Source organism: Nonomuraea sp. NPDC059007, assembly GCF_042740555.1.
GTDB lineage: Bacteria > Actinomycetota > Actinomycetes > Streptosporangiales > Streptosporangiaceae > Nonomuraea.
The window spans coordinates 1-50,998 of sequence record NZ_JBHYJD010000068.1 but is presented as its reverse complement, the minus strand read 5'-3'; the positions used below and the strand labels follow the sequence as shown (position 1 = coordinate 50,998).

Annotated in this window: 50 protein-coding genes and 1 pseudogene; 18 read left to right on the top strand and 33 right to left on the bottom strand. The window is 69.7% G+C overall.

Annotated elements, in window-relative coordinates:
* Positions 1 to 142 precede the first annotated feature (142 nt).
* From ACFWY5_RS52750 to ACFWY5_RS52740, 3 genes are all read left to right on the top strand, one after another.
* A complete protein-coding gene (locus ACFWY5_RS52750; RefSeq protein ID WP_379639582.1) occupies positions 143 to 580 on the top strand; it encodes a pyridoxamine 5'-phosphate oxidase family protein in 438 nt (145 codons plus the stop codon).
* 26 nt (positions 581 to 606) lie between these two features.
* A complete protein-coding gene (locus ACFWY5_RS52745) occupies positions 607 to 1,848 on the top strand; it encodes an SGNH/GDSL hydrolase family protein (protein WP_379639581.1) in 1,242 nt (413 codons plus the stop codon).
* 186 nt (positions 1,849 to 2,034) lie between these two features.
* Positions 2,035 to 3,069 carry a TerC family protein gene (locus tag ACFWY5_RS52740; protein ID WP_379610179.1) on the top strand — a complete coding sequence of 345 codons (1,035 nt, stop codon included), beginning with the start codon at positions 2,035 to 2,037 and terminating at the stop codon, positions 3,067 to 3,069.
* Between the two features lie 72 nt (positions 3,070 to 3,141).
* Here the strand turns inward: ACFWY5_RS52740 and ACFWY5_RS52735 are convergent, their stop codons facing one another.
* Positions 3,142 to 5,013, bottom strand: a complete 1,872-nt coding sequence (locus ACFWY5_RS52735; RefSeq protein WP_379639580.1) for an alpha/beta fold hydrolase — start codon at positions 5,011 to 5,013, stop codon at positions 3,142 to 3,144.
* A gap of 423 nt (positions 5,014 to 5,436) precedes the next feature.
* Here ACFWY5_RS52735 and ACFWY5_RS52730 point away from each other — a divergent pair, with 423 nt between their 5' ends.
* Together ACFWY5_RS52730 and ACFWY5_RS52725 are read left to right on the top strand one after the other, a co-directional pair.
* Positions 5,437 to 5,562: a zinc-binding dehydrogenase gene (locus tag ACFWY5_RS52730; protein ID WP_379610458.1), complete on the top strand. Its 126-nt coding sequence runs from the start codon at positions 5,437 to 5,439 to the stop codon at positions 5,560 to 5,562.
* A 126-nt stretch (positions 5,563 to 5,688) separates the two neighbouring features.
* Entirely contained in the window at positions 5,689 to 6,411 is a 723-nt protein-coding gene (locus ACFWY5_RS52725; protein ID WP_379639579.1) for a hypothetical protein, read from the top strand.
* A gap of 28 nt (positions 6,412 to 6,439) precedes the next feature.
* On the opposite strand, the gene ACFWY5_RS52720 is transcribed toward ACFWY5_RS52725, so the two are convergent.
* Positions 6,440 to 7,363: a hypothetical protein gene (locus ACFWY5_RS52720; RefSeq protein WP_379639578.1), complete on the bottom strand. Its 924-nt coding sequence runs from the start codon at positions 7,361 to 7,363 to the stop codon at positions 6,440 to 6,442.
* Positions 7,360 to 7,755 carry a hypothetical protein gene (locus ACFWY5_RS52715; RefSeq protein WP_379639577.1) on the bottom strand — a complete coding sequence of 132 codons (396 nt, stop codon included), beginning with the start codon at positions 7,753 to 7,755 and terminating at the stop codon, positions 7,360 to 7,362. Before ACFWY5_RS52715 ends, ACFWY5_RS52720 begins: the two co-directional genes overlap by 4 nt.
* Before the next feature lie 116 nt (positions 7,756 to 7,871).
* Between ACFWY5_RS52715 and ACFWY5_RS52710 the strand changes: the two genes are divergently transcribed.
* Entirely contained in the window at positions 7,872 to 11,540 is a 3,669-nt protein-coding gene (locus ACFWY5_RS52710; protein WP_379639576.1) for a CHAT domain-containing protein, read from the top strand.
* Positions 11,541 to 11,557: 17 nt separating this feature from the next.
* Here the strand turns inward: ACFWY5_RS52710 and ACFWY5_RS52705 are convergent, their stop codons facing one another.
* Together ACFWY5_RS52705 and ACFWY5_RS52700 are read right to left on the bottom strand one after the other, a co-directional pair.
* A complete protein-coding gene (locus ACFWY5_RS52705; RefSeq protein ID WP_379639575.1) occupies positions 11,558 to 12,133 on the bottom strand; it encodes a hypothetical protein in 576 nt (191 codons plus the stop codon).
* Positions 12,134 to 12,203: 70 nt separating this feature from the next.
* A complete protein-coding gene (locus tag ACFWY5_RS52700) occupies positions 12,204 to 12,887 on the bottom strand; it encodes a trypsin-like peptidase domain-containing protein (protein WP_379639574.1) in 684 nt (227 codons plus the stop codon).
* A gap of 132 nt (positions 12,888 to 13,019) precedes the next feature.
* Between ACFWY5_RS52700 and ACFWY5_RS52695 the strand changes: the two genes are divergently transcribed.
* The gene (locus ACFWY5_RS52695) at positions 13,020 to 14,540 is read left to right on the top strand and encodes a serine hydrolase domain-containing protein (RefSeq protein WP_379639573.1); all 1,521 of its coding nucleotides are present in this window, start codon (positions 13,020 to 13,022) and stop codon (positions 14,538 to 14,540) included.
* Here ACFWY5_RS52695 and ACFWY5_RS52690 read toward each other — a convergent pair.
* Complete coding sequence (locus tag ACFWY5_RS52690) at positions 14,515 to 14,967, bottom strand: MarR family winged helix-turn-helix transcriptional regulator (RefSeq protein WP_379639572.1); 453 nt, start codon at positions 14,965 to 14,967, stop codon at positions 14,515 to 14,517. The genes ACFWY5_RS52695 and ACFWY5_RS52690 overlap by 26 nt on opposite strands.
* A gap of 79 nt (positions 14,968 to 15,046) precedes the next feature.
* On the opposite strand from ACFWY5_RS52690, the gene ACFWY5_RS52685 reads away from it, so the two are divergent.
* Both ACFWY5_RS52685 and ACFWY5_RS52680 read left to right on the top strand, forming a co-directional pair.
* Complete coding sequence (locus ACFWY5_RS52685; protein WP_379639571.1) at positions 15,047 to 15,670, top strand: TMEM175 family protein; 624 nt, start codon at positions 15,047 to 15,049, stop codon at positions 15,668 to 15,670.
* Entirely contained in the window at positions 15,651 to 16,547 is an 897-nt protein-coding gene (locus ACFWY5_RS52680) for an aminoglycoside phosphotransferase family protein (protein WP_379639570.1), read from the top strand. Before ACFWY5_RS52685 ends, ACFWY5_RS52680 begins: the two co-directional genes overlap by 20 nt.
* A gap of 5 nt (positions 16,548 to 16,552) precedes the next feature.
* Here the strand turns inward: ACFWY5_RS52680 and ACFWY5_RS52675 are convergent, their stop codons facing one another.
* The 8 genes from ACFWY5_RS52675 to ACFWY5_RS52640 are packed head-to-tail and all read right to left on the bottom strand — an operon-like array spanning position 16,553 to position 25,155.
* Positions 16,553 to 19,159 (bottom strand): AAA family ATPase, encoded by a 2,607-nt coding sequence (locus tag ACFWY5_RS52675; RefSeq protein ID WP_379639569.1) that lies wholly within the window; start codon positions 19,157 to 19,159, stop codon positions 16,553 to 16,555.
* Between the two features lie 51 nt (positions 19,160 to 19,210).
* A complete protein-coding gene (locus tag ACFWY5_RS52670) occupies positions 19,211 to 20,362 on the bottom strand; it encodes an MFS transporter (RefSeq protein ID WP_379639568.1) in 1,152 nt (383 codons plus the stop codon).
* Positions 20,359 to 21,546 carry a glycosyltransferase gene (locus ACFWY5_RS52665; protein ID WP_379639567.1) on the bottom strand — a complete coding sequence of 396 codons (1,188 nt, stop codon included), beginning with the start codon at positions 21,544 to 21,546 and terminating at the stop codon, positions 20,359 to 20,361. Before ACFWY5_RS52665 ends, ACFWY5_RS52670 begins: the two co-directional genes overlap by 4 nt.
* Before the next feature lie 13 nt (positions 21,547 to 21,559).
* Positions 21,560 to 21,844, bottom strand: a complete 285-nt coding sequence (locus ACFWY5_RS52660) for an antibiotic biosynthesis monooxygenase family protein (protein ID WP_379639566.1) — start codon at positions 21,842 to 21,844, stop codon at positions 21,560 to 21,562.
* Positions 21,845 to 22,945 (bottom strand): transaldolase, encoded by a 1,101-nt coding sequence (tal, locus tag ACFWY5_RS52655; protein ID WP_379639565.1) that lies wholly within the window; start codon positions 22,943 to 22,945, stop codon positions 21,845 to 21,847.
* Between the two features lie 3 nt (positions 22,946 to 22,948).
* On the bottom strand, positions 22,949 to 23,782 hold the full coding sequence (locus ACFWY5_RS52650; protein ID WP_379610154.1) for a mycofactocin-coupled SDR family oxidoreductase: 834 nt from the start codon (positions 23,780 to 23,782) through the stop codon (positions 22,949 to 22,951).
* Positions 23,769 to 24,494, bottom strand: a complete 726-nt coding sequence (gene rpe, locus ACFWY5_RS52645) for a ribulose-phosphate 3-epimerase (RefSeq protein ID WP_379610153.1) — start codon at positions 24,492 to 24,494, stop codon at positions 23,769 to 23,771. Before rpe ends, ACFWY5_RS52650 begins: the two co-directional genes overlap by 14 nt.
* Complete coding sequence (locus ACFWY5_RS52640; protein WP_379610152.1) at positions 24,457 to 25,155, bottom strand: HAD-IA family hydrolase; 699 nt, start codon at positions 25,153 to 25,155, stop codon at positions 24,457 to 24,459. The genes rpe and ACFWY5_RS52640 overlap by 38 nt, the downstream gene beginning before the upstream one ends.
* Before the next feature lie 266 nt (positions 25,156 to 25,421).
* Here ACFWY5_RS52640 and ACFWY5_RS52635 point away from each other — a divergent pair, with 266 nt between their 5' ends.
* Positions 25,422 to 25,802, top strand: coding sequence for a hypothetical protein (locus ACFWY5_RS52635; protein ID WP_379639564.1), 381 nt, complete (start codon positions 25,422 to 25,424; stop codon positions 25,800 to 25,802).
* Between the two features lie 84 nt (positions 25,803 to 25,886).
* Here ACFWY5_RS52635 and ACFWY5_RS52630 read toward each other — a convergent pair whose 3' ends face one another.
* Entirely contained in the window at positions 25,887 to 26,531 is a 645-nt protein-coding gene (locus tag ACFWY5_RS52630) for a TetR/AcrR family transcriptional regulator C-terminal domain-containing protein (protein WP_379610150.1), read from the bottom strand.
* A gap of 69 nt (positions 26,532 to 26,600) precedes the next feature.
* Between ACFWY5_RS52630 and ACFWY5_RS52625 the strand changes: the two genes are divergently transcribed.
* A complete protein-coding gene (locus ACFWY5_RS52625) occupies positions 26,601 to 26,957 on the top strand; it encodes a hypothetical protein (protein ID WP_379639563.1) in 357 nt (118 codons plus the stop codon).
* Complete coding sequence (locus ACFWY5_RS52620; protein ID WP_379639562.1) at positions 26,957 to 28,162, top strand: MFS transporter; 1,206 nt, start codon at positions 26,957 to 26,959, stop codon at positions 28,160 to 28,162. Before ACFWY5_RS52625 ends, ACFWY5_RS52620 begins: the two co-directional genes overlap by 1 nt.
* On the opposite strand, the gene ACFWY5_RS52615 is transcribed toward ACFWY5_RS52620, so the two are convergent.
* On the bottom strand, positions 28,159 to 28,782 hold the full coding sequence (locus ACFWY5_RS52615) for a TetR/AcrR family transcriptional regulator (protein WP_379639561.1): 624 nt from the start codon (positions 28,780 to 28,782) through the stop codon (positions 28,159 to 28,161). The two genes, ACFWY5_RS52620 and ACFWY5_RS52615, sit on opposite strands and share 4 nt — an antisense overlap.
* A 50-nt stretch (positions 28,783 to 28,832) precedes the next feature.
* Between ACFWY5_RS52615 and ACFWY5_RS52610 the strand changes: the two genes are divergently transcribed.
* Positions 28,833 to 31,028: a DPP IV N-terminal domain-containing protein gene (locus ACFWY5_RS52610; RefSeq protein ID WP_379639560.1), complete on the top strand. Its 2,196-nt coding sequence runs from the start codon at positions 28,833 to 28,835 to the stop codon at positions 31,026 to 31,028.
* 8 nt (positions 31,029 to 31,036) lie between these two features.
* Entirely contained in the window at positions 31,037 to 32,317 is a 1,281-nt protein-coding gene (locus ACFWY5_RS52605) for a serine hydrolase (protein ID WP_379639559.1), read from the top strand.
* 12 nt (positions 32,318 to 32,329) lie between these two features.
* Here the strand turns inward: ACFWY5_RS52605 and ACFWY5_RS52600 are convergent, their stop codons facing one another.
* The 10 genes from ACFWY5_RS52600 to ACFWY5_RS52555 form a co-directional block, all read right to left on the bottom strand.
* Complete coding sequence (locus ACFWY5_RS52600) at positions 32,330 to 33,370, bottom strand: CU044_5270 family protein (protein ID WP_379639558.1); 1,041 nt, start codon at positions 33,368 to 33,370, stop codon at positions 32,330 to 32,332.
* Positions 33,367 to 33,960 carry an RNA polymerase sigma factor gene (locus tag ACFWY5_RS52595; protein WP_379639557.1) on the bottom strand — a complete coding sequence of 198 codons (594 nt, stop codon included), beginning with the start codon at positions 33,958 to 33,960 and terminating at the stop codon, positions 33,367 to 33,369. The genes ACFWY5_RS52600 and ACFWY5_RS52595 overlap by 4 nt, the downstream gene beginning before the upstream one ends.
* A 126-nt stretch (positions 33,961 to 34,086) precedes the next feature.
* On the bottom strand, positions 34,087 to 35,085 hold the full coding sequence (locus ACFWY5_RS52590) for a helix-turn-helix domain-containing protein (RefSeq protein WP_379610142.1): 999 nt from the start codon (positions 35,083 to 35,085) through the stop codon (positions 34,087 to 34,089).
* The gene (locus ACFWY5_RS52585) at positions 35,082 to 35,819 is read right to left on the bottom strand and encodes a hypothetical protein (protein WP_379610141.1); all 738 of its coding nucleotides are present in this window, start codon (positions 35,817 to 35,819) and stop codon (positions 35,082 to 35,084) included. The genes ACFWY5_RS52590 and ACFWY5_RS52585 overlap by 4 nt, the downstream gene beginning before the upstream one ends.
* Positions 35,816 to 36,523 carry a fluoroquinolone transporter permease gene (locus ACFWY5_RS52580; protein WP_379610140.1) on the bottom strand — a complete coding sequence of 236 codons (708 nt, stop codon included), beginning with the start codon at positions 36,521 to 36,523 and terminating at the stop codon, positions 35,816 to 35,818. Before ACFWY5_RS52580 ends, ACFWY5_RS52585 begins: the two co-directional genes overlap by 4 nt.
* Positions 36,520 to 37,380: an ATP-binding cassette domain-containing protein gene (locus ACFWY5_RS52575; RefSeq protein ID WP_379610139.1), complete on the bottom strand. Its 861-nt coding sequence runs from the start codon at positions 37,378 to 37,380 to the stop codon at positions 36,520 to 36,522. Before ACFWY5_RS52575 ends, ACFWY5_RS52580 begins: the two co-directional genes overlap by 4 nt.
* Positions 37,377 to 37,847 carry a GbsR/MarR family transcriptional regulator gene (locus ACFWY5_RS52570; RefSeq protein WP_379639556.1) on the bottom strand — a complete coding sequence of 157 codons (471 nt, stop codon included), beginning with the start codon at positions 37,845 to 37,847 and terminating at the stop codon, positions 37,377 to 37,379. The genes ACFWY5_RS52575 and ACFWY5_RS52570 overlap by 4 nt, the downstream gene beginning before the upstream one ends.
* A 61-nt stretch (positions 37,848 to 37,908) precedes the next feature.
* Positions 37,909 to 38,037, bottom strand: coding sequence for a hypothetical protein (locus ACFWY5_RS52565; RefSeq protein ID WP_379639555.1), 129 nt, complete (start codon positions 38,035 to 38,037; stop codon positions 37,909 to 37,911).
* A gap of 586 nt (positions 38,038 to 38,623) precedes the next feature.
* A complete protein-coding gene (locus ACFWY5_RS52560) occupies positions 38,624 to 39,103 on the bottom strand; it encodes a hypothetical protein (protein ID WP_379610136.1) in 480 nt (159 codons plus the stop codon).
* Between the two features lie 428 nt (positions 39,104 to 39,531).
* Positions 39,532 to 39,882 carry an Lsr2 family protein gene (locus tag ACFWY5_RS52555; RefSeq protein WP_379610135.1) on the bottom strand — a complete coding sequence of 117 codons (351 nt, stop codon included), beginning with the start codon at positions 39,880 to 39,882 and terminating at the stop codon, positions 39,532 to 39,534.
* Between the two features lie 1,369 nt (positions 39,883 to 41,251).
* On the opposite strand from ACFWY5_RS52555, the gene ACFWY5_RS52550 reads away from it, so the two are divergent.
* The gene (locus tag ACFWY5_RS52550; RefSeq protein ID WP_379639554.1) at positions 41,252 to 41,857 is read left to right on the top strand and encodes a DUF305 domain-containing protein; all 606 of its coding nucleotides are present in this window, start codon (positions 41,252 to 41,254) and stop codon (positions 41,855 to 41,857) included.
* Positions 41,858 to 42,499: 642 nt separating this feature from the next.
* On the opposite strand, the gene ACFWY5_RS52545 is transcribed toward ACFWY5_RS52550, so the two are convergent.
* From ACFWY5_RS52545 to ACFWY5_RS52515, 7 genes are all read right to left on the bottom strand, one after another.
* Entirely contained in the window at positions 42,500 to 42,889 is a 390-nt protein-coding gene (locus ACFWY5_RS52545; RefSeq protein WP_379639553.1) for a hypothetical protein, read from the bottom strand.
* 180 nt (positions 42,890 to 43,069) lie between these two features.
* Entirely contained in the window at positions 43,070 to 44,572 is a 1,503-nt protein-coding gene (locus ACFWY5_RS52540) for a multicopper oxidase family protein (protein ID WP_379639552.1), read from the bottom strand.
* 57 nt (positions 44,573 to 44,629) lie between these two features.
* Positions 44,630 to 44,971 carry a hypothetical protein gene (locus tag ACFWY5_RS52535; protein WP_379639551.1) on the bottom strand — a complete coding sequence of 114 codons (342 nt, stop codon included), beginning with the start codon at positions 44,969 to 44,971 and terminating at the stop codon, positions 44,630 to 44,632.
* Between the two features lie 133 nt (positions 44,972 to 45,104).
* The gene (locus tag ACFWY5_RS52530) at positions 45,105 to 46,061 is read right to left on the bottom strand and encodes a M56 family metallopeptidase (protein ID WP_379610128.1); all 957 of its coding nucleotides are present in this window, start codon (positions 46,059 to 46,061) and stop codon (positions 45,105 to 45,107) included.
* Positions 46,058 to 46,432 carry a BlaI/MecI/CopY family transcriptional regulator gene (locus ACFWY5_RS52525; RefSeq protein WP_379639550.1) on the bottom strand — a complete coding sequence of 125 codons (375 nt, stop codon included), beginning with the start codon at positions 46,430 to 46,432 and terminating at the stop codon, positions 46,058 to 46,060. Before ACFWY5_RS52525 ends, ACFWY5_RS52530 begins: the two co-directional genes overlap by 4 nt.
* A gap of 190 nt (positions 46,433 to 46,622) precedes the next feature.
* Positions 46,623 to 47,525, bottom strand: coding sequence for a hypothetical protein (locus tag ACFWY5_RS52520; RefSeq protein ID WP_379639549.1), 903 nt, complete (start codon positions 47,523 to 47,525; stop codon positions 46,623 to 46,625).
* An 11-nt stretch (positions 47,526 to 47,536) separates the two neighbouring features.
* Positions 47,537 to 48,139 carry a GNAT family N-acetyltransferase gene (locus ACFWY5_RS52515; RefSeq protein ID WP_379639548.1) on the bottom strand — a complete coding sequence of 201 codons (603 nt, stop codon included), beginning with the start codon at positions 48,137 to 48,139 and terminating at the stop codon, positions 47,537 to 47,539.
* A 320-nt stretch (positions 48,140 to 48,459) separates the two neighbouring features.
* Here ACFWY5_RS52515 and rsgA point away from each other — a divergent pair, with 320 nt between their 5' ends.
* The 3 genes and pseudogenes from rsgA (at position 48,460) to ACFWY5_RS52500 (ending at position 50,861) form a co-directional block, all read left to right on the top strand.
* Positions 48,460 to 49,542, top strand: coding sequence for a ribosome small subunit-dependent GTPase A (rsgA, locus tag ACFWY5_RS52510; protein ID WP_379639547.1), 1,083 nt, complete (start codon positions 48,460 to 48,462; stop codon positions 49,540 to 49,542).
* A pseudogene (locus ACFWY5_RS52505) lies at positions 49,539 to 50,120 on the top strand (class I SAM-dependent methyltransferase); the annotation flags it as partial. The gene rsgA and the pseudogene ACFWY5_RS52505, both read left to right, overlap by 4 nt.
* A 231-nt stretch (positions 50,121 to 50,351) precedes the next feature.
* Positions 50,352 to 50,861: a GNAT family N-acetyltransferase gene (locus tag ACFWY5_RS52500; protein ID WP_379639583.1), complete on the top strand. Its 510-nt coding sequence runs from the start codon at positions 50,352 to 50,354 to the stop codon at positions 50,859 to 50,861.
* Positions 50,862 to 50,998 lie beyond the last annotated feature (137 nt).

Below are 50,998 nucleotides of genomic sequence, written 5' to 3'. Positions count from 1 at the left end.
CTGGCGGCGTCCAGGATCCGCTGAGATGTCATGAAGCTCACCTACCCTCGGTCAGTTTGTTCGCTATATTGCTAACCAGTAGTCAGTCTAGTGCCCTGGAGATGATCCGCATGCGGGCCACAGTTGGATCGAAAAGGAACATATGAGTGAGCAATCGGGTCCGGCCCCGCGCATCCTGACCACGCGGGAACTGGAACAACTCCTGGGGGAGCAGCAGTTCGGCGTGCTCGCCACCGTCAAGCGCGACGGCCACCCGGCCATGTCGACGGTGTTGTACCGATGGAGTGCCGCCGAACGGGTCATCCGGATCTCCACCACCGCCGGCCGCCTCAAGGCCCGCCAGGTCCGCAACGACCCGCGCGTCGCCCTGCACGTACGCGGAGACGACGTGTGGTCGTTCGCCGTCGCGGAGGGCGAGGCTCAGCTGACCGAGCGGCCGGAGGAGTTGCTGGCGTTCGCCGGCCAGGTGGATGACGCACCGGCCTTCCTGGAACAACAGGCACGCGAGCAGCGTGTGATCATCAAAATCTCCGTGTCCCGCCTGTACGGCACCGCCCTGGACGTCAACCCGGCACCGTGACACCTCACCACGAAAGGACGCCGCACGTGTTTCGCAGGCCGTTGATCGCCCTGCTGGGGGCATGGTCTCTCGTCGCCCTGCCCGCCCCGGCGACCGCCACCACGCAAACCTGGACAAGGGGGTGGGCGGCCGCCGTACAACATCCCAGCCAGAGCGAGTGGATCTCCAACTGGGCCTACGCGGGGTTCGGGAACCACTCCGTGCGCCAGGTCGTCCGCGTCGGTGCGGGTGGTTCGAGCCTGCGGCTGCGGCTGTCCAACGTGTACGGCACCGCCCCCCTCCGCCTGGCCGGCGCGAGCATCGGCAGGTCGGCGGGCGGCGCGACGGTGCGACCGGCGACCATGCGGACGGTCAGGTTCGGCGGATCCGCGTCCGTGACCATCCCCGCGGGCGGGCACATGGCGGCCGACCCGGTAGACCTACGGGTGAGAGCCGGCGAGCACGTGACCGTGACCCTGTATCTCAAGGACCGCACCGGCCCGGCGACCAACCACAACCTCGCGGTCGCCACCTCCTACCGGGCCACCGGCGACCACACGCGCAACGCCGGTGCGGCGCCGTTCGCCGAGCGGAGCACCTCCTGGTACTACCTCGCCGGCCTGGACGTCTCCGGCCGCCGCCCGGCCAAGAGGGAGACCATCGTGGCCTTCGGTGACTCGATCACCGACGGCCAGGCCGCGACGACGGACGCCGACCGCCGCTACCCCGACGTCCTCGCCCAGCGGCTGAAGCGCGCGGGCCGCTCGGAGGTGGTGCTGAACAGCGGCATCGGCGGCAACCGGGTACTCAACGACTCGGCGTGCCTCGGCGAGAGCTTCCTCAACCGGTTCCGGCGCGACGCCCTCGACCACCCCCGAGTACGGACGGTGATCACGATGGGCGGCATCAACGACATCATGCACGGCGACACCGCGCCATCGACCTGCACGACGCCGAACCCGAAGGCGACCAGCGAAGCCCTGATCAACGGCTACCGGCAGCTGATCCGCACCGCCCACGCCGAGGGCGTGAAAATCATCGGCGGCACCATCCCGCCCTTCAAGGACTCCCCGCTCTTCACCGACCACGGCGAGTCGGTACGCGACGCCGTCAACGAGTGGATACGCGGCGGCGGCGAGTTCGACGGTATCGTCGACTTCGACCGCGCACTGGCCGACCCGGCCGACACCGACCGCCTCCGCCCCGCCTACGACAGCGGAGACCGCCTCCACCCGAGCGACGCCGGCTACCGGGCCATGGCCGAGGCCGTCGACCTCGCCGCCCTCTAATCCCGGGGGGTATATCGGACTACTGCATTCAGTATGTAAGATCACACCCGAAGTGGAGGGGAGTACTCCTTCGCGGCCGCGTCGTCATCACGGACCCGCCCCCGGGGCCCGGCGCGGTCGGTCCGCGACATCGCGGGCGGAGAAGACCTCCGACGGACGTGCCAACGCCAAGTCGGAGGAGCTTTCATGCCCCCACCCCTGCCCGTGCCCGCCTGGCTGTGGGCGGCCACCATCGCCACCCTGCTCGGACTGATCCTGCTTGATCTGATCATCGTCAACCGCAGACCCCACAAGGTCACGATCGCCGAGTCGGCGCGATGGATCGCCTTCTACATCGGCTGTGCCGCCGCCTTCGGCGCAGCCGTGTGGATCTTCGGCGGCGATGACCACGCGGCTGCCTACATCACCGGCTACATCACCGAGTACACGCTGAGCGTGGACAACCTGTTCATCTTCATGCTCATCATGGCGAACTTCGCCGTGCCCGCCATCCACCAGCACCGCGTCCTGCTCATCGGGATCATGATGGCGCTGGTCATGCGGGGCGTCTTCATCGCTGTGGGCGCGCAGGCCGTACAACGTTTCAGCTGGGTGTTCTGGCTCTTCGGCGGCATTCTCATCTACACCGCGTGGAAGTTCGCCTTCGACAGCAAGGACGACGACGAGTACGACCCCAACGGCGGCGTCGTCCGCCTGGTGCGCAGGCTGTTCCCGGTCACCGACGTCTACCACGGCTCACGGATGACCATCAAGCAGGACGGCCGCCGCATGCTGACCCCGATGTTCATCGTCATCATCGCCATCGGCGGTGCGGACCTGGTCTTCGCGGTCGACTCCATCCCCGCGATCTTCGGCATCACCCAGGACGCCTACCTGGTCTTCGCCGCCAACGCGTTCGCGCTGATGGGGCTCAGGCAGTTGTACTTCCTGCTCGGCGGCCTCGTGGAGAAACTCGTCTATCTCACGTACGGCCTGGCCGTCATCCTCGCCTTCATCGGCGCGAAACTCGTGCTGCACGCGCTGCACGAGAACGAGCTGCCGTTCATCAACGGCGGCGAACACGTCACCTGGGTTCCTGAGATCAACAACTGGATATCGCTGGCCGTCATCGTCACCGTTCTCGCCGTTACGACGGTGGCGAGCCTGGTCAAGTCCAGGCGCGACGGCCGCCGGACCACCGAGCCGGCCGTACCCGAGCACGCCGACCAGCAGCGGGACTGACGATCGGGCAGGCCCGCCGACCGGCGGGCCTGCCTCGAACCTGTCACCGTCGGATGAGAAGTCCGATGGTGTTCATTGTCCCGGTCTGGGCAGCAGGCAGCCGGGGCGGTTCAGGTCGATAGCGTTCCCCGGCGCGACGCACGTGGTGAGCCAGTACGTCTGGGTGCCGTAGGCGGTGGCCTTCTTCGCGGTGATGACGCCGTCGCGGTCCATCTCGCACGGGTTGTTCAGCGTGCACCTGCCGCCGTCGCGGTTGCTGGTGTTGTTGATCCCGACGATCTCGCCGCTCGCCGCGTCGAGGACCGGGGAGCCCGAGGTGCCGGGGCCGGTCTTGCAGGCCGGCGTGTAGCGCAGGACGTCCTTGGTCATGTAGCCCGACTCCAGCACACGGTACGAGAGCCGGTCGAGGGCGCATGAGTAGACCTTCTTCAGGCTGCCGGAGACCACCCGGATCTTGCTGCCCGGCTCGGGGCGCCGCGCCGAGATCGTGAGCGGGCGGACGCGGTGGTCCCGCTCCAGTTGCCGGTAGGTCGTGCCGAGCTGGTACAGCGCGAGGTACGCGGTCGCGTGCCTGATCGGGCATTTCTTGCCCATCAGGTACAGAGCGTGGCCGTGTCCCTCGTAGATGACGCTCACCGAACCCGGGACCATCCGGGTGAAGCTCTCGGTCACCACCAGGTCGCCGTGGACGCTTCCCGCGCCCAGGAGCGGCGGCAGGCCGTCCGGCAGGAGCGGGCGTGACGGGTTGGCGACCTTTAACGGCCAGCCCGTGCACCCCAGGCCGTCGAGCCGGACGGAGCCGAGATTCGGCAGGGCCTTCTCCGCCGCGCGACGGTAGGTCCGCAGCTCGGCATGGCCGGCGTACCCGCGACCGTCGCCACAGGTCATCGCCAGGACGCCGGGCATGGCCCAGACGCGGGTGTTGCCGAGGACCCAGGCGCCGAACCCGGACCCGTCCCCCCGCCGCGCCTTGTCGACCGACTCGGCGAAGGTCAGCCAGTTCGCGTGGTCCGGGCCCGGGTCGGTCGGGAAGGCGAGCTGCCGCAGTTGCCATCCGGTCATCTCGCCCTCGCCGAACTCGGGGGAGGTGGCCGAGATCGGCTCGCGGTCGGCCGCGCGGACGAGTGCGCGCCATACCGCTCCGGGGTCCTCGCCGTGCAGCGCGCAGGCGGGAGTGGCCGCGCACCAGCCGGTGAACGCCCGGAAATTCCGCTCGAACGCGACCGAGACACGGAGTACCTGGTCGTTCCAGCCTGCGGAATGGTTGACCACCCCGTCGACGTACAGCGCCCGGATCCGCTGCGGGAACAGGCGCGCGTAGGCGATGGAGGTCACCCCGCCGTAGGAGTTGGCCATGAAGCTCAGCCGCTCCTCGCCCAGCGCCGCCCGGATCGCCTCCATGTCCCTGGCCACCGACACGGCATCCAGGTGGGCGAAAAGCCCGGTCGGATCCGCTCGCTGACAGTCGCGGAACGCCTTGGCCATCACGGCGGCCTGGGCGGCGAACCGCTCGCGACTGCGGGGATCCTCAAGAGCGGTGCCGGGCTTCAGGCAGATCGCGGGCATGGTCTTGGACCAGACGTGGTTGCGCGGCCGGTAGCCGACGAGGTCGAAACGGCGGCCAAGTTCCCGCAGGTCGGGCGCGGCCCGTTTCAGATCGTCGATGCCGCTGCTCCCTGGGCCGCCCGGGACGCCCAGAATGCTGCCGATCCGCCGCGCGGGCTCGGTGGCGGGCAGCCGGACCAGATCCAGCCGGACCGTCCGCCCGCCGGGCGCGGCCCAGTTCACCGGCACGTCGAGCGAGGCGCACTCCATGGGCGCGGGAAGCTCCGCGTCCGAGCACGCCCCCCAGATCAGCCGCCCGTCCCTGTGGGCCGCCTTCGCCGCCGGCGACCCCGCCGCCAGGACCACCGCGCCGGCGAGAATCGCAAAAGCCCTCTTCATGACCGCCACCTCCGCATCACCGGTCGAGCACGGTCTGCCCGACGATGCTGTACGGCCCCGCCGAGTTCGGCCATCACGGTGCCGCGCTCGCGCGAGCCGGCCGGCGTCAACCTCGGAGCGGGTGTAATCACGACTTCCAGTCTCAGCCGCCCCGAGCCGGAAATCCTCGTCCACATGGCGGATCACCGGCTGGGAGCAGACTCCCAGCCCCACCCCCGACCATGGGAGGACGCGCGGAAAGTTCGGCGGTAGGCCAGGGGGATATGCCGAGGGCGGTGTGCATGTGCTGGCGTAGCGAGGCCGTCGTGCCGGATCCGGCGCGGCGGGCGATCCGGTCGATGGAAAGGTCGCTGGCCTCCAGCAGGTGGCGGGCGAGTTCCACCCGCTGCCGGGTGAGCCGGTCGCCCGGCCGCCGAGGGCCTCCTGCGCGCCGAGATCGACGGCGTACTGCCGCTGGAGCAGGCCGCGGAGGCACATCGGCGCGGCGAGACCGGCCGGACCACCGGCGAACTCGTCCTCGCCGTGGCCAACGAGACGGGGACCGGTTGAAGGGCGACCCGATCTCGGAGTGGGTGGACAATCAACGCCATGCCACGAACGCTTGTGATCGGGTTGGTCTTGGCGTTGACCGCCTGCTCCTCCAGCACTGCCCTGGCCCCGCGTCCTGATCGGGGGGTGAGCGTGGAAATGCGCAAGCAGATGCTCATCGCGGAGTGCATGCGGCAGGAGGGCTTCACCTACGTTCCCTTCGAGGCCCGACTCGCCGACACCTCCGCCGTCAGCCGCAGGGAACTGGCCGCCCGACGCGGCTTCGGAGCCTTCGCCCATCTGGCCGTTCCCGATGACCCGGTGGCCAACCACTGGCTCGCCTACGACAAGGACCCCAACATTAAGCTCCGCCAGGCCTTGTCGCTCACCCAGCGAAGGGCATGGGCGCAGGCTTTCGGACGCTGTTTCGTCGTCGCGGTCAAGAGGCTCACTGGCAAGACCGTGAAGGATTTCGTGGACTACCAAACGAGCTACGGCAAGGAGGTCCAGGCGGCGGTGTCCCGCGAGCTGGATACCGACCCCTACCTGCTGCGGCTGGCCAAGGCCTACAGCACCTGCCTGAGCGCCCGTGGAGTGAGGCACGCGTCGAGCAAGCCGACCGAGATCACCGCCGCCGTGAGCCGCCCCTTCCACGACGAGCTCCATGCGATCAGCGGTAAGACGAAGAACGGCCTGCCCGTCGTGCCGAACATGTCGCCCGAGGCCGCCAAGCCCTACTTCGAACGGGAGGTCAGGGCCGCCCTGATCGACGCCGACTGCGGTCAGACGTTCAGGAACGCCTACTTCCCCCGGCGCGCCCAGCTCAGCGCACCCTACGCGAAGGCGTGGGCCATGCCTGTCCGGGGCTGACCGAAGCGACCTCGCGGGAGGCCGTGAACTATCCGGAATGCTGGTCAAGTCGCGTTTCAGGGCTCTTCTCGATCAGTTCGGCGATCGACCGGCCGAGGCCGCGCGTGACGGGTCCTCCGTCGCTCAGTCCGAGCTGGGCAGCCAGGTCACAGGCGTGCAGGTCGACCGCGGCCTCGATGAGTGCGGCGAGGACTTCCGCCGTGCTCCGTGCCCGGTACCAGCTCGTCAAACCCAGGACCACGGCGGCGAGGAGCGCCGGCCACCAGATCGCGCCGAGGATGAGATAGAGGAGCGCCCAGCCGCCGAGCCGGGCGGCGGCGGCATGGCTGTCCTGCACGGCGGTGATCTCCGCCCGGGGCGGGTCCGGGAGGAGCAGCCACAGCCTCGGCCACACGGCAAGCAGATCGAGGGCGTACGCCCGGCGCACGCGCACGGTAAGCGCGCGGAAGCGGTCGCCGATCCAGGTCGGCCCGGCGGGGGGTTCGAGCGAGACGGCGTCCCGGCGGCCCAGCGCGGCGACGGCCGCAGGAGGCAGGCGGACCGTTGACCGGCCGCTGGGTACGGACGCCGCCAGCTCCCGGGTGATCCGGGCATCCTCGCGGTCCCAGCGCGCCCTGCGCCGCCCGGTCAGGAAACGGGACAGCCGGCGGCCCTCGGGCCGGTGCCAGGCCCACTCCAGTGCCCGGCCAAGGACCGAGGCGAGGAGCCCGGCCACGGCTGACGCGGACAGAACGCCGGCGGAAACCAGCAGAATCGCACCCATGCTGGCAGAGACGGGCTCGGCCGCCATGCGATCGATCCACGAAGCCAGCCAGGAAACGTTCAGGGCGTGACGGTGGCCCAGAACTCCGGCGACCGTACCGGCGAAGAGGTAGATCAACCCGGGCAGGACCAGCAGCGTGGCCCAGCGCTCGGCGAGCTTCGCTCCGATGCCGGCGAGAAAGCTGTTCATGACCTGAACTGGAGCTTTTTCAGTCTCTGTCCGGTGATCGCGCAGACCGCCCCTTCTACCTCACGAACCCTCAGAAGGCGGGCACAAGCCTTGAAGGCCGGGCAGACCCATGCGTCGATCGCGGAGGTTTGTTGCTTGCCGGGGAGCTTGCGGTAGATCCGTACGGGGTGGGTTAGATAGCCGTGCCCGCTACGGGCCATCGCGTCGTCCAGCGCATCGAGGTCGCGCTCAAGCTGCTCGTCGTCGGCCCGCTGATCGTCGCGACATACCGCGGCTTCGATACGCGCCAGCGTCCTGCCCACACCCGCGCTCTCCGCGATGTCACGCAGGTACGCCCCATTCTCGCCCAGGACCACGCACAGGCGATCGACGCGGGCAGGAATCTCGGTCATGCCGCCCCATACGGATCTTGAAGATGTCCCTCGGGCAAAGGCGTATTCACGGGAAAGTGTAGGGGGCGCCGATGCGTCCGGCAGGAAAACCGATCGTACGGCGTGCGGGAGGACACGTGCCGGAGGACGTCGAAAGTCTCGTGAGGCGGATACGCGAGCGTGTCATTCACTGCCGGGATACGGGGCGTCCCGATCGCGTGGTGGGTTCTGACGCGCTGGCCGAGGCCGCCGCCCTGATCCGGCTCACCGACGGTAAAGGCCTGTTCGGTCGAGGGGCCGCCGGTGGCCGCCACAAAGCCGCGTGGAGCGCACTGGCGGAACTGTTCTGGCTGCGGTTCGCGGCGCGCCCGGAGGCCGACGAAAGCCTGACGGATCTGGCGAGCGCGTTCGCGTTCATGCGCCGAGCTCCGGCGGCGACGCCTTACTTCATTCGGGTGGGAATGGAACGTCATCGTGCCCACATCGACCGGTACGCGGCCGGAAACGCCGGCGATCACTCCGAGCGGCTGGCCCGCGCGGACGATGTGGTCAAAGGCCGACGGGCCGAACCTACTCGCGCGGAGTTTCAGCAGGCGGCCGAGGATTATCGCTACGTCCTGCGCTACACGCCGATCCTTTCCCCTGGCCATGTCGAGTGCCTTGGCAACAAAGTCCTCGCGGTGATGTTGGGCAACGAGTGGGACGACCCCATGATCTCCGAAGTGGAACGGGATCTTCGTCAGATCCTTGCGATCGAGGCAGCGGGAATGCCCTGGCGGGTGGCCGCTCTGTCGAACCTCGTCACCTGTCTGCAGTTTCGCTGGCACTGGCGGGTCGAAGACCCCGCCATCCTGCGCGAATGCGCGAGTCTGGGATGGGAGCTGGCGAATTCGCTGCCTGACGACTCGCGCATACGGCTGGAGAACTCGTTCATGACGGGACGAGTGATCCACGGGCTGTGCGAAAAGAGCGGTGACACCGAGCTGTCCGTGGTGGCGGTCACGCTCCTGCGCGAGGCCGCCCGTGCCGCGGACGAGCGGAACGACACGGCCATGCGCAGGGTGATCGCGGACGTGCTCTCCACGGCACTTCTCCAGCAGTACCGCGTCGGCGACAACCTGGCGGCCCTGCGCGATGCGCGAGAGGAGTCCATCCTCGCGATCCCGCCGTTCGGCCACACCGGTCGGGCCGAGGCACTCGTCCGCCGGATGATCGTCTGTTGCGAGCTGGTCGCCAGGACCAAGGACGTGGAGCTGATGCGGGAGGCCGAAACGATGGGCCGCAGCGCGCTTCAGACCCTCGGCGAAGACGACCCCGTCCGCGTCAGGGTCCACGACAACCTGGCGGAAGCGCTGCGCGGACTCTTTACGGCGACCGGCGACCGGCAATGGTTGCAGCAGGCGGTGATCGAGGCACGGGACGCCGAGGCCGCATCCGCTTCGGCTGAACCCTCTGAACAGGCCATACTCCTGGCTCGCCTGTGTGACGTCCTCCTGGTGCTGTACGAAGAGCAAGGCAACAGCCGCGATCTCGGCGAGGCGATCGAGGCGGGCAGAAGGGCGCTTCAGGTGTGTCCGCCGGATGTTCCGGCCCGCACCTCGTGCCTGACCATTCTTGCCAAAGCGATGTACCTCACCGGTGACCGGACATCCAGCCGGGAGGCGAGCGAAGAAGCGGTGGCCTTGGCCGAGCAGGCACTGGCCACGTGTGAGGTGGCCACGGAGCGACGAACCATCGCCCTTCGGCTCACGGCGTATCTCTGCAGGCTGGGCCGTTCTCCCGGGTACGCCCGGCGCGCCGTCGACCTCGCTCACCAGGAGCTGGCGGCACTGCCACCGGAGTCGGCGGAACGTGCTCCGTTCCTGGCCAACCTGGCGGCCATCCTCGGCCTCGTCGCGCAGAGTCAGGACGACCCGGCGTCCACACACGAGGCGCTGAGCGTCGCGCGAGAAGCGGTGGCGGCCGCTCCTGGCAACGGGAGCGCGCATGCCAACCTCGGACTCATCCTGCGGCGGCTGTACGAACGCACACCCACGAAATCCCTTCTGGACGAGGCATCCGCCGCATTCACCAGGGCGGCGAAGGAAACGGGTCTCCCCGCGATGACCCGCATCCAGCTGTACCGGAATCTGGGCTGGGCGCACATGACGGCGGGTGAAACGGAGAATGCCCAGCGGGCTTTCGAGCAGGCCATCACCCTGCTCCCGCATGTCTCGTCGGTGCTGATCTGGCGCCACGATCGGCAAAAGGCCCTGGCCGAGACCGCTGGTCTCGCGGCGGAGGCAGCCTCGGCCGCGGCGGCGGCCGGCCATCCTGAACGGGCGGTGGAACTCCTGGAAAAGGCGCGAGGGACGCTCCTGACCGAGACCATCGACCGGCGGGGCCTGCTGGCCGGCCTGGCCGTTCAGAACCCGGGGTTGGCCGATCTGTTCGGGCGCTTGCTGCACAAGGCAGAGCTGTTCGAGCGCAACCCCGACGAACTCGCCCTCTTGCGCTTCGAATCGGAAAAGGATCATCCAGAAACGCAGGGACCCCGTACCGGAGGCCGTAAGCCCAACCCCGGCGGCGACCCCGGCGAACTCTGGCGGAGCGCATTCCTGGGGCTGGACGTTCTGCGGCAGGAGTATGAACGCGCCTGGGGACCCATCGTCGGAGCGGTCCGCGGTGTCAGCGGCTTCGAAGACTTCATGCTTCCGCTCTCCGCCGAAGCCCTGCGAAGGCAGGCTACGGATGGGCCGATCGTGTTCATCAACGTGAGCCGCTATCGCGGTGACGCGCTGATCATCACTCCGAAGAGGATATTCAGCCTTCATCTGCCGGATGTGGATGAGCCGGCGATCATCGCGCAGGTGAACCGGCTGCACGACACGCGGGCCCGCCTGTCGTCGCATTCTCTTCCGGAACGGCGGCGCGCCCAACAGGACATGTCCGCGGTGCTGGGCTGGCTCTGGGACCACATCGCCGGTCCTGTACTGGACGCCCTCGGCTTCACCGGCCACGATTCATCCGCACCGCCGCGAATCTGGTGGTGCCCGATCGGCGTGGCCGCCCCTTTGCCCCTGCACGCCGCGGGGCATCACCATGACGGCCGAATCCCACGTCGTACGGTGCTGGACCGCGCGGTCTCGTCCTACACTCCCACGGTCCGGGCCCTGCGCTACGCGCGAGCCACCCGGACACAGAAATTCTGGACCGGCAGACCGGGAGCTCTCATCGTCGCGGTCCCCGAACTCCCCGGCGCGGAGAAAGACCTGCCCGCCGCCCTCGCCGAGGCATATCGCGTGCGCGACCACATCCCGGACTCTCTCCTCCTCAGTAACTCCGCCGCCAACCACGACGCCGTCTCAACGGCGTTGGAGTCCCATGGCATCGTCCATTTCGCCTGCCACGGCGTCAGCGACTGGAGCCGCCCCGACTGCAGCACGCTCCTGCTTTATGACCACGCCGACTGCCCGTTCAGACTGACCACTGTCGCGAACAAACATTTGCCGGGGGCGGCTCTCGCCTACCTTTCGGCATGCGACACGACACACGCGCTCCCACAGTTGCACGACGAGGCCATTCACATCACCTCGGCATTCCAGCTCGCCGGCTATCGCCACGTCATCGGCACACTGTGGCCCATCGACGACCAGGCCGCGCTGGAAATCGCCGACGCCTTCTACACCGCCCTCACCAACGGCGGCACAGCCCCGCCCGACGTCGAACACGCGCCCGCCGCACTGCACCGCGCGGTGCGCGAACTACGCGACAAGTACCCCGGCAGCCCCGCTCTGTGGGCCGCACATATCCATGCCGGTTCGTGAAGAGTCCGAGCTGGGTACTACCGTCGATCCGGTACGGCCGAAGCCAGCCTGACCGCGAGAATCAGCACCGCCACCAGGGCCACCGCGACCAGGGGAAGGCCCAGCAGGAAACTCGCGCGCCACGACATGAGCTGGGCGACGATCATCCCGAAGAGCACTCCCGCACCGAGGCCCACCAGGACGGCGGCGGCGGGAACCGGGATCGCCTTCCACAGTTCGGGCCCGGGGAACGCGGCCCTGAGAAGGCCGGTCCCGGCCCACAGCACGACCGCTCCGGCCAGTGCCTGCAGGACATGGCCGCCGATCAGCAAGCTGGGCATGGGGGTGAACGCGCACAGCACGGTTGCCAGGCCGAAGACGACCAGCCCCAGGGCGATCGACACGGTCAGCAGCACCGCCTGGCGACGGGGCGCCGGAACCAGCACGCCCAGGAACGCGACCAGATAGCCGTAGGTCCCCACCTGCATGATCGCGGGAGGCGCCGCAAGATCGGTGATGACGATCGGCATGATCGCGATCGCCATCGTCGCGTAGACGGACACGAGTAAGGCGCAGAAACTGAGGGCGACGAGCAATGGCCAGCGTCCGGACATGCCGGAAACCCTATCCGCGAGTGATCCGGCCCGAAACCCAGGGCTGGAACGACGCATCGACATCCCGTCGTCAGAGGCATTTCTGCGTGGACGCGGCGGCGGTCGCGGTCTTGCCGTCCATCGCCGGGCGGGTGATTTCCTTGGCTGTCAGCACATACCCGCGGGGCTCGCGAAGGTCACTGGCGAAGACCATGCCGGAAAGTGTTCCGTCGGATCTGAGCAGGGGGCTGCCCGTGCCCCCTGGCTTGACGGGTGCCTGAACGATGAGGACTTCGCGGCGGATCTGGCGTTCGTGGTAGATGTCCGGGCCATGCGCGGTGAAGCCGCGCCCGACGCTGCCCGATGTCTTGGCGAGGTCCCCTCCGCGTGGATAGCCGGCGAACGTGGCGCTCTCGCCGGGTTCGATGGGGCCGAAGACCAGCTCTCGCGCGCGCAGGCCCGGCACCCGCAGCACGGCGACGTCACGGCCTGGGTCGAAGAGGACGACCCTGCCCTCGTAGGGCTTCCTGCCCGGTGCGCTCACCGCGATCGAGCCGGTGGTGCCCGCCACGAAGTGCGCGGTGGTCATCACTCGTTCAGGCCCGTAGGCGAAACCCGTCGCTTCCGGCCGGGTGTTGTCGCAGGCGGGGGCGATACCTTTCAGCTTGACCACGTACGAGAGTGGATCCGGCCTGGGGAAGGCGCTCTGATCCCCCGGCGCGGCAGTGAGGACGATCAAGGTCGCTCCGAGCGCGGACAGCCTCTTCCCGATCATCTGCGGGATCTTAGTGAAGCGGGCCGTAGTGAGGTGTGAGCTAGGTCACAGTTGAGGTTGACCTTGGGTCAGGGTGAAGGCTCGGCAGCACGACGCCGACCAGGACCCAACAACCTCGAAGGGCAGACCACCATGACGATCATCCTTACCGACCAGGACAAGAGCACCCTGAGGATCGCCGCGTACGGCGCCGTGACGCTGATGGCCGCCGCCGGAGCCGCCGGCGAACCGCACAAGATCGCCACTGCCGGCAGCATCGCGCTGGGCTCGGCCACCGGCCTGATCGGGCATGTGCTCGCCGACCACCCGGAGGCCAAGGACCTGACCGGCAGGTCCGTGGCCGCGATCGCCGACCGCGTGCTGCCGGCCCTGACCGCGGCCATGAACCTCCTGAAGCGGCAGGATCCGGCCGAGGCCGCCAACTTCCGCAGCACCGTCCTCGTCGCCGTCGAGACCGCCCAGATCCGCCAGGACCGGCCGAACCCCGCCACCGCCGAGATGGTCCGCAAGGTCACCGGAGCCCTCGACGCCGCCGGTGCGGACCGCGAGGCCGTACAGGACGGGCAGGATCGCCCGGAGCTGCAGAAGACGATCGAGGAGATCGTCGAATCCGGATTCGTCGGGGTGTCGCTGCGCGTGCACGACGAGCGCGGCGACTGGGCCGGCAGCGCCGGGGTGGCCGAGCTGGGCGGGACCGCGAAACCGCCGGTCAACGGGCACGCCCGGATCGGCAGCAACACCAAGACCTTCACCGCCACCCTGGTGCTGCAACTGGTGGCCGAGGGCAAGGTCGAGCTGGACGCCCCGGCGGCCGGCTACCTGCCCGAGTTCGGGCTGGACCGGCGGATCACGGTGCGGATGCTGCTCCAGCACACCAGCGGGCTGTTCAACTTCACCGGCGAGGTCTACGACGACGGGTCGATCGTGCACGGGATCCCCGTGCCTTACAACACCACGGGCAAGGAGTGGGTGGACATCCGGTTCCACACCTACCGGCCCGAGGAGTTGGTACGGCTGGCGCTGTCCAGGCCGGCCCGGTTCGAGCCGGGGACGGGCTGGAGCTATTCCAACACCAACTACGTGCTGGCCCGGCTGCTGATCGAGAAGGTCACCGGCCGCTCGCTGGCCGAGGAGATGCAGCGGCGGATCGTGGGGCCGCTCGGGCTGTCGGGCACGGTGGTGCCGGGCGCCTCGCCGGAGATCCCGGAGCCGCACAGCCGCATCTACTACCGCTATGAGGAGGACGGCGGGCAGCAGACGATCGACATCACCCGCTACAACCCCTCCTGGATCTGCACCGGCGGTGACATGATCTCCACCGGCCAGGACCTGGCCACGTTCATCTCCGCGCTGATGGGCGGCAAGCTTCTGCCGGCCTCGCTGCTGGCCGAGATGTGCGCCCCGCACCCCACGGGCCTGCCGAACATGGACTACGGGCTGGGCGTGTTCGTCACGAAAACCGACTGCGGCGCCACCCTCATCACCCACAACGGCGGCAACGTCGCCTCCATGACGCTGATGTACAGCACGCCCGACGGCGGCAAGACCCTGACCGCCGTACTGAACTGGGTGGACGACGCCGGCATGTCCATCGCCGCAGTGGTCCGGAAGGCCCAGCACAGGCTCGTCAACCAGGTGTTCTGCGGCGAGTAGGCCGATCCGGGTCGGATGCGAGGATCTCGGCCAGCCGGAGAGTGTCCTCGAGATAGCGCTCGTAGGGGAAGCCGGCTGCGACGAGCCCGGCGCGTAGCTCGTCGTAGAGCGGCTTCCCTGCCGTGTGGAAGGCTTCCCGGCCGGCATCGGTGAGGCGGACCAGCCGCCGCCGCGCGTGTTCGGGGTCGATGGTGATCCGCACCAGGCCATCCGTTTCGAGCGGTCGCAGCGCCCGGCTGATGGCCGGGTCGGACACCGACAGCGCCTGCGCGAGCCGATGCTGCGTCACCGGCTCGATGTCCTCCAACGTGCCCAGAAGCCGTATCTGGCTGTACGTCATCCCGTCCCGGCCATCGGTGCGCCGCCGGGCCGCCTCGCCCAGCAGCATGACCACGCGGTGCAGCAGATCTGCGAGTCCGTCATCCACCCCATCACCCTAGCCGAATGTTACCTTGTTAATATTAACCAGGTAAGGCTTATGTCGAGCCCCGGGAGCTGTCCTCACCATGGCGAACAACGAGATCGGCGCCGAGCGGCTCACCATGTTCGTCGACGCGGTGATCGCGATCGCGCTCACCCTGCTGGCGCTGGATCTCCCCGTCCCCACCGGGGACACCACCGAGGCGATGCTGAGTTCGGTTTCGGCCCACGGCCACGAGTACCTGGCCTTCGCGCTCAGCTTCGTGGTGATATCCGCCCACTGGCGCGCCCATCACGAGATATTCGGATATGTCCGCTCGCTGGGCGGCCGCCTGACCAGCCTCACCCTGGCGTGGCTGTTCATGCAGGTCCTGATGCCGTTCGCGACCCGGGTGCTCACCGCCGACGGCGCCTTCGCGCCCCGGTTCAGCCTGTACGCGATGGTCCAGGTCATGGCGTCCGCGTCGTTCGCACTGATCATCCGGGAGATCCGGCGCGCACACCTCTACCGGACGGACGTCCCGCCCCGGGCGTTCGCCGAGAGCATGGTGCGCAGTGTCTGCCTGGCCGCGGTGTTCGCGGTGTCCGTTCCCGTCTCGTTCCTGACCAATAGCACCGGCGCGTACCTGGTCTGGCTGACGGCGCCGATCGTGCTCACCGTCGCCCGCCGTCTCGGTACTGTGACGTCGCATGACCGACACCGAGCTTGAAATCACCGCAGACCTGGTCCGCGACCTGCTGCAGGAGCAACATCCGGACCTCGCGGGGCTGGCCGTCCGCGAGGTGGCGGGCGGCTGGGGCAACCAGATGTGGCGCCTCGGGGACGAGCTGGCCGTGCGCATGCAGCGCATGGACCCCACCCCGGAGCTCCAGCTCAAGGAGCGGCGGTGGCTGCCCGTGCTGGCCCCGCGCCTGCCGCTCCCGGTGCCGACCCCGGTGCGGTTCGGCGAACCGTCCGAGCGCTTCCCCAAGCACTGGACCGTGATGACGTGGGTTCCCGGCGAGCCGCTGGACCACGGCTCGATCAGCCGCGGCGACCACGCGGCCGACACGCTGGCGACCTTTCTCCGGGCGCTCCACGTGGAGGCGCCCGCCGAGGTGTCGATCGTTACGGACCGCGGTGCCCATCCCCGGGACTGCACGGGCGGTTTCGAGCACTTCCTCCAGGCCGTCGACCCCGGCGACATCCCCGCCGGCGTCCGGGAGGTCTGGGACGACGCCGTCGCGGCCGGCGCGTGGGAGGGCCCGCCGGTGTGGGTGCACGGCGACCTCCATCCCGCGAACGTCGTCGTCTCGGACGGAACGCTCTCGGGCATCGTCGACTTCGGTGACCTGTTCGTCGGCGACCCGGCGTGGGACCTCGCCGCCGCATGGGTGCTGCTACCCCCGGGCGCGGCCGCACGGTTCTTCGACGCGTACGCGCGGGCGGACGAGGCGGCCATCCGGCGCGCCCGCGGGCTGGCCGCCATGAAGAGCCTCTTCCTGATGCTCATGGGGCAGAACGGAGATCGGGGCCTTCCCGGCGGCAAGCCGCACTGGGGGCCCAAAGGCCGGGCGGCACTCGATCGGGTTCTGAAGGGCGTCTGACGCGGTCATCCCGGCTCCTCGGCCAGCAGGGTGGCGAGCTGGGCCCGGCCGGAGATGCCGAGCTTGGTGTAGGCGCGGGCCAAGGTGTTGTTGACGGTCGCCACCGACAGGCCGAGCTGCGCCGCGATGGCCCGGCTGCTGAGGCGCACGGCCAGCAGGGCCACCTCGCGTTCGCGGCGGCTGAGCACCCGCAGGATCTGCTCGTGGTTGAGCAACGGCGTGATGGCGCCCTCGCAGCGCGCGCGCAGGCCCGCGGCCCGCTCGCGCGCCAGCGCCGCCTTGCTGGCCAGGCCGGACTCCCGGTGAATCCTGGCCGTGCACGTCGCGACCTCGGCGGCGAGCAGGTGCTGGCCCAGCCGGTCGAAGGCGTCGACCGCCGCCGAGAGCGCTTCGCCGTCCTCCTTCCGCAGCCCGCGGGCCGCGGTCGCCAGGGCGTGGCTCATCGGGGTGCGCAGCGCCGCGTCCAGCTCTTCCAGCCGGCGGCACTGGCCGTCGCCGCCGAGCCGTACCACGTCGTAGCGCGCGAGCGCCTCGACGGTGGGAAGTCCCAGGCCGAGGGCCTGGTCGGCGGCGTAGCGCGCGACGATCGCGGCGTCGGTCAGGCGGTCCTCGGCGGCCAGGGTCCAGGCATTGCCCAGCGTCATCCAGGGGGCGTACACCCGGTTGGCGGCGTTGGCGGCCAGGTCGGCGCGTTCCATCCAGGTACGCGCGTCGGCCGCCTCACCGCCCACGGCGCACGCGGTGGCCAGCCCCGCCATGAACGTGCGGGTGAGCCGCAGCGTGTCCTTGCCCTCCAGACAGGTGATCGCCTCGCGCAGCGACCGGCCGGCGCTGACCGGCCTGCCCTGGCCGCATTCCACCAGCCCGCGGAAGCCGATGTAGCCGACCGACATCAGCGGGCTGCCGCCGGACAACACCTGGCGGTACCCCTCGTCGGCGACCTTCCACGCCTGGTGCGCCTCGCCCATCGCCAGGGACGCCAGGCAGCGGGCTATCTCAAGTTCGACCACGCCCCACGGCAGCTCGGCTCGGCGGGCCGTACCCACGGCCAGGCCACGCTCGTGGTAACCGGCGACCACGGGGGCGCGCCCGAGAAAGCCCGCGGCCGCCGTGGCGGCCGCGGTCGCCCAGATGACCGCCTGCGCGCTCGCCGTCTCCGTGGCGAGAAGCCGCTCCGCGATCTCCAGTACGGCCCCGCAGCGCCCGTCATGCAGCAGGATCCACGAGCGGATCCCCAGCGCCAGATCCTCGCCCGGCCGGTCGGTGAGATGGTCGAGCACCCGCTCGGCGGCCACGGCGTCGCCGTCACCCCAGTACGTGGTCTCGGCCCGGACCAATGCCCACCGGAGCAGCTCGTCGTCGCCGGACGGCGGCTCCTCCGGCAGGACCGCCGCCGCCTCGGCGCTGCGGCCCCGGTACTCCAGTACCTCGGCGAGCAGGGCGTCGGCCTCAACGGAGGGCTCGGCGTCCCGGGCCGCCCGCGCGAGCCGTTCGGCCAGGGCGAGGTCGGCGCGGTCGATGGCCTGGCGGGCCCCGCGCCGCACGACGTCGGCGCGCACCACCGCTCCGCCCTCGACCTGCCAGAGCGCGGCCCGCAGCAGGTCGTCGCCGCGGCGCAGCGGGGACTCCAGCAGGGCGTGCGCCAGGCGCCACCACAGCTGGCGGGCCCGGCCGGCGGGCAGGCCGGCGCGCACCACCTCGCCGTAGATCGGGTGCGTGAGCCGTACCTGCGTGCGATTGCCCTCGCGCTCGAAGACGGTCAGCCCGTGCGTCTGCGCCTCGTCGATGGCGGCGGGCTCCGCGAGCTGGGCCAGCAGGGGCAGGGGGAGCGGCTCACCGCACGCCAGCAGTTCCAGCACCAGGCGGATCCGGGGCGGCATGGGACGCAGCCGGTCGGCGAGCAGGCGGCGCATGGCTCCCGTGGGGTGGTAGTCGCCGGTGAAGTGCCACACCCCGTGCCGCGGGCGCAGCGCCCGGTCGGCGATGGCGGTCGACAGCAGCTCGCGCAGTGCCAGGGGATTGCCCGCGGCCATGGTGTGCAGCCTGACCCGGGTCACGCCGTCCACGTCGGCGGAGAGGGTGTGGTCGACCAGGTGGTCCACGGCGGACGGCGGCATGGCGGGCAGTTCGAGCCAGGGCGCCATGCCGTCCTTCCACAAGGTGGTGATCGTCTCGTTGCCCTCACCGGAACGGCACGTCGTCAGCACGAACGCCAGCCGGTGCGCGGCGAGATAGCCGATCAGCGCAGCCGATCCGGCGTCGAGCAGGTGGGCGTCGTCCACGCCGATGATCACCCGCCGGGTCTCGCCGCACCGGCGCAGGCGCGTGGCCGTCGCCGCCAGGACCGACACCCCCTGCTCACCGGGCAGCCAGCCGTTCGGCAGCAGATTGGCCACCGCGCCGAACGGGATCGACGCCAGCGCTCCGGTCGCCGCCACCCATTCGGTGTGACAGCCCCGCGACTCCAGGCTGCCGAGGACCTCCCGGGCCAGCCGGGTCTTGCCGATGCCGGCCTCGCCCGAGATGACGACGCCGATCGCCTCCTCCCGGTCGAAGCACGACCGGATCGTTTCAAGTTCCTCGTCCCGCCCGACGAACGGCCATCCCCGCATGAGCGCCTCCCGGGACTATTCGCCGTCCCGGGCATCGCGGATGACCGGCAGTCAACCGCCCTGTGGGCCGTCCAGCGCCTCGACCGCGCCGAGGCGCAGCGCGTACGCGAAACAACCGATGACCACGACCGCGAACGCGACCACGAGACCCAGCGCGACACCGACGCCGGACACCGCGGCCAGCCCGCCCACCAGCGGCGGCCCGCACATCATGGCGCCCCACGTGAGGCCGGAGACCGTGGCCAGGGCGGGTCCGGGCGCGATTCCCGGGATCTTGGAGCTCGCCCGGAGCGCCGCCGGGATGACGGGCGAGAACCCGAGCCCCACGGCCATCAGGCCGGCGATCGCGGTCACGGGATGGGGGACCAGGAGCGCGGGGAGGAAGCCGAGCCCGGCGAGGACCATGAGCACGCGCACGGTACGCACGGTCCCGAACCTGCCGAGCACCCGGTCGATGAACAACCTGCTGGCGAACATGCTGACCGCGTACACCGACAGGCCCAGCCCGGCCAGCTCCCGCGGCGCCCCGGCCGCGTCGGTGAAGAAGACCGAACTCCAGGTCTGGGCGCTCCCCTCGGCCAGGTTGGAGGAGAAGGCGACCACGCCGAGCAGGACGAGAACCATCCCTGCCGGCCTCCCGCCGGTTCCCACGGGCCTGGCCTTCGTGAGGACCGGACGGGGTGCGAGCACGACGAAAGCGGCGAAGGCCACCAGGCCGAGCTCCGCGCCCTGCAAGGCGACGGGCTGCCCGGCGTAGCCCGCGACGGTGCCGGCCGCGCCGCCGGCGAGCGCGCCGAGACTCCAGAAGCCGTGGAGCCTCGACATGATCGGTCTCGCCGTGGCGGATTCGACGTCGACGGCGTGCGCGTTCATCGCCACGCCGACGATCCCCTCGACGCCTCCCCAGATCCCCAGGAACAGCGCCAGGCTCCAGGGGGAGTCGGCCAGGCCCGGCAGCGGCGCGGCCGCGCACATGAGCGGGACCGTCCGGCGCAGCGCCCGCCCGCCGCCGATCCGCTTGACCAGCTGCCCCGCGGCGAACATGGCCGCGACCGAACAGAGCGGCCCCGCGAGCAGGGCGAGGCCGAGCTGCGCGTCGGACAGCCCGAGACCGTGCTTCAGCGACGAGATGCGTGATACGCAGGCCGCGACGAGGAGCGCGTGCGTGAAGAAGACGGCCGAGACGGCGGCCGCCGGGCTCACGCGGCGAACTTGCCGAGGTCGCCGAAGGGCGAGTCGAGCGGCCATGTGCACCATTCCACCGAGGCGTAGAACGAGGTTCCGTCGTCGTTTCTGGCTGTGGCGCGCGGGTGGTCGAGATGGAAGGTCGGATCGGCGAACCGGTCGAGCGGGCCGTGGTGCTCCACCCGGCGCACGAAGTCCAGGTCCTCGCCGCCCCAGCCGGAAAATCGTTCGTCGAAGCCGCTGACGCGGGAGAACAGCGAATCGCGCACCCAGACGCAGCAGCCGGGCGGACGCCGGAGATAGACGCCCCGCGCGGCGCGCTCGTCGACGTGGGCGTCCCCGTGAAAGCAGCGCCGCTCGATCGCTCGCGCGCTGGACTCACGATCGAGGAAGAGAATGTCCCTGAACGGCAGGTGCGCCTGGGTACCCGGCTCCGAAAAACGTTTCAACGCCCGGCTGACGAAATCGCGGTCGACGAGCATGTCGGCGTCGAGCACGCAGATGGTCTCGGCGGGCCGCGCGCCGTGGGCGACGCCCACGTTGACCGCCCACGCCTTGTTGAACCGGCCGGAATGCCGCGCGAAGACGTAGCCGTCGACCACGGGCTCCAGCAGGTGCCGCTGTTTCGGGGCATCGTCGGCTTCGACCACGACGATGCGGTAGTCGTGCCGTGCGGCGCTCTGGTCCAGGAGCGCCGCGATGGCGGCCGCCAGGTTCCGCGAACGTGCGCCGCCCGGTGTGGCGTCGCGGAACGGGATCACGATGGCGGCCCTGACGCGGTGCCCGCCGGCGTTCCCCGGGCGCCGGGGGAGGCCCGACAGGATCTCCGTGGCGGTGGGGGAGCCGTGCGCGGGCGCCGGGGTGTCGTCGCCGACGTGCAGACGGAGCCGGGACCTGCACTCGGTCGCCCAGGCGAGTTCGGCGAGCCGCGCGCACCGCTCGCTCTCGGTTCTGGCGATCGCGTCGTCCAGCCGGGCGCGCAGGTCGCGGTAGAGGACGGGACTGGCGGGTTCGGCGAGGAGAAGCCGGCTCAGCCGCGCGACCTCGCGGATGTCGAAGTCCAGCAGCGTGGCGGCCATGCGCTGGTGGACCTCGCGCGACCAGTCCCAATAGTCGGGCGCCTGGCTCTGGCAGAACTCGTCCGCCGAGATGACCAGGCTGCCCACCGCGCTGCCGGCCACGGCCGAGGCTGACATGGACATGGCGCTTCCCTTCTCACGCTTCGAAGTGACGTAGCTCCGGCGGCTTCGCGAAGTAGGGCTCGATGGCCTTCGCCAGCTCCGCCGCGTTCTCGCTGTCCGGGAAGAGGTCGAGGTGGTGGAAGAGGCTCTCCCAGCCGACGCGGACCAGGTAGCGGCCGCTCGCCTCGGCGTCGCGATGCAGGTCGGCGGAGGTGCAGCCCTCGGCGGCCAGGAGAAGCGGGCTCGCCTGCCGGAAGGCCCTCTCGAACTCCTCCTCCCGGCCGGGCGTGATGTACAGGTAGGCGTACTCGAAGATCATCTACTTCTCCTCGCTCAGGTACCGCTCGACGGCGCCGAGCAGGTCTCGCCATGAGGTCAGGAACTGCGCGATGCCGTCGGCTTCGAGCCGGCGCACCATCTCGTCGTAGCCGATGCCGAGGGCGGCCAGCGCGCCGAACACCTCGGCTCCATCCGGTACGGCGCCGCCCACCGTCCCGTGGTCGGCGAAGGCGTCGATGGCCGGTTCGGGCAGGGTGTTGACGGTTCCGGGGATCGCCAGCCCCGCGGTGTAGTAGGTGTCCGGGTAGGCCGGGTCCTTGACGCTGGTCGAGGTCCACAGCAGGCGTTGCCGGTGCGCGCCCGCCGCGGCGAGCGCCCGCCAGCGGCCGGACTCGAGGTCCCGCAGGTGCCGCCGGTGGGCGAGGCGGGCGTTGGCCAGGCCCGCCAGCCCGCGCAGGCGCCGCGCCTCACCGGTGCCGATGGCGTCCAGCCGCCGGTCGGCGTAGGTGTCGAGGCGGGAGACGAAGAACGAGGCCACCGACCGCACCCGCGCGGGGTCGGCGCCCAGCTCGATCGCCTGCTCGACGCCCTCCATGTACGCCGCGTGCACGGCGGCGTACCGGGACAGCGCGAAGATCAGTGTCACGTTGACGCTGATCCCGTGCGCCACCAGGTCGGTGATCGCCGGCAGCCCGGCCGGGGTCGCCGGGACCTTGATGAGGACGTTGGGGCGATCGATCGCCTCCCACAGCCGCCGCGCCTGCTTGACCGTGCCCGCCGTGTCGTGCGCCAGGCCCGGGTCGACCTCGATGGAGACGCGGCCGTCGCGGCCGTCCGTGCGCTCGTACACCGGGCGCAGCACGTCCGCCGCGTCCCGGACGTCGGTCGTGGTCAGCCGCTCCACGGCCACCGCCGCGCCGGCGCCCTGCCGGGCCAGCTCGCGGAGCTGGGCGGCGTAGGCGGAGGTCCCCCGGACGACGGCGTCGCGGAAGATCGTCGGATTCGTGGTGACGCCTACCACGTGCCTGTCGCGCACCGCCGCGGCGAGAGTGCCGGTCACGATGCGCTCGCGGCTGAGGTCGTCGAGCCAGATCGAGACGCCGTGCTCGCTCAACGCCCGCAGCCGATCGTTGCCCGCCATCGCCTACGCCTTGATGAAGGCGCCGGCGTCGACCGGGACGGTCGCCCCGGTCACATAACGCGTCTCGTCGGAGGCCAGCCACAGCACGGCGTTGCTCACGTCGATCGACTCGACCCAGGGCACCGGGATCGCGTTGAGCCTGGCGGCCGACTCGGCGATCTGCTCCGCCGTGGGCCGGTCCACGCCGGGCACCAGCAGCCGCAGCCCCACGGGATTGCGCACCATGTCGGTGTCGACGTTGCCGGGATGCACGCTGTTGACCCTGATGCGGTACGGGGCCAGCTCGTTGGCCAGGGAGCGCATCAGCCCGACCAGCCCGTGCTTCGAGGCGGCGTAGTGCGCCATGTTCGGGCGCCCGAGCAGCCCGGCCACCGAGTTCGTCAGGATGAGCGACCCGCCTCGCCCGGCCTCGATCATGTGGGGGATCACGCTGCGCAGGGTGTTCCAGACCCCGGTGAGGTTGACGTCGATCATGTCCTGCCACTGCTTGGCGGACAGCTCCCAGCCGCGGCCCAGCGAGCCGATGCCGGCGTTCGCGCACACGACGTCGATGTCGCCGAACGCCTCGCGCCCGGCCCGCACCGCCGCGTCCAGCTGATCGACGTTCCGCACGTCGGCGACCGCGGTGATGATCTTCGCGCCGCGGGCCTCGACGAGGCTCCTGGTCTCGTCGAGATCGTCCGCGCGGGCCAGCGCGTAGTGCGTACTCCCGACCTCGTGACAGATGTCGGTGGCGATGATGGCCGCGCCCTCCTCGGCCAGCCGTAGCGCGTGCGACCTGCCCTGCCCGCGCGCGGCGCCCGTGATGAGGACGACCTTGCCGTCAACCCGTCCCATTGTGGTCCCCTTTGCGGCTCGTGGGTTGTGCGAAGTTCGCGGCGGCCAGGCCTCGGGCCTCTTCGGCGGTACGGCGCAGCGCCGCGACGGCCGCGCCGGGATCCTCGGCTCCGTAGACGGCCGACCCGGCCACGAAGGCGTCCGCGCCGGCCGCCGCGCACGACTCGATCGTGCGCAGGTTGACGCCGCCGTCGACCTGGAGCCACAGCGGCAGCCCCTGCTCGTCGATGACCCGCCGGGCGCGGCTGACCTTGGCGAGCAGGTAGCCGAGGAACTCCTGGTTGCCGAAACCGGGTTCCACCGTCATCACCAGGAGCATGTCCACCTCCCGGAGCAGGGCCTCGTACGGCTCCAGCGGCGTGGCCGGATTCAGCGCGAGCCCGGCCTGCGCGCCCGCGCCGCGAATCGCCCGCAGCGTGCGTACCGGCGCTTTGACGGCTTCGGCGTGAATGGTGACGCTCGCGGCCCCAGCCTCGGCGTACCGGATGGCCCAGTGGTCCGGGTCGGCGACGCCGAGATGGATGTCGAGGGGGAGTTCGGCGCTGCGGACCAGCGATTCCACCACCGGCAGCCCCACGGTCAGATTCGGGACGAAGTGGCTGTCCATCACATCGACGTGGATCATGTCCGCCGCACCGGCCACCCGGTTGGCCGCCTCGGCCAGGCGGGACATGTCAGCCGCGAGAATGCTGGGCGCCATACGGAGTGCCACGGTCTGCTCCCGGGGTACGAAGAACGAGCGAATGGTCGTTGATCTCGAGTTCGATCCGGCCGAGGTGTTCGGCGATCCGGTCCGCCTCGGCGAGGGCGGCGCCGTCGTGCCGGAACATGACGGCGATCGTGGTCATCCCGGCCGCCCGTGCCGCCCGTATCCCGCTGGGCGAGTCGTCCACGGCCAGCGCGTCGGCCGGATCGACGCCGAGCAGGCCGGCGGCCAGGAGGAAGCCCTCCGGATGCGGTTTGGCGTGCCGTACGTCATCGGCGCTGACCAGCACCCGAGGAACGGGAAGCCCCGCGCCGCGCAGCCGCGCCATGGCCACCTCGGTGTCGTTGGAGGTGACGATGGCCCACCTGTCGTCCGGCAGGGCTTCGAGCAACGCCGCCACGCCGGGCAGCGCGACGGTGCTGCCCGTACGGTCACGCTCGGCCAGCCGCACGGCCTCGGCCTCCGCCGCGATCTCCGGCTCGCCGAGATGCGGAAGAAGGGAACGCACGATGTCAGTTCTGCGCCGCCCGTAATGCTGGGCCAGGTCGAACGCGGCGGCTATTCCCTTGGATGCGGCCCACGTTCCCCAGCAGGCCTCGGCATCCGCATAGGAGTCGACCAGGGTGCCGTCGAGATCCAGCGCGATGGCGCTGAAAGAAGTACGCATGAAATCCCGCCTTTTCCCGTCCCGGAGTGGTTCTGGGCGAACGTATGCCGGGCGCCCGCCGGGGCAATAGATCAGGCGGATTAATCAGGTGGCCGCGCACAGCCCGGCCAACTAACCAGCCAGGGCGATCACCTCACCGAGGCCCGTGGCCGACCCAGGCCGCCCGGAACCTCCTCTTGGGCACTGACGATCACCCAACCTGGCCGGGCGGGAGCTGCTCGCGGCTCGAACAGAGTAGGTGTGACTACTCCTGACAAAGCTCGTCGATGGCCGTCCGTCGGGCGCGAGCCGGAACTGAAGGCGAGGCACTGCACCGATCGGGCGGGCGCGGCGAGTGGGTCGCGGCGAGTTCCGCGGCCGCGCAGATCCCGTTCGGGGCGCTGGCGCACCTCGTACCTGACCACGTTCCGGTCGCCGCCGGGTCGGTGCAGCTGATGCGAGCGATCGGCCGGCGGGTCCGCCAGGCGACGGTGCTCGGCGTCGACGACACGCACCTGCTCGACGAGGCATCCAGCACGGTGATCGCGGGTCTGGCCGGTGTTCGTGGTGGCGACCGTACGCGGCATGGGCGCTTCGCGCAACACCTCGCACACCGTGACGACGGGCGAGGGATGGAGGACCGACACGTTCCCCCTCTGATCGATTGATCGAGCGATTCTGCCCCCAGGCGAGGTATCCCCGGGGGCAGAAGTCCGCCACGCCTCCCGTGAGGCAAGGACCCGCCTGCGGTGTCACCGCGGTTGGGCGGTCTCCCGGATCGCCCCGATCACCATGTCCAGCTCCGCGCCGAAGATCTGATCAGGCGTCACGGCCCGCAGGCTCGGCAGCAGGGCCTTCAGCTGCTTCATCCCCTCGCCCGCTTCCGCGGCCACGAACAACTCGGCGTTGCGCTCCGGGGCGGTCGGATCGCCGTGCACCTCGCGCTGCACCCTCCCGAGCACGAGGTCCACGAAGATGAGGTAGTAGCGGGCGGCGGCCTGGTCGTCGAGGCCGGCCGTCGCGAGGATGTCCGCGATCGTATCGGCGATCCGCAACCCGCCCGGTCCGGCGTTCACGCGGCTCATCGCGCGCTCGGCGATGCCGGGATGCTCACGCAGCACGGCGCGCATGCTGTGCGCGAGGTGGCGCAGCCGCTCCTCCCACGGGCCCCGCGACGCCTCGTCCGGGATCACCTGGCGGGCGACCTCGTCGGCGACCAGGTCCAGAATCGCGTCCTTGTCCGCCACGTGCCGATAGAGCGCCATCCGGGCCGCACCCACCTCGGCGGCGAGACGGCGGATGGTGAGCGCATCCACACCTTCCCTGCGCACGAGCGCGAGCGCGGCATCGACGATCTGCGCCCTCTCCAGGCTGCCCCACGGCCGACGGTCCGTCACGTCGCCCAGCATACTTGCGGACGCTGTCCGCAAGTGTTTAAGTAAGGCTAACCTAAATGGAGGTGTCGCATGGAGAACTGGGACCAATGGCCGCTACTTGAGGTGCGTGCGGAGGATCCGGCCTCGGTCACCGCGGCGCTGTGGTCGGCCACGCGACGAGAGACTCCCTTTACGGCCGTCGTGGTTCTGGCCGCCTCCGAGCCCGCCCCGCGCGGCAAGGAGGCGCCGGCGCGAGTGCGCATGCTCATGCGGGTACGGCCAGGCCTGCGCCAATGGTGCCGCGGCCTGGCCTTCGTCCTTGCCGGCGACCCTCCGGAGAAGGCGTCGCGGTCGGCCGACAAGTTGTGGGGCTGTCCAACGCTCGCGACCCGTGATCTGGCCGAGGCGAGGGACTGGGCCCGCCGCATGCTGGCCGAGGAGGCGTGATGTGGCTGCTGGCCGGGCTCTTCACGCTGGTCCTTCTCCTTCGCGGCAAGGTCGTGAAGGGCGATGGCAGGATCACCGTCCTCGCGGTGCTGGTGGCCGCGTTCGCGGCGAGCGTCGCGCAGACGATCGTCGTCGCGGCGTTGCCCGCGTTCGCACGCGAGTTCGGAGTGTCCGCCACAGCGGCGCCATGGGCGCTGACCGTTTTCATGCTCGCCGGCGCGGTCGCCATTCCGGTCGCCGGGCGGCTCGGCGACCGGTACGGCTATCGCCGGATCGCGCTGGTCTGCCTGGGCTTCTTCGTCGCGGGCCAGCTCCTGTGCGCGCTGTCCGGCTCCTTCCCGCTGCTGCTCGCCGGGCGGGCGCTCGCCGGGGTCTCCGGCGGTCTGTTCCCGCTCGCGTTCGGGCTCGTGCGCCACGCGGTCTCCGCCGACCGGCTGCCGCACGCCGTCGCGCTGCTGTCGGCGATGTTCGGCATCGGCGGAGCGGCCGGCATGCTCGCCGCCGCCCCCCTGCTGACCGCGTTCGGCGCGGAATGGCTGTTCTGGCCGCTGTTCGCCCTGGGGATCGTGGCGCTCCTGCTGGTACTGCTCCTGCCGGCCGACGAGCCCGCCGCCGGCGCCCGCGTGCGGCAACCGATGGTCGATCTCCGCCTGCTCCGCAGCCGCGCGATGGTGGTGACCAACCTGGCCACCGTCGCGATCGGCACGGCCATGTTCGGCGTCGTCACGTTGATCCCGCATCTCGTTCCCGAAGACCGGATCGTGGTCGCGTTGTTGCCCATGGTCGCGGCGATGCTGGTGACCACCCCGCTCTCGCCGCGGCTCGGCGGGCGGCTCTCCGTCCGGGCGGGCGCCGCGCTGGGCATCGCCTCAGGTGTGGCGCTGGCGTTCGCGCACGATGAGCTGTGGCAGATCTGTGTTGCCGGCCTCTTGCTCGGCGCCGGGTACGGACTGGCGTTCTCGGCGTTCGGCATGCTCGTGGTGGACGCCGTCGAAGCACGTCAAACGGGGATGGCGACGGGGGTCAACACGATCGCCAGAACCGCGAGTGGAGCAGCCGGAGCCCAGCTGGCCCCGCTACTCGTTGCCGTTGGCGGCAACGGTCCCGCGTTCGCCACGTTCGCCCTGATCGCGGCGCTGGCTCTGGCGATCACCGGCGCCCTGCCCCAGCGCACCCCGAACCAGGCTGCTGCGGCACCGTTCTAAGGCTTGTTCAGGTCTGTCCGAAGGATGCGGTCCATGCCGAACTCGAAGACTTCCTCCTGCGTGAACTCCGGCAGGTCATCACCGAACGAGCGCATCACCGGATACCGCTCCGCGGGCAGTTCCCGTAGCGAGTTGCGTACCTTCGACCAGTGGTCGGCGTTCCATCCGGCCCGTTCCTGGTAGATCGAGGCACTGCCGATGGTGAACCGGACCAGGCTGGAGGCGATCCCCACGGCGGTTCGCCGCTCGATCCCGCTGTTCAACAGCAGGGCGTAGAGCACCTCGGCGAGACGCATGTCGCCCTGGCCGCCGGAACCGGCCTTCATGATCGCCGGATGTTCGGTCAGCAGCCGGAAGAAATGCCGCATGACCTGCCGTACCCCGTCGAGCCCGGCGTCAGGCGACTCGGGCACCTCGATGGTCGCCAGCAGGCTGTCGTAGAGCGCGGCGAGGATCTCCTCCTTGCTCTTGAAGTAGGTGTACAGCGCCATGGGTTGCACGCCCAGGTCCTTGGCGAGCCGGCGGACGGTGACCGCGCTGAGCCCTTCGGCGTCCATGAGCTGTGTCGCGTGCTCCAGGATCACCTGATGGCTGAGCGTCCCTCGCGGGGCACGGGGCATGCTCGATCTCCCATCTGTCGTATCGCGTACTGTACATGTACTGTTCGCGTATGGAACAACGTTACCGTGCCGCCGAGCAGTTGCTCGGACACAACAGGCCCATTTTGGTACGCGGCGGCAAGATCCGGCCCGTCTGGCAGGACGGGACCTTCTGGTACCGCGCCGACGGCCGGTTCCTGCGCGTGGACCCCGCGACGGGAACGAAGGAGCCGGCCTTCGACCACGAACGGCTGGCCAAGGCCCTGGGCGCCGACCCGGACGCGCTGCCCTTCGGCACCATCACGCTGGAGGACGGCGCCGTCGTCTTCGACACCGACGGGGCACGCCGGCGCTGCTCGCTCGACACCTACACCATGACCAGGAGCGCGGCGCCCGGCCCCACGGACGTCGTCTCGCCCGACGGCCGCCACGCCGTCTTCCGCAAGGGCCACGACCTGTGGCTGCGCGAGCTCGCGACCGGCGCCGAGTCCCCGCTGACCACCGACGGCACCGCCGAGCGGCCCTACGGCGCCGGCACGGACTCCAGCTCTCACCGGACGCTCCTGCGCCGCCTCGGCCTGCCGTACTATCCGCCGCTCGTCGTGTGGTCGCCGGACGGCAAACGACTGCTGACCCACCGCCTCGACGAGCGCGGCGTCGGGCTCATGCACCTGGTGGAGAGCGCGCCCGCCGACGGCGGGCGGCCCGTCCCGCACACCTACCGCTACGCGCTGCCCGGCGACGAGGTGCTGCCGCGCGCCGAGCTGATCGTCTTCGACGTCGCATCCGGTACGGCGGTGGCCGCCAAGGCCGAACCGCTCCTCGTGGCCCACCTGTCGCCCATCGCGCTCAGGCGGATCTGGTGGGCCGACGACGGCTCGGCCGCCTACTACCTGCAGCAGACGCGCGACTACCGCACCCTGCGGCTGAACAGCCTGGATCCGGCGACCGGCGACGTGCGCACCCTGGTCGAGGAGAGCGGTCCCACCCGGGTCGAGCCGTCGCAGTGGATCGGCCACAAGCCGATCGTGAAAGTGCTCCCCGAAGGCGTGGTCTGGTACTCCCAGCGCGACGGCTTCGGCCACCTCTACCTGTACGGTGACCGGACCGTCCGCCTCACCCGCGGCGAATGGAACGTCCAGGAGATCCTCCACGCCGACTCCACCGGCGTGTACTTCACCGCCGCCGGCCTGGTGCCCGAGGATCCCTACCGTCGCCAGGTCTGCCGGGTCGCGCTCGACGGCACGGGCTTCGCCAGGATCACCGGCGACGACCTCGACCACGAGGTGAGCGCCGCCGACGACGGCTCCTGCTTCGTCGACTCCGCCTCCGCCGTGGACGTGCCGCCGGTGATCACGGTACGCGGATGGGACGGCCGTGTCCTGGTGGACCTGGGGCACGCCGACATCTCCGGCCTGCTCGCCACCGGCTGGCAGCCGCCGGAGCGCGTGCGCGTCAAGGCCGCCGACGGCGTGACCGACCTCTACGGGGTGCTCCACAAGCCGCACGGCTTCGATCCGGCCCGGCGCTACCCGGTCGTCGATCATCCCTATCCCGGGCCGCAGACCAGCCGGGTGCCGCCCTCCTTCGATCCGGGCTTCTACGGTTATGACGCCGAGGCGGTGGCCGCGCTCGGCTTCGCCGTACTCGCTCTCGATGGGCGCGGCACCCCAGGACGGGACAAGGCCTTCCACGACGCCTCCTACGGCGCGCTGGAGACGGGCGGCCACCTCGACGACCACATCGCGGCCCTGCGGCAGCTCGCCGAGACCCGCCCGTGGCTGGACCTGGACCGCGTCGGAATCTTCGGCCGCTCGGGTGGCGGCTACGCGACCGTGCGCGCCCTGCTCGCCCACCCGGACTTCTTCAAGGTCGGCGTCGCCGAGTGCGGCAACCACGATCAGCGCCTCTACCACTCGATGTGGGGCGAGTCCTACGAGGGCCCGGTCGATGCCGGGACCTACGCGCGCTCGGCCAACACCGAACTGGCCGACCGGCTCCAGGGCAAGCTCCTGCTCGTCCACGGCGAGCTGGACGACAACGTCACGCCACACCTGACCATGCGGCTGGTCGAGCGGCTGATCGCCGCGAACAAGGACTTCGAGTTGCTGATCGTGCCCGGCGCCGAGCACCTGTTCGTCGGGTTCGAGGAGTACGTGACTCGCCGCCGCTGGGACTACTTCGTGCGTCACCTGCTGAACGCCGAGCCGCCCGCCGGGTACCGGCTCAACCCCATCCCGTTCGACCCCGAACTGCTCGCGGGCTAGGAGCACCCATGGAGAACTTCATCCGGGCCACCGCCGAGTCGCTGGGCGTCGTCGGCGCCCAGGCCGCCGTCGTCAAGGGCGAAACCGTCCGCTCGTACGCGGTCGGGCTGGCCGACGCCCGCCACGGCACCCCGGTGGACGACGGCACGCTCTTCCAGATCGGCTCCACGACCAAGCTGTACACGGCCGCGATGCTCATGCGGCTCGCCGACGACGGCAGGCTGGACATCGACGCGCCCGTCTCCGGACACCTGCCCGAGTACGACCTCGGCACGATCACCGCGCGCCACCTCATGTCGATGACCAGTGGCCTCGACAACGGCCCCTACGCGGATACGGGACGCGGCGACGACTGCGTGGCCGCGTACGTACGCCTCCTCGCCGGCATTCCGCCCATCTTCGAGCCCGGCGCCGGTTTCGGATACTCCAACGCCTCGACCGTCGTCTCCGGGCTGCTCGTGGAGAGGATCACCGGACGCTGCTGGGACGACGCCCTGCGCGACCTCCTGCTGGAGCCCGCCGGTCTCGCCCACACCGCCGGCCTCGCCGACGAACTGCTCTACCACCGGGTCGCGCTCGGCCACACGCGTGAGCGCGAGGTCGTCAAGCCGTTCTTCTTCTCCCGGGGGCTCGGCCCGTCCGGCTCCACGCTCTGTGCCAGCGCCCTCGACCTGATCGCCTTCGGCCGCCTGTTCCTGCGCGGCGGCGTGCTTTCCGCGGCTGCCCTCAAGGAGATGCACACACCGCACGCCGAGGTTCCCGCGCGCTGCTTCGCCGACCACTGGTGCGCCGGGCCGTACCTGAAGATCTGGGACGGCGTGCGCGTCTACGGCCACAGCGGCACCACCCCGAGCGGTTCCTCCACGCTCAACTGGATCCCGGAGCACGACCTGGTGGTGGCCACGATCGTGAACGTGGCCGAGCGCGGCTATCAGTTCGCCGACGCGGTGATCCGTGAGATCGTGCGGGCCGAGACCGGCGTCGTCAAGCCCGCGCTGCCCGAACCCGACCCGGCGCTGAGCATCGCGCCGGACCCCTACACCGGCCGGTACGGCGCCCACGATCTCCTCTACGAGGTGACCGCGAAGGACGGCCGCCTGCACGCGGTGATCCACGGTCCGGACGGGTCGCTCGCCTCGACGGACCTGCTTCCCCTCGGCGAGCACCGCTTCCTGCCCGCCGACGATGCCTTCACCGCACACCACATGTGGGACGTGGCCTTCGTCATGGGCGCCGACGGCCGCGCGGTCCGGCTGCTCAACGGCGCGTTCGCCGCGCGCTCGCTATGACCGGTGATCAAGTTAGGGGAGCCGGCCGACCTCGCTCACGACCGCGATCCTGAGGACGGCGGACATGTAGAGGACCTTGCCCTCGGGCATGTTCTTCCTCATCTGCGCGGAAGGCTGCCAAGGGGTCTCGTCGGGGGATTTGCCGCCGGCGGGACGGAAGGAGGTGTCGTAGTCGACGACCTGTCGTTCGCCGAGGTACTTGAAGGTGTTCGGGTCGAAGATGAGGTCGTGGCGGATGCCGTGGAACGTCTGGCCGACGGCGATTCCGGGACGTCCGGCGGAGTCCGTCACGTTGTCGTACACCTTGGTGCCGGGGATCTCGGCGGCGGCCTTGAACATCGCGGCCAGGGCCTTGGGGCCGAGGTAGGCCTCGCGGATCGTGTCGCCCACGGTGACGAAGGCCTGAACGTCCGGCGGGTTGCCGCCGCGGCTGTTGCGGTAGAGCCAGTCCTTCATGGCTTCGGCGTCGGTGGGCAGGTCGGTGCGGTAGGCGGGGGCGTCCTGGCAGCCTGTCGGCGGTTCGGCGAGGTCGATCTTCTCCTCGATCGTTTCCTTCTTCGTCGGCGTGACGTCGTTCTTGCGGCACAGCCACGTGCCGTCGCCCGGGCCGCCCTGCTCGCGTACCAGCCCGGCCTGGCCGCCGAACGCCGGGAGCCAGACGTGCCGGTGAGAGGCTTCGGCGGGCTGTCCCTGGCCGCGCTTGTCGAGAATCCCGCTCTGGGCGCTCTTCGCCTCGAAGTACATGAACTGGCCTCGGGTCGGCTTCAGTTCGGGCTCGCTCGCGGCGTACCGGGACGCTTTGACGAGCACCGCGGGGGCCCCGGCGAGCGCCACGGACGTGCCGGGCACGAGCTCGTGGCGGCGGCCGGGCTCGTCGCGGAGGCCGGGAATGATCATTACGGCGGCCGCGCCCGCGGCCAGGGCCGAGGCGACGAGGGCGCTGAAGAAGAGCCTGCGGCGGGGCGGCGTGCGGTGAAGGGTGGACAGTTCGGACATCAGATGCCGCTTCCTGGTCTCGTGGCCAGGCAGGTCCCGTCGTACCGGGATGTTCATGACAGTTCCTCCCTGAAGGCGTTGTCTCTGCCTTTGTGTCCGATCGGTGGTGGAGGTTCCAGGAGTTTCGCGCGCAGGCGGCTGAGGCGGGAGCGGACGGTGCCGATCGGGATGTTCAGCGCGGCGGCGGCTTCGGCGTAGGAGAGTTCCTCCCAGACGCACAGCGCGAGCAACTCCTGGTCGCGGCGCGGAAGCGTCTGGATATGGCCAAGGATGTCGCGCATGCGCCGCTGGTCGTCCACGCGGGCCGCCACGACGTCGGCGACCTCGTGGGCCGGGACGGGCTGGGGCAGGCGGGCGAGGGCGTCGCGATGCCGTCGCAGCGCGCGCCGGTGGTTGCGCAGGCAGTTGGTCGCCACGCCGTAAAGCCAGGCCAGCAACGAGCCGCCCTCCATGCGGACCTGCGTGCGCCGCCGCCAGGTCTCCAGGAAGACCACCGAGGTCAGCTCCTCGGCCACCGACCAGTCGGCCGTCCGCCGGAAGCAGTAGTTGTAGACAGCACGGCTGTGCCGGTCGAAGAGGTCGCCGAAGGCACGCTCATCACCGGCGAGCGCCAACGCCCACAACTCGGGATCGTTGTTACTGGTCACATTCCTCTTGTGTCCGGAGCCGGCCACCGGTTCCGCCCGAGCCTACGGAGGACTCAGATCGGGATGGCTCTGGCGCCACGGAAGTCTTCTGCGAGAACGGAGCAGGGTTTCCGCACACCGCGGCAATCACGGCGGCGGCAGGGAGCGGCGGTACGTGCTGGGGCTGGTGCCGAAGGCTTGGCGGAAGGCCCGGGAGAAGGACGAGGGACGGGTGAACCCCCAGCGGGCGCCGATCACCTGAACAGGCTGTGCGAGCCAGGCGGGGTCGGCCAGATCGGTCTTGCACTGTTCCAGGCGGCGTCGCCGGATGTGCGCGGCCACGCTCTCTCCACGGCTCTCGAAAAGAGCGTACAGACTACGGAGGGAGACGTTGTGGGAGGCCGCGATGGTTTGTGGTGTCAGATGGAGATCGGCGAGGTTGTGGTCGATGAAGGCGTCGATGCGCCGCAGCAGCACCTGTTTCCGGGTTTCGGCCGGGAGATGATCCCAGGCGTCGATCTGCTGGGCCAGCAGGCCGGAGACGAGTTCGAGCACCGCCCGTTCCAACGCCCGCAGCTGGGGTGGCGCGCAGCCGGCGGCGCGGGCGTCCAGGGAGGTCAGGAACCGGCGGACGATGGGACCGATGCCGTGGCGCAGGGTGAACCGGCGGCCCAGCGCCGCGTCGAGCCGGTCCGCGGGAAGGTTGATCATCGTGCGGGGAATGTGCACGATGATCAACCCGGTCTCTCCCTGACCAGGGGTTCCGGCGGAGTAGGGATGGGAGGTGTCGAACAAGACGGCGTCCCCGGCCACCAGGTCGCTCCCGGTTCGCCGCTGGGAGATCCCTTTGCGGCCGTACGTGATCACCCCGAACAGGTAGTGCTCCGGATCGCTGCGGCGGATCAGCGCGGGCGTACGCCATGCCCGGTGGGCGGCATGGTTGTGCCGCGAGACCTCGACCTGGCCCAGGCTCAGGACGTGGGCCCGTGCCAGGAACCCGATGGGGTCATCGATGGCCAGCGTGTGGGGTGCCACGGTCATGGACACCAGGTCCTGGTACCAGTCGGCCCTGTCCTTCGGCACGACCTCGTCCGTGGACATCCGCACCCACACGGGCCGTCCGGCCTTCGCGGAGTCACTGGTCATCTGGCCAGCCGCCGGCTCAGTACCTTGAGCAGCGTCAGGCAGAACAGGGTGTTGTACGCCAGTCCGGCCACCACGTACGGCCAGTACGTTCCGCCGTCCATGGCCGCCCAGAACGCGCGCAGCGGCCAGTACGGCGGCACTATCCCGAAGACGAGCTGCCACGACGCGTCGAGGAAGAAGAAGGGGATGAGCGTGACGCTGAACAGCGCCAGCCCGATCACCCGCATCACCGCCAGTCCTTCGATCTTGTTGCGGCCGAGGGAGGCCATGGTGATGCCGACGACGGGGGCGAACATTCCGGCGACCACGGCCACCGGAACGCTGAGCACCAGTTGCCCGGCGGTCAGCATCATCGACACGGCCAGCGAGGCGACGATCATCAGCGCTGCCACCAGGCCGGTGACGACCGCCCGGTAGGCCGGATAGATCCCCGGCGGAACAGGGGTCACGCGCAGGGCGGTCAGGGTGCGCTGGTCGCGTTCGTCCAGCAGTTGCAGGCCCATGACCGCGCCGAGCAGGAGCGGCGGCCCCAGCACGCAGAACGCGCTGATGATCAGCGACTCGTAGGGGCCCAGGTCGAACCCCCACTGCCGGTCGGCGAAGGCCGTCGCCGCGGGCAGGAACCACAGGAACGCCGCGTACAGGAACGGCCCCAGCAGCACCGCGGTCAGCAGGGAGTCGCGCCGGATGGTCATAAGGTCGTTGCGGCCGAAGGCCGCCATGGCGCGCCTCATGCTCCGCCCTGCCTGGTCACGACGTACTTGTAGAAGACCCCTCGGGCGGTACGGCACAGCAGCACGATCCACGCGGCCGGATACAGCACGGCGTAGGCCGCCTGCCACCCGGTCAGCGAGACCTGGTGGAACGCCGATCCGAGCAGCAGCGCCACACCCTCGGTGGGCACCAGGTAGAACGCCCAGTGCGGGACCAGCCCGGAGTAGTCGAGCAGCGGCAGGTTGGCCAGCGCGAGTACCAGGGTCGAGGGCATCAGCCACTCGCTGACCGAGGGGAACAGCGGCGCGGTGACGAATCCCGCCAGCACCATCAGCAGGGTCATCGCGGTCACCCCGGCCAGCAGCGCCAGTAGGTCGAAGCCCGGGCCGTAGTCGGCCAGCACCACGACGGCGCAGGTGAGGAAGGCGAGCACGGACATGGACAGCAGCTTGGCCGCCAGGTACTCGCCGAACCGCAGCGGTGTGATCAACAGTGCGAACAGCGTCCGTTCGCCCCTTTCGAAGAACAGCGCTCCGGCCGTGAAGAACATGAAGAACTGCAAGTCTGCGATCAGCAGGTACGGCATGGCCGCCCCGAGCAGGTTGTCGGGCACGATCCACAGCACGCCGATCCAGATGATCACCACCACGCAGGTGGCGTGCCAGAACCCGTACCGGCGTTGCAGCCGCAGGTCGAGCAGCAATGCCGGCCTCAGCGCCCTCATGTCAGCGACCTTCCGGTGACGTCGATGAAGACGTCCTCCAGGCTGGCCTCCTGGCTGTGCAGCGCTTCGATGGCATGCTCGGCCGCGAGCGCGCGGAAGGCCGGATCGTCGGCGAACCCGTCCAGCGGGAAGTCCTTGCCCGCCAGCAGGTCGCCGTCGCGGTAGGTGACGCGCACCACCCGCTGACTCCGGCTCACCTTGTGCTCGGCCGGGGTGTCGAGCGCGGCGATCCCGCCCTCGTTGACGAACGCCACCCGGTCGCACAACTGGTCGGCGGTGGCCATGTCGTGCGTGGTGAGGAACACGGTGCGGCCCTCGGCGCTCATCTCGCGGATCATGTCCTTGACCAGCCGGGCGTTGACCGGGTCCATGCCCGAGGTGGGCTCGTCGAGGAAGAGCAGTTCCGGGCGGTGCAGCAGCGCCCGGACGAAGACGAGCCGCATCTGCATGCCCTTGGAGTACGCCCCGGCCCGGACGTGGGCGTGCTCGGCCAGGCCGACGCGTTCCAGCAGCGCCATGGGGTCCTCGACCGGCCCGCGGTACAGGGAGGCGAAAAAGCGCAGGTTCTCCAGCGCGGTGAGCTTGTGGTACAGGTTGGGCAACTCGAAGGAGACGCCGATCCGCTGGTAGTAGTCACTGCCCCAGGCGGTGGGCTCCTTGCCCCACACCGTGGCCTGACCGGCGTGGCCGGCCAGCAACCCGGTGAGGATCTTCTGGGTGGTGGACTTCCCGGCGCCGCTGGGCCCGAGGAAACCGAAGACCTCGCCCCGCCGTACGGTGAAACTCATGCCCTTCACCGCGGGCTCGGCCGCCTTCGGATAGGTGAACGTCAGTTCGTTGACCTCGACAACGGTCATGTCTCCTGCTTCGCTTGATGTTCCAGCCACCGCTCTTTGATGCGGCCGTACTCCAGCTCCAGGAAGGCGTACATGTCGTGCGCCTCCTGCATCCGCCGCCGGCTCTCCTCGGTGCGGTCGGTCAGCAACTCCAGTCCCCGCTCGGTGACCTTGCGCCACTCCCGCGCCATGCGGGCCTTGTCCTCGGCCTCCCGCAGCCAGAACCCCGGTCGCAACCGGTAGTAGGTACGCCGCGTCCCGGGCACCGGGTAACGCTCCACCGAGCCGCCGCCGATCAGCATCCGCACCGACATGCTGATCGCGCCGCGGCTGGCCTGCAGCGCCTCGGCCAGTTCGTCGGCTGACTGATGAGGCGGCTCGCACACCATCAGCCAGCCCAGGATCCGCCCCGGCATGCGCGGCAGGCCGAGATCCTCCATCCACGAGCCGATCTCATCGGCGAAGTCGTGCAGTGGCGTTCGCTCCATGAGGCGAGACTAGACCTTCTCGGACTGAACTTTCAATACATTCTGAAAGTTCAATCGGTTGCTATGTGCCCGCCTCCAGCGTCAGGCCGGCGATGATCCGGCGGGCCAGCAGCAGGTACGGCACCACGATGGCGTTGAGGATCAACGCGGTGATCAGGCCGCCGCGCGCCATCGGGAGCGTGATCGACACGAACGTGCGCAGAGGCGTCGCGCCGCCGCCTCCTCGGTCTCCTCGGGCAGGTTCCTGAAGAAGCCGGTCAGCAGGAAGACCGTGAAGGGCACCGACAACGCCACGTACAGCAGGTAGAGGCCGAACAGGCTGTTGGGGGGATGATCACGGTCTGCGTCGGCACGCCCTTGAAGGAGGCCGAGACCAGCCAGTACAGCAGGAGGACCTCCGGTACGGCGAAGGTGCCCCGGACGCCGTCGGGCCTGGCGCGCTCGCCCAGGCCGCGCACTCACGTGAGACGGGCACTTCGAATTACGACCCGACGAGCTCACCGTATGTCAAAGAGACGGACATTCCCTCGTAGGGTCAAGGCCAAGACAGCCCCGGAAGCCGCTTTCGTCTCCCGGGGCTGATCTCATTGGCAGCTAGGAATACGCCGTCGAGGGCGCAGGCCGTACTTCTCCGTAAGTGCGGGAGGCCGCAATGTGGCGGTCTCTCGTGCCCGGCGCCGGCGCCAGCTCCTTCCTGTGAGGGGGCAGCCGAAATGGCACTGCGGTCAGGTTTCCCTTGAGCCTCATCGCGCCAGCCCGGCGACGGACCTACGCCGCTAGTTGAAACAATCCTGTTTGTTGAGCGCGATGCCGTACTCGGTGACCTTGCCGCGCTTGACGCTGAAGGAGTAGTAGGCCTTCTTGTTGCCGGGGACCGTAATCACGTAAAAGCCGTGGGCGTCCTTCTTGATACGCGGGTAGGCCGCCTTCACCTGCTTCGCAGTAGAGCCGATCATGATGCCTTCAGGGGTTCTCATGCCCTTGGCGGCGAAGATGGCCGCCAGCCCCACCTTCGGCGAGATATAGATGCCGACCGAGTCCTTGGGGGTCGGGAAACTCTTCAGGTCCCAGCCGGAGCAGCCGCCGCCGCCCGGCATCTTCTTGACCACGGCCCCCGTAGCCCTGGCCTGCTTGACGGTCAGGCCGAGCTTGACAGCGCCGTAGCCGTGGGGACCCAGCGTCGGCTTCGTCTGGGCGGCCGCCGCGGTGACACCGGAGACCAGCAACGAACCGGCGAGGAGCGAGGCTCCGATCATCGTCTTCATCATGCTCTGCTTTGACGGCGAAGTACCGGAAAAGGTTCTGGCAACCTTGCGGCCTTCGCTGACACCCCTCCGCGATCCGCATCGGCTACGCCCGCGTGTCCACCCGTGGCCCAAGCTTCGACCGCCAACTCGCCGACCTCACCGCGTCCGGCTGCCGCAAGATCTTCACCGACGAGAACGCTCTCCGCCCCGAACCCGTGGCCTGGTGCCCTCCTCGAAGGGCCGTCCTCTACGCCAGTTCGGCGTCGCTGTACTTCAGGCAGCGAGTACTGCCTTAACCTCGTACGTGTATCGCGCTCTAAACGGAGAGGCGCCCTGAACGGAGATGGCTGCTAATAGATGCACTGAAAGCATAGAATTAGGGATATCGCGACAGGTTCCCTCGTCCAGGAGAACGAGGGAGTTACTTGCCGTCTGACCTAGTGAGCAGCTTCGTACTTCTCCACGACAGCTGAAGCGATACGACCGCGCTCGCTGACAGGCAGGCCGTGGCTCTTGGCCCACTGGCGGATCTCGGCGGACTTCTCACGGCTCAGGGCGGGACTGCTGCCACTGGCCGCTACACGCCGGCCTCTACGAGCGCTGGACTCGCCCTTGACCTCGCGAGCGAACTCAATCCACTCCGCCATGGACTCATCGAAAGCCTTATCGTGCGCCGCCGAGAGATCGATCTCGTATGACTTCCCCTTGTAGGAGAACGTGACGGTTCCTGCGGCGTCGGTGGTGCCGTCGATGTCGTCAACGAAGGTCTCAACGATTTGCTTCGCCATGCTTCTGCTCCAAAGGTATGTAAGGACTGCCGGGCACCCTAACGGTTCCCAGAAGCGTTCGTGGTTCTTTTCGGTCACCCTCAACCACGGCTATCTGGTGAGGAGGCATCGTGTGGGGCTCGGGAACACGAACCATCGCCAGTCCTGGGCCCGACGTCTGCTGTCCCTGCCCGCGCTGCTGTTGCGGAGTGAATTCTCCACGAAGGCGGAACTGCGGAACGCGGTCCTGCGCCGTCAGGTCCCACAGGTGCGCTGCGAAGTGAAGCCGCCGCGTGGCGTGTGTGATCAGAGCGGCAACCTCCTTGCCTGGCCCACGTGTCCTCATGGCCATGGCTGTCGTTGGGTGCGGTCTGTCGCGCAAGGTACAAGAGGCCGTGGCCCCGCAGCGCGCGCGAACCCCCGGACGAGCCCGAACCGGGTGCATTGGGCCGACCGGATGTGGCACAGGCGAGCGTCGCGCAGAAGAAGATCGCCACCGTCGCCACGCCGGATGCCGGCCCTCCGGGTTGAGACGTTGGCGTCGGCGGGGATGCTCGCCGTGCTGATCTGACAGGGGCGGGGCTCCCGCGGTGCCTTGCCCCGGGATGCGACACGCCCGCCGGACAGCGGTGAGCGCTCGCCGTTAGCCGAGAGCGGTGAAGGCCGTCGCCCGGCCGGGCAACGTGAGAGCCGGCATCCGCCCCGCGGTACCGGCGCGTATGCGATCCATAGCCGCCCACTTCTCGACCACGCGGACAGCGGCTCCACGAATCTACGATTACTACTCGTAGCTCATCATGTGGGTGAAGCGCCCAGGGAGTGGGCATGGATTGGCGGTTTGAAGGCGGATGCAAAACGCTTGGTCTACTAGAGTGCATAGTGAGGCGATCGAGCTACGGGGGAGTGATGAAGGGACCGCGTTCGTACCGCGCTGTGCGTGTGTCGCGCTGGTGTCTGCTCATCATGCTCACCCTCGGCGTCTGCGGCATGCACACCCTCGGTCACATGGGCACCGACCACGCCGCGTCGAAGGCGTCGGCCGTGGGTGGGCACGCGTCGGGTAGCCCGGTCGATCCCGGACGGGGTATGCCTGATCTTGACCCAACGTCCATCTGCCTCGCAGTGCTCACGTCGTGGATGCTTCTGGCGCTGATCGGACGACGAAGCCGTGGGAACGGGTCAACGCGCGCCTCCTCTCCGGTCCGCACGCGCGTGCGCGGAGTCGCCCGGCCACCGCCCGGTCCGGTGGCCCTGTGCTTGGTACGTCTCTCGGTGATGCGCATATAGGCCGGTCATGCCTGCGGGATCGGGCCAGAGGCCCTCCCGCGTCACCGGTCGGCACATCAACCCAACCCAGAGAGTCACAGTTATGCACAGGAATCGATCGACCATGCGCAGGTTCTCGCTCGGAGCCGTGGCCGGAGCGGGCGCACTCATCCTCCTCACTGCCTGCGGCGGCAGCGGTGACGCGATGGCCGGGCATGAAGGTATGTCCAGTTCGGCTCCGGCCACCACCGCCACCGCCAGCGCGTCACCGTCCGCGTCCTTCAACGACGCGGACGTGATGTTCGCGCAGATGATGATTCCGCATCACGAGCAGGCCGTGGAGATGGCTGAGCTCGCGACCACCCGCGCGGCGGACCCGGAGATCAAGGAACTCGCGAGCGAGATCAAGGCCGCCCAGGACCCCGAGATCCAGACCATGAAGGGCTGGCTCACCGCTTGGGGCAAGCCCATGCCCTCCGGCGGAATGGGACATGACATGCCCGGCATCATGTCGGAGGCGGACATGAAGCAACTCGAGGGCGCGAAGGGGGCGGCCTTCGACAAGAAATTCGCTGAGCTGATGATCGCTCATCACAACGGCGCGATCGAGATGGCGCGAACGGAGCAGTCGCAGGGAGCCAACCCGGAAGCCAAGGCTCTGGCGAAGGCGATCGAGAGCGCACAGCAGTCGGAGATCGCACAGATGCGGAAGATCCTCGACCGGCTCTGATCGAACGCGTGTGCCCAGGAGCGATCCTGGGCACACGCGCCCCCTTCCCGGGGACCTGGTCGCCGCCTCGAACGGAGTAACCGTGTGGAGGATGGAGGTCGCTTCGCCTGCGTCTCGCCCGCTTCAGGGGGTGTGAGCGTGACGAGGCGGTGGACGGCGGCTTCAGCGGTCGAGGCCACCGCCGGAGTACGGCTCGCAGCCTGACCGGGGTCGCCGGGTCGGTCGAGGCGATCAGCGCCTACTGCGTGAGTAGACCGCGCCAGCGTCTCCATGACCACGTGGCGCGAAGGATCGGCACTGTGCGGCCGGCTGCCGCTGTGACGGACACCTGCCATTCGCCCGCGTTGACGCCCGCTACCCTGCTGATCGCCACGGGGCTGCCTGTGCCTCGCTGACCACGACGTCGCACACGAAACGGTCCTGTTGCCCCTGGGGCAGCCTCTGTGGCGAGCCGCTCTCCGGTGTCACGTCCTGCACGGGTGGTTCGGGGGCGGGCTCCAACCAGTGTGTGATGCCCACCACCTCTTGCGGGTGCGCGTTCGATCCACTCGTCCGCTCGGCGAGCAGAGCGCCCCGCGCGCGCTTCGGGCTCCGAGCCGCCTTGCCTTCCTTCCCATGGTGATCCCGCCGATTAAAAGGATTTCACTGCCAGCGCTCACGCGGGATGGCCCCTCTGACGGTGCAGCCGTCCGGGGTGCCATTGATCGAGATGGTCCCTGACGTGGCGACGAGGGCGGCACGCATGCCGGCGTTCTTCGCGTCGCTGCCCATGCCGTCATCGCTCACCGTGAAGAGCAGGCCGTTCGTGCCGGTGGTGACGGCGACGGACACCATGGCGGCACTGGCCCGCTCCTCGATGCCGGCCAAAGCCTCGGCGACGCAGGCGAGCACCGCTTCGGCCACCCGATCGGGTACCTCCTCGGCGGGCAGTGCCCAGGTCTCCACCTGGATGCCGGAGCGATGGGACCAGCCGGCCAGTTGTTCCTTGAGCGTCTGGGCCAGATTCGTGTCCCGCTGCGTTCGTGTGCGCATCCATCCCACCTCCATCTACTACGAATAATAGTAGATGGAGTTTCGGAAGACGTCATCGACGCGGCCTACGTGCCTCTCCGCGGCTCGGGCGTGTCCCGCCAGAAGGCATGCCTCAGGCGAAGAGCTGGAGGAACGCACTGCTCGGATCGCGCTTGATCCCATGGGGCCTGCGGCTACGGGCTACCCCGCCGCATAGCCCAGGAGGGTCATCATCCCCGATTCCGCGTGGTAGATGTTGTGACAGTGGATCATCCACAGCCCCGGGTTGTCCGCGTCGAAGTCCACGTCGAGTGTGCTGCCGGGCAGCACGATGACGGTGTCCTTGCGGATTCCGGACGGCAGCGCGAAGGTGTGGCCGTGGAGATGCATGGGGTGCCACATCGTCGTCCGGTTGGCGAAGGAAAGACGCACCCTCTCTCCCGAGCGCACCGGCTCGACGATCTCAGGGGCGTACTTCTTGCCGTTGATCGCCCAGTCGTAGGCCGCCATGGTGCCGGTGAGTTCCAGCCTGACGGTGCGGTCGGGCCGCTCTTGCGGCAGCCGTACCCGCTCATGGGGTTGGAGCTCCGCGTAGCGGACGACCTCCCCTTCGAGCTCGCGCGGACGATGGCCGAGCTTGGGTGTCGCGGCCTGAGGGCTGGTGCGGACCAGCGCGCGAGCTGCGGCGGCCTTGCCTTCGGCGAGCGCGACCAGCGGGAAGACGCCGTCTTTGAGGGTGGCCAGCACGTCGTAGCGTTCGCCCATGCCGATGAGGAGCGCGTCGGCGTCCTTCGGCTGTACGGCGAAGCCGTCGGTGTGGGTGACGGTCAGCCGGTGATCGGTCAGAGCCACACGGAACGCGGTGTCACCGCCGGCGTTGATCAGCCGGATGCGCAGCCGGGTGCCCGGCTTGGCGCGGAAGGTCGCCGGCTCGGCCGGTACGCGGCCGTTGACCAGGAAATGCGGGTATCGGACGTCCCCCGCGTCGCCGCCGAGCAACGGGCTCATCGCGCCCATCAGCATGTGCTTGCCCATTCCGGTGGACGAGGGACCTGGCGTCATGTCCCCATGGTCCATACCCGGCATGCTCATCCCGCGCGACAGTTCGGCGAGGACGTCTTCCGGTGAGCCGGTGACGCCGTCCAGCCAGTCATCCAGGATGACCACCCATTCGTCGTCGTAGCCGAGGGGCTCGTCCGGATCCTCGACGATGAGCGGCGCGTACAGGCCGCGGTCCGGCTGGGTGCCGGAATGGGGGTGGAACCAGTACGTGCCGGGGTGGGCGGCGGTGAATTCGTAGGTGTACTCGGTGTCGGCCTTGATGGGAGCCTGGGTCACCCCTGGCACGCCGTCCGCGTCGTTGCGCAGGGCGAGGCCGTGCCAGTGGATGGTCGTGTCGGCCGCGAGCTGGTTGGCCAGGCGTGCGCGGACCACCTCGCCCGCCGTGACGCGCATCGGGCGGCCGGGTACGCGTCCGTCGTAGGCCCAGGTACGGACGACCGGCCCGCCGAGATCCACCTGGCTTTCGGCGGCGGTCAGCCGGAAGTCGCGGATCCTGCCGGGACGGCGGGCCAGCTCCGCGGCGCGCACCCGCGCGTCCGCCGGTCCGACAAAGGCCGGGGCGGGAGGTGCGCAGGCCGTGAGAGCGGCCCCGCCCAGCAGTCCGATGCCGGTTCTGAGCAGGGTGCGTCGATCGATGTTCATGGTGTCGCCTCACATGCGAGATCGTGCTCGAAAGGGATCGCCGGAAGACCGGACGATCTAGATCAGGAGCACGGCTGTTCGCCGAGGTGAGACGAGGGGCGGCCCGCGGGGCCGGCTCTGCCGGATGGGTGTCCGTGTGTCTCGCGGTACGAGCGGGCCGGGGGTGGTCCCCAGGGCGAACAGGGTCAGTATCAGGCTCGCGGCCGTGCCGAGGAATGCCAGGCAGACCCAGCCGTCGTCCGGGTCCGGGTCGGCGGGTGCGGTCTGCGCGGAGGCGTGACTTGTGGCCGGTGCCATGTCATGCCCCCGCGGGTGACCCAGCGAGTGCATCGCCAGGATGCCGAGGGCCAGGACGACGAGCATCATCAGGCGCAGGATCACCGGACGAGCTCGCTTCATGAAGCCAGGCTACACGAAACAACTATGTGCCATAGTAGTTAAGGGTCGGGTCCGGACATGATTACCGTTTCTGGCCTGCTCAGAAATAGTCCTCCGGGTGGTGGGCCAGTGATCGACGCCGCGAAAGCCACGATCAGAGGAGCGAGAGCGCGTGGCAGTGGTGGGCCACGAAGGAACTCAGCCCGGGGACGGCGGCCAGGGCGGTGGGGCCCGCCAGTAAAGCGCCGACTGCGGCCATCCCCGCCAGCCTCTCCCGGCGGTGCAGCGGGACGGCCGGGCTGAGCATGCGGCGTACCCGGGTCAGCGCGGTCTCGCCTCCCGCGCCGAGCGCGAACGCGGGAACGCGGCCGGTGGCCAGGCCGACCAGGGCGGCGGCGATGTGCGCACGGGGGTGGTGGCGTGCCGCCACGTCGTCGGCGAGCAACTCGATCAGCCGGACGACCTCGCTCCTGGCCCTGGAGAACAGCGGCACCCGGGGACACGCGCGGGCGAAGGCCTCCGCGACGGCGAGTACCAGGTGGTGCCGCCCGCGCAGATGGGCCCGCTCGTGGGCGAGGACGGCGGCGACGTGCGCGGGGGCCAGCGATCGTAGCGCGCCGGTCGTGATGACGGTCTTGCCCTGGCGGCCGGGCAGGCAGTAGGCCAGACGCTCGCCGTGGTCGAGGACGATCGCGCCGAGGTCTCCGTCGTGGCGGCCGACGAGGCTCAGCATCTCGGCGTGCCGCGCGCGTTCGCGGCGAGCGGTGAAGAGTACGGCGGACAGGCAGTACGTGGTCCTGGCCACGATCAGTCCGCTGAGGAGAAGGGCCGCGCGAGCTCCCCACGAGGAAGCGGCCGTGTCGAAACCGGCCGCGAGGAGGGCGGCGCACGCTTCGAACAGACCGGCCAGGCCATGGCCGATGGCGTCGGGGGGTATGGCCGCGGCCAGGCCGCCCATGACAGCCGAGGCGACGACGGAACTGCACGCGGCCAGCCACATGGCGATCGCCAGGCGGGGAGCGCGTTCCGACCAGTGCGCCCGGGTCAGCAGCCGGGGGAGCAGGACGGCGGCGGCGAGGGCGTACACCGCCAGAATGGCAACGACGATCACGAGCGGTGCCTCCTCGGGGGGTACACCTGGAGCGCAGACTCCAGCGCCGTCGCCTCCTCCGGGCTCAGCTGTTCCAGGAAGTGCACCAGAGTGGCGGCGTGGTTGCCGCTGCCCGCCAGGGTCTCCCGCATGAGCCCGGCGATGTACGCCTCCTTGGTGGCCACCACCTCGTACAGGTAGGCCTTGCCCGCCGGCTTGCGTTTGAGCAGGCCCTTGGTGTGGAGCTTGTCCATCACCGTCATCACGGTCGTGTAGGCGATCGCCCGCTCCTTGCGGAGGACCTCGAGTACGTCCCGGACCGAGGTGGGCCTGCGAGACGACCACAGGAGATCCATGATCGTGGACTCCAGGTCTCCCAGAGAGCGCACCATGCGACCGTCCTTCCTGCCCGCGAGCCTTCATACTATCTATAGTCGTAGTTAAGAGGGGAGTGGGCGGCGAGCCGGGGTCTGCCCATGCGCCGGGAGGCCGGCGTGGCGTCGGGGGCTGGGCCTTGAGCGGGTCGAAGCGGTGATCGCCGCGCCCGCCCAGCCTCGTCTCGTCGCGGCGTGAAGCACCAGGTCAGGGACGCTTGAAGCCGATGTGCAGGTGGTCCTGGTGCACGGCGTCGGTGAAGGCTCCGCGGAACGCCCAGGGGCCACCCACTTCGTCCGAGCCGTATCTGATGGCCGTCTCCATGAGCGTACGAGCGGGGTTGGGGCCCTTGTCGCGCGCGTGGGCGGCCACCCGCCGGCCGTCGATCGCCCAGATGTCCACGGCCCGGCCGCGGGTGTGGTTGCTCGTCGACATGCTGCCGAACACCTTCGCCGGGTGTCCGCTGGCCAGCACCGCGACGGAGATCCGATGCTCACGTGACAGGCGCAGTAACATCCGCAGGACCCGATCGTCGATGCGCCCGGCCTGAACGTCCCAGCGGGCGCTGTCGGGCAGCACGATCCTGCCGCTCGCCAGCACCCTCCTGGCCGGCGTGCCGCTCTCGGCGTCTCGGGGCGCGGTCCCGCCCAGAGACGCCAGGCCGGTGACGGTCCAGCCCTTGACTCGCTTCGCCAGCCGGACGTCGACGGTCCGCGTCCTGGTGACCAGTTCGGGGCCGCGTTGCCGCGACAGCCGTACGACGGCCATGATCGAGGCGCGATCGGCCGTGAGACCGCCCAGCTGCGGATAGATCATCTGGATCGCGCCCGCCGCTTCGCCGTCGAGCTGGCCCGCGGCGCGGGTGACCGGACCGACGGGCAGCTTCAGCGCGGCCATGCGCGCGCGGCTGGCCGCGAGCGACCCTTCACCGGCGCCAAAGGTGAACAGCGCCTCAAGGTAGGCGACGGCGGCGCGTTTGACCGGCCGCGCGGGCTCGTCCGCGTTCACGGTGTACGGCTTCGCCGTCGCGGGAGCCGGCGTCGCGCCCGCCCTTTGCGGTGATTCGGCCGGTCCGCAGCCTGCCAGCGCCAGCGTGAGGAGCGAGCTCACCAGCGCCCTGCTCACAGGTCCAGTACGAAGGGAGTCCACGTCTTGCCTTCCGCGTCCCGCACCGGCGCTCCTCGTTTCCAGCCCAGTTCGGCATAGAGGCGATGAGCGGCCTCGTTGTCCTGCTCCGCCTGCAGTACGAGCCGCTCGACGCCGTGGACCTTGGCGATGTCCACGAAACCGGACACCAGCGCGCTGCCCACGCGGCAGCGGCGTAGCTCCTGGTGGACGGCGATGTGGTTGAGCACCCCCGTGCGGCGGGAGGTCCCCTCGGTGGTGCCTGCCGCACGGATGCCGCGGGCGTAGCGTTGTGCCCGGGTACGCACGAACCTGGCCGTCAGATCCGGACGCAGCAGCAAGGACGCGGCGCCCGCGCGCGCGAGCCGCCAGCGCTCCAGCTTGACGACATGTCGCCGATGGACGCGGACGTCGGTACAGCCCACCAGGAACCCGGCGAGCTCGTCACCGAGCTCGGCGATCAACGCCACCGCGGCGGGGCTCGTCAGGTAGGTGCGGTAGTAGCGGGTGAGGAACCGCTCGCCCAGCTCCACGAAGAATCCCTGGGACAGGTCGGCTCGGTGCAGGCGCACGACGTCGGGTACGTCACGCAGTTCCATAACGCGCAGCACAGGTGGAGGCATGGCCACAAACTACCTCAACTACGATGATCGATAGTAGATTGGTTTCGGCGGGTGCTTCTACTGGCAATTCGCTGGGAGTGCTACAGTGCTGATCGTCGGCTGTTTGGATGACCGGTTGAGAGGGAGGTGAGGTTTGATGACCGCGGTGAAGACCGCTGCCGTGTGCAGCGCCCGGACATTCCTCACGTCCCGGGCCCCGGTCTGACCCACTTCTCACCCTCGCCGTGAGCCGTCCGGCTTATGAGGCAGGGTAGCGTCTGCGTCTCGTCGGGGCCCCTTCACCAAGGTGTCTCACGTTGCCAAATCTCTTCACGGATCCATCCGACGCCGGCCTGACCCGCTACGGATGGACGGAAACACTCGACAACGCCTTCGCGGAACACCGCGAGGCCGGCCTGGTGCCGGCCCGGATCGCACGGGTGGATCGTGGCCTGTGCGACGCGGTCACCGAGACCGGCCCGGTGCGGGCCACGCTCTCGGCGCTGTACTCTCCCGACCCGCTCCTCGCGCCCTGCACCGGCGACTGGGCCGCCCTGCGCCCCGGTCCCGAACCCGGACTGGTGGCCCTGCTACCGCGGCACAGCGCGATCGTACGCTCGTCGGCGTCGCGCAACTCCCACGCACAGGTGCTGGCCGCCAACGTCGACACCGTTGTCGTCGCCGTCTCACTGACCGTTCCGCTGGACGCGGCCCGGCTGGAGCGGCTCCTGGCCCTGGCATGGGACAGCGGCGCCACGCCGCTGATCGTCTTGACCAAGGCGGACCTGGCCGCCGACGCCGCCGCCGTACACGCCGAAACGAGCACGCTGGCACCGGGCGTGGACATCCTGATCACCAGCGCGGCCACCGGGCAGAACATCGATGTGCTGACCGCGCTGCTGAGCGGCACGACGGTCCTGCTCGGATCCTCCGGCGCGGGCAAGTCCAGGCTCGGCAACGCGCTGCTCGGCGACGAGCTCCTGGCCATCGGCGAGGTACGGGCGCAGGACGGCAAGGGCCGCCACACCACCGTCCGGCGCGAGCTGGTTCCCCTTCCCGGCGGCGGTGTCCTCATCGACACGCCCGGCCTGCGCGGGATCAGTCTCTATGACGCCGCCGACGGCCTGGAACAGGTCTTCGCCGAGATCGAACACCTCGCCCGGGACTGCCGCTTCGGCGACTGCTCCCACAACACCGAACCAGGTTGCGCGGTTCAGGCCGCCATCCAGGGGGGCGAGCTGACCGAGCGCCGTCTGGCCAGCTACCGCAAGCTACAACGCGAGAACGCGTGGGCGGCCTCGCGCACCGATGCCCGGCTACGCGGCGAACGTACCAACCGGCAGAAGGCCATCACCAGCCATCTGCGCGCCACCTACAAGTTCAGGGACCAGCAGTCATGACCGACCGCACTCCCGGGCCGGACCATTCCCCGCACGACCCGATCACCGACCCCGTCGTGACGGCGTTCTTCGCCCTGCACCACGGCCTGCCCCGCCAGGGGCCCGGCTCCGACGCGACCACCCGCCGCCTGCTCGCCATGGCCGGACCGCTTCCGCCGCACCCGCGCGTGCTGGACATCGGCTGCGGGCCGGGCCGATCCAGCTTGGTGCTGGCCGAGGAGGCCGCCGCCGAGGTCACCGCGATCGACCTGCACCAGCCGTTCCTCGACGAGCTGGCGCGAGCCGCCGCCGCCCGCGGCGTCGGCCACGCCATCCGGACCGTCCGGGCGTCGATGGCGGATCTTCCCTTCCCCAGTGAGAGCTTCGACCTGATCTGGGCAGAAGGATCCGTCTACAACATCGGCTTCGACACCGCCCTGCGCTCCTGGCGGCGGCTGCTCGCCCCCGGCGGCACGCTGGTCGTCACCGAATGCGAATGGACCACCCATTCCCCGTCCACCGAGGCACGGGCGTTCTGGGACCGGCACTACCGGCTGCGTACCCAAGACCAGAACGCCGCCGCGGCGCGCGCTGCCGGATACGCCGTCGCGGCGCTGCACCCGCTCCCCGACAGCGACTGGTTCGAGGAGTACTACACGCCGCTGTCGGAACGAACCCGCGCAGCCGACCCGACCGAGGCCGGGATGCGCGAAGCGGTCGCGGCCACCCTGCAAGAGATCACCATGCGCCACGAGCACGGAACTGACTACCAGTACACCGGCTACGTCCTGCGTCCCCAGACAGACACAGAAACGGACACGAACGCCCCCATGACCACGTGGATCACCCGCCCCGAGACCACCGCCGACCTCGCCCAGATCCGCGAGGTCAACCTCGCCGCCTTCCCCACCTCTCACGAGGCCGACCTGGTCGAGGCATTGCGCGCCGACCCGCAGGCGTGGATCCCCGGCCTTTCCTGGGTCACCGAGGCGCCCGACGGCTCCATCGCCGGCTTCGCGCTGCTCACCCGCTGCCACGTCGACGGCTCTCCGGCCCTCACTCTGGGCCCGTGCGCCGTGTCGCCCGAGCACCAGCGGCGCGGCGCCGGTTCGGCCGCCATCCACGCCGCCCTCGACGCCGCCCGTGAGCAAGGCGAGAACCTCGTGCTCGTGCTCGGCCACGCCGAGTACTACCCCCGCTTCGGCTTCGTCCCGGCCTCCGGTCACTCCATCCGGCCGCCCTTCGACGTCGAGGACAAATACATGATGGCGCTCGCCTTCGACCCCTCCCGGCCTGTGCCCACCGGCACCATCCGCTACCCGGCGGCGTTCGGAGTCTGACCCACGCCCTCCGGAGATTCGGCGCTCAGCCGACCTCTGAGGCGGGGGGGCGGGCCGCGGTGGGGACCCCCACGCCCGCCGGGCCCCCCCCCCCCGGGGGGGGAACCCGTAGGGCAAAAAGTTAACAACCTGCGGGA

Excerpts from the sequence above, each read along its gene's own strand:
- ACFWY5_RS52750 (WP_379639582.1), top strand. The coding sequence starts at position 143 with ATGAGTGAGCAATCGGGTCCGGCCCCGCGCATCCTGACCACGCGGGAA.
- ACFWY5_RS52740 (WP_379610179.1), top strand. The coding sequence starts at position 2,035 with ATGCCCCCACCCCTGCCCGTGCCCGCCTGGCTGTGGGCGGCCACCATC.
- ACFWY5_RS52735 (WP_379639580.1), bottom strand. The coding sequence starts at position 5,013 with ATGAAGAGGGCTTTTGCGATTCTCGCCGGCGCGGTGGTCCTGGCGGCG.
- ACFWY5_RS52720 (WP_379639578.1), bottom strand. The coding sequence starts at position 7,363 with ATGAACAGCTTTCTCGCCGGCATCGGAGCGAAGCTCGCCGAGCGCTGG.
- ACFWY5_RS52715 (WP_379639577.1), bottom strand. The coding sequence starts at position 7,755 with ATGACCGAGATTCCTGCCCGCGTCGATCGCCTGTGCGTGGTCCTGGGC.
- ACFWY5_RS52705 (WP_379639575.1), bottom strand. The coding sequence starts at position 12,133 with ATGTCCGGACGCTGGCCATTGCTCGTCGCCCTCAGTTTCTGCGCCTTA.
- ACFWY5_RS52700 (WP_379639574.1), bottom strand. The coding sequence starts at position 12,887 with ATGATCGGGAAGAGGCTGTCCGCGCTCGGAGCGACCTTGATCGTCCTC.
- ACFWY5_RS52695 (WP_379639573.1), top strand. The coding sequence starts at position 13,020 with ATGACGATCATCCTTACCGACCAGGACAAGAGCACCCTGAGGATCGCC.
- ACFWY5_RS52685 (WP_379639571.1), top strand. The coding sequence starts at position 15,047 with ATGGCGAACAACGAGATCGGCGCCGAGCGGCTCACCATGTTCGTCGAC.
- ACFWY5_RS52680 (WP_379639570.1), top strand. The coding sequence starts at position 15,651 with ATGACCGACACCGAGCTTGAAATCACCGCAGACCTGGTCCGCGACCTG.
- ACFWY5_RS52675 (WP_379639569.1), bottom strand. The coding sequence starts at position 19,159 with ATGCGGGGATGGCCGTTCGTCGGGCGGGACGAGGAACTTGAAACGATC.
- ACFWY5_RS52665 (WP_379639567.1), bottom strand. The coding sequence starts at position 21,546 with ATGTCCATGTCAGCCTCGGCCGTGGCCGGCAGCGCGGTGGGCAGCCTG.
- ACFWY5_RS52660 (WP_379639566.1), bottom strand. The coding sequence starts at position 21,844 with ATGATCTTCGAGTACGCCTACCTGTACATCACGCCCGGCCGGGAGGAG.
- tal (WP_379639565.1), bottom strand. The coding sequence starts at position 22,945 with ATGGCGGGCAACGATCGGCTGCGGGCGTTGAGCGAGCACGGCGTCTCG.
- ACFWY5_RS52650 (WP_379610154.1), bottom strand. The coding sequence starts at position 23,782 with ATGGGACGGGTTGACGGCAAGGTCGTCCTCATCACGGGCGCCGCGCGC.
- ACFWY5_RS52640 (WP_379610152.1), bottom strand. The coding sequence starts at position 25,155 with ATGCGTACTTCTTTCAGCGCCATCGCGCTGGATCTCGACGGCACCCTG.
- ACFWY5_RS52635 (WP_379639564.1), top strand. The coding sequence starts at position 25,422 with ATGGCCGTCCGTCGGGCGCGAGCCGGAACTGAAGGCGAGGCACTGCAC.
- ACFWY5_RS52625 (WP_379639563.1), top strand. The coding sequence starts at position 26,601 with ATGGAGAACTGGGACCAATGGCCGCTACTTGAGGTGCGTGCGGAGGAT.
- ACFWY5_RS52620 (WP_379639562.1), top strand. The coding sequence starts at position 26,957 with ATGTGGCTGCTGGCCGGGCTCTTCACGCTGGTCCTTCTCCTTCGCGGC.
- ACFWY5_RS52615 (WP_379639561.1), bottom strand. The coding sequence starts at position 28,782 with ATGCCCCGTGCCCCGCGAGGGACGCTCAGCCATCAGGTGATCCTGGAG.
- ACFWY5_RS52610 (WP_379639560.1), top strand. The coding sequence starts at position 28,833 with ATGGAACAACGTTACCGTGCCGCCGAGCAGTTGCTCGGACACAACAGG.
- ACFWY5_RS52605 (WP_379639559.1), top strand. The coding sequence starts at position 31,037 with ATGGAGAACTTCATCCGGGCCACCGCCGAGTCGCTGGGCGTCGTCGGC.
- ACFWY5_RS52600 (WP_379639558.1), bottom strand. The coding sequence starts at position 33,370 with ATGAACATCCCGGTACGACGGGACCTGCCTGGCCACGAGACCAGGAAG.
- ACFWY5_RS52590 (WP_379610142.1), bottom strand. The coding sequence starts at position 35,085 with ATGACCAGTGACTCCGCGAAGGCCGGACGGCCCGTGTGGGTGCGGATG.
- ACFWY5_RS52585 (WP_379610141.1), bottom strand. The coding sequence starts at position 35,819 with ATGAGGCGCGCCATGGCGGCCTTCGGCCGCAACGACCTTATGACCATC.
- ACFWY5_RS52580 (WP_379610140.1), bottom strand. The coding sequence starts at position 36,523 with ATGAGGGCGCTGAGGCCGGCATTGCTGCTCGACCTGCGGCTGCAACGC.
- ACFWY5_RS52575 (WP_379610139.1), bottom strand. The coding sequence starts at position 37,380 with ATGACCGTTGTCGAGGTCAACGAACTGACGTTCACCTATCCGAAGGCG.
- ACFWY5_RS52570 (WP_379639556.1), bottom strand. The coding sequence starts at position 37,847 with ATGGAGCGAACGCCACTGCACGACTTCGCCGATGAGATCGGCTCGTGG.
- ACFWY5_RS52560 (WP_379610136.1), bottom strand. The coding sequence starts at position 39,103 with ATGATCGGAGCCTCGCTCCTCGCCGGTTCGTTGCTGGTCTCCGGTGTC.
- ACFWY5_RS52555 (WP_379610135.1), bottom strand. The coding sequence starts at position 39,882 with ATGGCGAAGCAAATCGTTGAGACCTTCGTTGACGACATCGACGGCACC.
- ACFWY5_RS52550 (WP_379639554.1), top strand. The coding sequence starts at position 41,252 with ATGCGCAGGTTCTCGCTCGGAGCCGTGGCCGGAGCGGGCGCACTCATC.
- ACFWY5_RS52545 (WP_379639553.1), bottom strand. The coding sequence starts at position 42,889 with ATGCGCACACGAACGCAGCGGGACACGAATCTGGCCCAGACGCTCAAG.
- ACFWY5_RS52540 (WP_379639552.1), bottom strand. The coding sequence starts at position 44,572 with ATGAACATCGATCGACGCACCCTGCTCAGAACCGGCATCGGACTGCTG.
- ACFWY5_RS52535 (WP_379639551.1), bottom strand. The coding sequence starts at position 44,971 with ATGAAGCGAGCTCGTCCGGTGATCCTGCGCCTGATGATGCTCGTCGTC.
- ACFWY5_RS52525 (WP_379639550.1), bottom strand. The coding sequence starts at position 46,432 with ATGGTGCGCTCTCTGGGAGACCTGGAGTCCACGATCATGGATCTCCTG.
- ACFWY5_RS52515 (WP_379639548.1), bottom strand. The coding sequence starts at position 48,139 with ATGGAACTGCGTGACGTACCCGACGTCGTGCGCCTGCACCGAGCCGAC.
- ACFWY5_RS52500 (WP_379639583.1), top strand. The coding sequence starts at position 50,352 with ATGACCACGTGGATCACCCGCCCCGAGACCACCGCCGACCTCGCCCAG.